The 47,806-nt window shown below is 74.8% G+C and carries 45 protein-coding genes and 1 pseudogene; 22 read left to right on the top strand and 24 right to left on the bottom strand.

Annotated features, from left to right (window positions below):
• Positions 1–6 precede the first annotated feature (6 nt).
• Positions 7–534 carry an EF-hand domain-containing protein gene (locus ACR807_RS20965; protein ID WP_438923059.1) on the bottom strand — a complete coding sequence of 176 codons (528 nt, stop codon included), beginning with the start codon at positions 532–534 and terminating at the stop codon, positions 7–9.
• Between the two features lie 468 nt (positions 535–1,002).
• Between ACR807_RS20965 and ACR807_RS20960 the strand changes: the two genes are divergently transcribed.
• On the top strand, positions 1,003–1,209 hold the full coding sequence (locus tag ACR807_RS20960) for a hypothetical protein (RefSeq protein ID WP_438923058.1): 207 nt from the start codon (positions 1,003–1,005) through the stop codon (positions 1,207–1,209).
• Positions 1,210–1,233: 24 nt separating this feature from the next.
• Here the strand turns inward: ACR807_RS20960 and ACR807_RS20955 are convergent, their stop codons facing one another.
• Both ACR807_RS20955 and ACR807_RS20950 read right to left on the bottom strand, forming a co-directional pair.
• Positions 1,234–2,820 (bottom strand): MFS transporter, encoded by a 1,587-nt coding sequence (locus ACR807_RS20955; protein WP_438923057.1) that lies wholly within the window; start codon positions 2,818–2,820, stop codon positions 1,234–1,236.
• Between the two features lie 45 nt (positions 2,821–2,865).
• The gene (locus ACR807_RS20950) at positions 2,866–4,368 is read right to left on the bottom strand and encodes an ANL family adenylate-forming protein (RefSeq protein ID WP_438923056.1); all 1,503 of its coding nucleotides are present in this window, start codon (positions 4,366–4,368) and stop codon (positions 2,866–2,868) included.
• A gap of 229 nt (positions 4,369–4,597) precedes the next feature.
• Between ACR807_RS20950 and ACR807_RS20945 the strand changes: the two genes are divergently transcribed.
• Genes ACR807_RS20945 through ACR807_RS20930 form a run of 4 tightly spaced genes read left to right on the top strand, consistent with a single transcriptional unit; the run spans position 4,598 to position 10,083 of the window.
• A complete protein-coding gene (locus ACR807_RS20945; protein WP_438923055.1) occupies positions 4,598–6,244 on the top strand; it encodes an NAD(P)-binding domain-containing protein in 1,647 nt (548 codons plus the stop codon).
• The gene (locus tag ACR807_RS20940) at positions 6,241–7,347 is read left to right on the top strand and encodes an alpha-hydroxy acid oxidase (RefSeq protein ID WP_438923054.1); all 1,107 of its coding nucleotides are present in this window, start codon (positions 6,241–6,243) and stop codon (positions 7,345–7,347) included. The genes ACR807_RS20945 and ACR807_RS20940 overlap by 4 nt, the downstream gene beginning before the upstream one ends.
• Complete coding sequence (locus ACR807_RS20935; protein ID WP_438923053.1) at positions 7,344–8,798, top strand: cytochrome P450; 1,455 nt, start codon at positions 7,344–7,346, stop codon at positions 8,796–8,798. Before ACR807_RS20940 ends, ACR807_RS20935 begins: the two co-directional genes overlap by 4 nt.
• Before the next feature lie 13 nt (positions 8,799–8,811).
• Positions 8,812–10,083 carry a cation:proton antiporter gene (locus ACR807_RS20930; RefSeq protein ID WP_438923052.1) on the top strand — a complete coding sequence of 424 codons (1,272 nt, stop codon included), beginning with the start codon at positions 8,812–8,814 and terminating at the stop codon, positions 10,081–10,083.
• 39 nt (positions 10,084–10,122) lie between these two features.
• On the opposite strand, the gene ACR807_RS20925 is transcribed toward ACR807_RS20930, so the two are convergent.
• The 4 genes from ACR807_RS20925 to ACR807_RS20910 form a co-directional block, all read right to left on the bottom strand.
• Complete coding sequence (locus ACR807_RS20925) at positions 10,123–10,458, bottom strand: hypothetical protein (protein ID WP_438923051.1); 336 nt, start codon at positions 10,456–10,458, stop codon at positions 10,123–10,125.
• 91 nt (positions 10,459–10,549) lie between these two features.
• Positions 10,550–12,058, bottom strand: coding sequence for an FAD-dependent oxidoreductase (locus ACR807_RS20920; RefSeq protein WP_438923050.1), 1,509 nt, complete (start codon positions 12,056–12,058; stop codon positions 10,550–10,552).
• An 8-nt stretch (positions 12,059–12,066) separates the two neighbouring features.
• Positions 12,067–12,984: an AurF N-oxygenase family protein gene (locus ACR807_RS20915; protein ID WP_438923049.1), complete on the bottom strand. Its 918-nt coding sequence runs from the start codon at positions 12,982–12,984 to the stop codon at positions 12,067–12,069.
• A 150-nt stretch (positions 12,985–13,134) separates the two neighbouring features.
• Entirely contained in the window at positions 13,135–13,953 is an 819-nt protein-coding gene (locus ACR807_RS20910; protein WP_438923048.1) for a class I SAM-dependent methyltransferase, read from the bottom strand.
• Between the two features lie 122 nt (positions 13,954–14,075).
• Here ACR807_RS20910 and ACR807_RS20905 point away from each other — a divergent pair.
• Positions 14,076–14,543, top strand: a pseudogene (locus tag ACR807_RS20905) (SAM-dependent methyltransferase); the annotation flags it as partial.
• 269 nt (positions 14,544–14,812) lie between these two features.
• On the opposite strand, the gene ACR807_RS20900 reads toward ACR807_RS20905, so the two are convergent.
• The 4 genes from ACR807_RS20900 to ACR807_RS20885 all read right to left on the bottom strand — a co-directional run bounded on the left by ACR807_RS20900 (position 14,813) and on the right by ACR807_RS20885 (position 19,032).
• Positions 14,813–15,532, bottom strand: a complete 720-nt coding sequence (locus tag ACR807_RS20900; protein ID WP_438923047.1) for a GNAT family N-acetyltransferase — start codon at positions 15,530–15,532, stop codon at positions 14,813–14,815.
• 50 nt (positions 15,533–15,582) lie between these two features.
• Positions 15,583–16,326, bottom strand: coding sequence for an MBL fold metallo-hydrolase (locus ACR807_RS20895; RefSeq protein WP_438923046.1), 744 nt, complete (start codon positions 16,324–16,326; stop codon positions 15,583–15,585).
• A gap of 80 nt (positions 16,327–16,406) precedes the next feature.
• Positions 16,407–17,801: a glycosyl hydrolase gene (locus ACR807_RS20890; RefSeq protein WP_438923045.1), complete on the bottom strand. Its 1,395-nt coding sequence runs from the start codon at positions 17,799–17,801 to the stop codon at positions 16,407–16,409.
• A 193-nt stretch (positions 17,802–17,994) separates the two neighbouring features.
• Positions 17,995–19,032: a LacI family DNA-binding transcriptional regulator gene (locus tag ACR807_RS20885; protein WP_438923044.1), complete on the bottom strand. Its 1,038-nt coding sequence runs from the start codon at positions 19,030–19,032 to the stop codon at positions 17,995–17,997.
• A gap of 136 nt (positions 19,033–19,168) precedes the next feature.
• Here ACR807_RS20885 and ACR807_RS20880 point away from each other — a divergent pair, with 136 nt between their 5' ends.
• From ACR807_RS20880 to ACR807_RS20840, 9 genes are all read left to right on the top strand, one after another.
• Positions 19,169–20,077: a LysR substrate-binding domain-containing protein gene (locus ACR807_RS20880; protein ID WP_438923043.1), complete on the top strand. Its 909-nt coding sequence runs from the start codon at positions 19,169–19,171 to the stop codon at positions 20,075–20,077.
• 170 nt (positions 20,078–20,247) lie between these two features.
• On the top strand, positions 20,248–21,162 hold the full coding sequence (gene kdgD, locus ACR807_RS20875) for a 5-dehydro-4-deoxyglucarate dehydratase (RefSeq protein WP_438923042.1): 915 nt from the start codon (positions 20,248–20,250) through the stop codon (positions 21,160–21,162).
• Between the two features lie 60 nt (positions 21,163–21,222).
• On the top strand, positions 21,223–22,359 hold the full coding sequence (locus ACR807_RS20870) for an L-talarate/galactarate dehydratase (protein WP_438923041.1): 1,137 nt from the start codon (positions 21,223–21,225) through the stop codon (positions 22,357–22,359).
• Between the two features lie 19 nt (positions 22,360–22,378).
• On the top strand, positions 22,379–23,299 hold the full coding sequence (locus ACR807_RS20865; RefSeq protein ID WP_438923040.1) for an AEC family transporter: 921 nt from the start codon (positions 22,379–22,381) through the stop codon (positions 23,297–23,299).
• An 87-nt stretch (positions 23,300–23,386) separates the two neighbouring features.
• Positions 23,387–23,815 carry a MarR family winged helix-turn-helix transcriptional regulator gene (locus tag ACR807_RS20860; RefSeq protein WP_438923039.1) on the top strand — a complete coding sequence of 143 codons (429 nt, stop codon included), beginning with the start codon at positions 23,387–23,389 and terminating at the stop codon, positions 23,813–23,815.
• A 165-nt stretch (positions 23,816–23,980) separates the two neighbouring features.
• Positions 23,981–25,576, top strand: coding sequence for an MFS transporter (locus tag ACR807_RS20855; protein ID WP_438923038.1), 1,596 nt, complete (start codon positions 23,981–23,983; stop codon positions 25,574–25,576).
• A gap of 100 nt (positions 25,577–25,676) precedes the next feature.
• A complete protein-coding gene (locus ACR807_RS20850; RefSeq protein WP_438923037.1) occupies positions 25,677–26,519 on the top strand; it encodes a DUF4184 family protein in 843 nt (280 codons plus the stop codon).
• Complete coding sequence (locus tag ACR807_RS20845; protein ID WP_438923061.1) at positions 26,519–26,902, top strand: STAS domain-containing protein; 384 nt, start codon at positions 26,519–26,521, stop codon at positions 26,900–26,902. The genes ACR807_RS20850 and ACR807_RS20845 overlap by 1 nt, the downstream gene beginning before the upstream one ends.
• 39 nt (positions 26,903–26,941) lie before the next feature.
• Entirely contained in the window at positions 26,942–27,343 is a 402-nt protein-coding gene (locus ACR807_RS20840) for an ATP-binding protein (protein WP_438923036.1), read from the top strand.
• A 13-nt stretch (positions 27,344–27,356) separates the two neighbouring features.
• Here the strand turns inward: ACR807_RS20840 and ACR807_RS20835 are convergent, their stop codons facing one another.
• On the bottom strand, positions 27,357–28,712 hold the full coding sequence (locus ACR807_RS20835; protein ID WP_438923035.1) for a serine hydrolase domain-containing protein: 1,356 nt from the start codon (positions 28,710–28,712) through the stop codon (positions 27,357–27,359).
• 78 nt (positions 28,713–28,790) lie between these two features.
• Positions 28,791–30,806, bottom strand: a complete 2,016-nt coding sequence (locus tag ACR807_RS20830; protein ID WP_438923034.1) for a family 43 glycosylhydrolase — start codon at positions 30,804–30,806, stop codon at positions 28,791–28,793.
• Positions 30,807–31,084: 278 nt separating this feature from the next.
• On the opposite strand from ACR807_RS20830, the gene lexA reads away from it, so the two are divergent.
• The 3 genes from lexA to ACR807_RS20815 are packed head-to-tail and all read left to right on the top strand — an operon-like array spanning position 31,085 to position 34,399.
• Positions 31,085–31,744, top strand: coding sequence for a transcriptional repressor LexA (gene lexA / locus ACR807_RS20825; RefSeq protein WP_438923033.1), 660 nt, complete (start codon positions 31,085–31,087; stop codon positions 31,742–31,744).
• Positions 31,745–31,786: 42 nt separating this feature from the next.
• Entirely contained in the window at positions 31,787–32,221 is a 435-nt protein-coding gene (locus ACR807_RS20820) for a VOC family protein (protein WP_438923032.1), read from the top strand.
• Positions 32,222–32,272: 51 nt separating this feature from the next.
• Positions 32,273–34,399 (top strand): ATP-binding protein, encoded by a 2,127-nt coding sequence (locus ACR807_RS20815; RefSeq protein ID WP_438923060.1) that lies wholly within the window; start codon positions 32,273–32,275, stop codon positions 34,397–34,399.
• Positions 34,400–34,426: 27 nt separating this feature from the next.
• On the opposite strand, the gene ACR807_RS20810 is transcribed toward ACR807_RS20815, so the two are convergent.
• From ACR807_RS20810 to ACR807_RS20790, 5 genes are all read right to left on the bottom strand, one after another.
• Positions 34,427–35,443, bottom strand: coding sequence for an NAD(P)/FAD-dependent oxidoreductase (locus ACR807_RS20810; RefSeq protein ID WP_438923031.1), 1,017 nt, complete (start codon positions 35,441–35,443; stop codon positions 34,427–34,429).
• A gap of 90 nt (positions 35,444–35,533) precedes the next feature.
• Complete coding sequence (locus ACR807_RS20805; protein WP_438923030.1) at positions 35,534–36,517, bottom strand: glycosyltransferase; 984 nt, start codon at positions 36,515–36,517, stop codon at positions 35,534–35,536.
• A 99-nt stretch (positions 36,518–36,616) separates the two neighbouring features.
• A complete protein-coding gene (locus ACR807_RS20800) occupies positions 36,617–37,030 on the bottom strand; it encodes a PASTA domain-containing protein (RefSeq protein WP_438923029.1) in 414 nt (137 codons plus the stop codon).
• 124 nt (positions 37,031–37,154) lie between these two features.
• Positions 37,155–37,448 (bottom strand): hypothetical protein, encoded by a 294-nt coding sequence (locus ACR807_RS20795; protein ID WP_438923028.1) that lies wholly within the window; start codon positions 37,446–37,448, stop codon positions 37,155–37,157.
• Between the two features lie 43 nt (positions 37,449–37,491).
• Positions 37,492–37,647 (bottom strand): hypothetical protein, encoded by a 156-nt coding sequence (locus tag ACR807_RS20790; protein ID WP_438923027.1) that lies wholly within the window; start codon positions 37,645–37,647, stop codon positions 37,492–37,494.
• Between the two features lie 314 nt (positions 37,648–37,961).
• Between ACR807_RS20790 and wrbA the strand changes: the two genes are divergently transcribed.
• The 3 genes from wrbA (at position 37,962) to ACR807_RS20775 (ending at position 41,579) form a co-directional block, all read left to right on the top strand.
• A complete protein-coding gene (gene wrbA, locus ACR807_RS20785) occupies positions 37,962–38,579 on the top strand; it encodes an NAD(P)H:quinone oxidoreductase (protein ID WP_438923026.1) in 618 nt (205 codons plus the stop codon).
• A gap of 97 nt (positions 38,580–38,676) precedes the next feature.
• On the top strand, positions 38,677–40,701 hold the full coding sequence (locus tag ACR807_RS20780) for a cellulose binding domain-containing protein (protein ID WP_438923025.1): 2,025 nt from the start codon (positions 38,677–38,679) through the stop codon (positions 40,699–40,701).
• Positions 40,702–40,814: 113 nt separating this feature from the next.
• Entirely contained in the window at positions 40,815–41,579 is a 765-nt protein-coding gene (locus ACR807_RS20775; RefSeq protein ID WP_438923024.1) for a glucose 1-dehydrogenase, read from the top strand.
• A gap of 46 nt (positions 41,580–41,625) precedes the next feature.
• Here ACR807_RS20775 and ACR807_RS20770 read toward each other — a convergent pair whose 3' ends face one another.
• The 6 genes from ACR807_RS20770 to ACR807_RS20745 form a co-directional block, all read right to left on the bottom strand.
• Positions 41,626–42,237, bottom strand: a complete 612-nt coding sequence (locus ACR807_RS20770) for a TetR/AcrR family transcriptional regulator (protein WP_438923023.1) — start codon at positions 42,235–42,237, stop codon at positions 41,626–41,628.
• A gap of 58 nt (positions 42,238–42,295) precedes the next feature.
• Positions 42,296–43,504 carry a cytochrome P450 gene (locus tag ACR807_RS20765; protein ID WP_438923022.1) on the bottom strand — a complete coding sequence of 403 codons (1,209 nt, stop codon included), beginning with the start codon at positions 43,502–43,504 and terminating at the stop codon, positions 42,296–42,298.
• A 58-nt stretch (positions 43,505–43,562) separates the two neighbouring features.
• Positions 43,563–44,783: an NAD(P)/FAD-dependent oxidoreductase gene (locus ACR807_RS20760; protein ID WP_438923021.1), complete on the bottom strand. Its 1,221-nt coding sequence runs from the start codon at positions 44,781–44,783 to the stop codon at positions 43,563–43,565.
• A complete protein-coding gene (locus ACR807_RS20755) occupies positions 44,780–44,980 on the bottom strand; it encodes a ferredoxin (protein WP_316037595.1) in 201 nt (66 codons plus the stop codon). The genes ACR807_RS20760 and ACR807_RS20755 overlap by 4 nt, the downstream gene beginning before the upstream one ends.
• A gap of 28 nt (positions 44,981–45,008) precedes the next feature.
• Positions 45,009–45,650: a TetR/AcrR family transcriptional regulator gene (locus ACR807_RS20750; protein WP_438923020.1), complete on the bottom strand. Its 642-nt coding sequence runs from the start codon at positions 45,648–45,650 to the stop codon at positions 45,009–45,011.
• Between the two features lie 102 nt (positions 45,651–45,752).
• On the bottom strand, positions 45,753–46,412 hold the full coding sequence (locus ACR807_RS20745) for a TetR/AcrR family transcriptional regulator (RefSeq protein ID WP_438923019.1): 660 nt from the start codon (positions 46,410–46,412) through the stop codon (positions 45,753–45,755).
• A 137-nt stretch (positions 46,413–46,549) separates the two neighbouring features.
• Here ACR807_RS20745 and ACR807_RS20740 point away from each other — a divergent pair, with 137 nt between their 5' ends.
• Positions 46,550–47,491: a hypothetical protein gene (locus tag ACR807_RS20740; RefSeq protein WP_438923018.1), complete on the top strand. Its 942-nt coding sequence runs from the start codon at positions 46,550–46,552 to the stop codon at positions 47,489–47,491.
• Positions 47,492–47,806 lie beyond the last annotated feature (315 nt).

Here is a 47,806-nt window from a genome sequence, read left to right as displayed (position 1 = left end):
CGGGGGTCAGGGTTCGACGTTCGCGCTGAAGAAGTCCTCCACCAGGGTCCGGGAGATCTCGTCGCGGGTCACGAACCCGCTCCCGTCCTGGTCGAGGCGGCGGAACGACTCGGCGGCCTCCTGCGGGGAGACGCCCGCCACCGCGGTGTACCACCGGGTGTGCTCGTCCAGGCCGATCCGGCCGTCGCCGTCGGCGTCGGTGATCTCCATCAGGGCGTCGACGAACGGCTGGTAGGTGGCGGTGAACGCCTCCTTGCCGCCCTGGAGCTGCTGCGCGAACCCCTGCTTGAACTCCGCGCGGTCGATGCGGCCGTCGCCGTCGGCGTCGCTGGTCCTGGACAGGTTCGTCCACATGTCGGTCATGACGGTCCCGAGGCGGGCGGCCCGGTCCGACCCGGCCGGCAGCCCGTACGCGCCGGCGAGCACCTTGGCGGCTTCCCGGAAGTCGGACTCCTCGATGTACCCGTTCTTGTCGATGTCGTAGAGGTCGAAGCGCTGGTCCAGTGTGCGTTCAAGGGATTTTGACATGGTCATGGGAACTCCCGGATGAATGCGGCGTACGGCAGTCTGCTTCGTGCGAACCGCACGAAGTCCACCCGTCCCGCTACCCCGAACTCAACTCCCGAACACAGGCCCCGTCAATAAGCCGTCCGAGTGAGCAGGAATTGGTTAGATATTTTTCACACCGTTGCTACCAGCGGCAACGGTTATTAACAGGGCATCCGGGACCGGCCTCGCATTAGCATTCAGTGGGGAGTCGGACGCCGATCGGAGGATTATGCGACATGCCTCGGAATTCACCGGACGGCAGAATTGCGACACCGTCCGGTCTCCCCCGGAAATGCGGGGCTGCAGTAATGCGGAGAACTGCTCCGGCGGTACGGGGCACCGGTCGGGTACCGGCGCGGTCGCCCCGCGGCCGGGGGCACCCCGTTCACCGGCCGGGCGTCGCCTGCCCACCGGGCGCCGTTTGTCCTCCGGCGACCCGGGTAGCCGCCCGGCATGGACGACGAACGCGGGAACGCACCCCGACAGGACTACGACGACGTGAGCCGCGCGCCGCTGGACGAGCAGGCGTCGGGCCCCCTGGACGACGAGGGCGACGGCACGCCGGGGCGCAGCGACAGCGGGTCGGTGCACCCCGAGGCCGGCCCGACCGGCAGCGTCGGTCTCGCCGACTACTCGAACGTCGACCCCGACAACGGCTGAGGGCGGTCGGGCGCGGGATCGCGCTCAGGACGGCGGGGCGGCCCCCGGGCGGACCCACAGCAGGTGCCGCACGCGCGGCGGTCCGGTGGCCAGCTCCCGCGCCGCCGCCTCCACGGCGAGGTCGACCGCGGTGCCGCGTTCCAGGTGCTGGCGCAGGTGCTCGTGCCACGTCTCGACGACGAAGGTCTCCAGGTGCAGCTCCGGGTCCTCCGAGTCGCGGAACAGGCCCCACTGGGTCGCGCCGGTCCTCCGGCGCGACCGGCCGACCTTGCGCATCGCCTCGGTGAACGCCGCGGCCCGCTCCGCCGGCACCCGCCACTCCGCGGTCACCAGCACCGGGCCGGCGGCGGCGTCCCCGACCTCCGGCGGCGCGTCCCACAGGCTCGCGGGCGTGGTGTCGAGCTTGCGGTCGGTCAGCGGCAGCAGGCGCGCCGCGACGAGCACCACCAGCACCATCGCGACAGCCGGGACGACCACGCCCCACCCCACGCCCAGCGCGCCGGCGACCGCGCCCCACACCACCGCGCCGAACGCCTGGCCGCCCATCAGCATCAGCTGGTAGTAGGCCAGCGCGCGGGCCCGCGTCCAGGCGGGCAGCAGCACCTGCGCGGTCGCGTTGAGCGTGGACAGCACGGCGATCCAGCCCGCGCCCGCCACCAGCATCGCCACGACGGCCACCGCGGCGCTCGCGGTCACCCCGGCCAACGCCGTCGCCGCCCCGTAGGCGCAGGTCGCCGCGGTGATCAGGGTGTTCTTGCCGATCCGGTCCAGCAGGCGGGGCACCACGAACGCGCCGCCGATCGCCCCGGCCCCGACGCTGCCGAGCAGCACGCCGTACCCGCCCGCGCCGAGGCCGAGCGGACCGCGCGCCAGGGCGGGCAGCAGCGCCCACAGCCCGCTGCCGAACACGACGAACAGCACGCACCGCACCAGGACCCGGGAGAACAGCGGCGAGCTGCGGACGTAGCGGGCCCCGGTGCGCACGGCGGTGACCACGTGCTCGGCGCCCAGCGGGCGCGCGTCGGCCGGGCGCCGCCACCGCCACAGCACCAGCAGCACGCCGAGGAAGGACACCGTGTTGAACGCGAACGCCGCCTCCGGCCCGGACGCCGCGATCAGCACACCGCCCAGCGCCGGCCCGATCGCGCGGCCGACGTTCATGTTCACGCCGTTGAGCAGCGCCGCCTGCGGGATCTCCGCGCGCGGCACCAGCTCCGGCTGGATCGCCTGGAACGACGGCATGGACAGCGCCTGCCCCACGCCCATCAGCGCGATGAGCGCGAGCAGCGCCACCGGCGTGGCCGCGCCGCTCGCGGCCAGCACGGCCAGCGACGCCGCGCCGGCCAGCATCAGCGCCTGGCCGCACATCAGCACCCGACGGCGGTCCAGGACGTCGCCGAGCGCGCCGGACGGCACGACCAGCAGGAACACCGGCAGCGTCGTGGCCGCCTGGACCAGCGCGACCTCCAGCGTGCTGCCGCCGAGGTCGCCCATCAGCCACTGCGCGCCCACGGTCTGCGCCCACGTGCCGGTGTTGGACGCGAACTGGGCCAGCCACAGCGCGCGGTAGGCGGCGCGGCGCAGCGGCGCCCACGCCGACGGAGCGGTCATGCGGTGCCCCCGGTCACCACCCGCAAGTACCTCGCCGGCACGTCGTCAAACGCCGTTCACCGCTTCGGGGCGCGACGCCAGCAGCGCCGCCTTGTCCGGTTTGCCGCTGGGCGCGATCGGCACCGCGGTCACCGTCGTCACGGTCGCGGGCACCGCGCCGTCGCCCAGTTCGGCGGCGACCAGCGCGCGCAGCGCGTCCCCGTCGGGCGAGGCACCGGGGCGGGCGATGACGAAGGCGTGCACCGCCTCGCCGGTGCGCTCGTCGGGCGCGCCCACGACGTACGCCTGGTCCACGTCCGGGTGGGAGGCCAGGGCCTTCTCGATGGGGCCCGCGTAGTGCAGGACCGCGTTGACGAACACGACGTCGCGGGCCCGCCCGGTCAGGTGCAGGAAGCCGTCGCCGTCGAGCCGGCCGAGGTCGCGGGTGCGGACCCAGTCGTCGCGCAGGACCTCGGCGGAGCGCGCGGCGTCCCCCCAGTAGCCGCGGAAGGCGTTGGCGGTGCGCACCAGGACCTCGCCGGTCGCGCCCGGCGGCACGTCGGCGCCGCCCTCGTCGACCACCCGCACGTCCACGCCGACCCACGGCCTGCCCACGGAGGCGAGCGAACCGGGGTGCCGCCGCACGTCGGCGGCCGTCAGCAGCGACACCATGCCCAGCTCGGTCTGGCCGTAGCCGTGGTGGGCCACGTCGCCCAGCAGCTCGACCGCCTGGGCGAACCGGTGCGGCGCCAGCGGTGACCCGGCCACGAGCAGCGACCGCAGGGTGGTCGCGTCGGTGGGCCGCAGGGTGTCCAGGACGTGGTGCAGCCGGGGCACGGTGAGCAGGCACGCGGTGACGCGCAGCCGCCCGAAGTCGCGCGGCAGGTCCGGCGCGCCCTCGGCGACCACGGCCGTGCCGCCGGAGAGCAGGCACAGCGCCAGGTGCTCGGACACCACGGCGCTGGCGAGGGTGCCGAACAGCAGGAACCGGTCGTAGCGCGCGGCCAGGTCCCGGGTGCGGTCGGTCCACCGCGCCGGCTGCCACGACCAGTGGCCGGTCAGCGCGGCGTAGGTGAAGGAGACGCCCTTGGGCACGCCGGTGCTGCCGCTGGTGAGGACCACCAGGGCCGTGTCGCCGGGCCGCCCCGCGGGCACGAGGTGCTCGCCGTCGGCCGGCAGGTCGCGCTCCAGCACGACGACGCGCGCCGCCCCCGCCGCCGCGCGCAGCGGCGGGGTGTCGGATTCGGCGTCGACCACCAGCACGCCCACGTCGCCGAGCACGTGCCGCAGGTGCGCGGCGGGCAGCCCCTGCCGCACGCCCACGACCCGGCAGCCCAGCACGTGCGCGGCGGCCTGGGCGGCGAACCCGGCCGCGCTCACGCCGGTGGCGAGCGCCACGCCCGTGCCCGGTCCGGCGCCCGCGGCGCGCAGGGCGGCGGCGGTGCGGCGGACGAGGTCGAGCAGCTCGCCGCGGGAGGTGGCTCGTCCCCGGTGCTCGAAGGCGGGCGCGACCGGGTCGCGGGCCAGTTCGTCGAGCAGCGCCTGCGGGAAAACGGACTCTTCCGACATGGGACCTCCGAATCTCTCGGGCGACTCACTACCACCGCGCCGAGCACGCCGGGGAAACCGACAGCGTCTCGACATCGATTGCGACCGTTCGGAGCAGAATTTTTGCCCGTCCATTCTGATCGGATTACACCAAAAGTATGTGAGCTAGATCACCTTGAGTATTGACCAAGGCGTTGTTTAAGTCTCAACCAGCCGCCGCAAATGCCCGTCGGATGAGAGGAGCATTCCGGTGCCCAGCACGGAGGAGTTCGAGTACCTGGTGATCGGCGCAGGTCCGGCGGGGTTGCAGGCGGGATATTTCCTCGCTCGTGCCGGACGCAGTTACCTGGTCGTGGAATCGGGAAGTGCGCCGGGCACGTTCTTCACCCGCTTCCCCCGGCACCGCACGCTGATCTCCAGCAACAAGGTGCACACCGGGTGGGACGACCCGGAACTGCGGCTGCGCATGGACTGGAATTCACTGCTGTCCGACGAGCGCACCCCGCTGTTCACCGCGCGCACCCCGCGCTACTTCCCGCACGCCGACGAGATGGTGGGCTACCTGGCCGACTTCGCGGCCACCCACGACCTCGCCGTCCGGTACGACACCCGACTGGTGGAGATCACCCGACCGGACGACTTCGAGGCCCGTGACCAGCACGGCAACGTCTTCCGGGCCAAGCGGGTCATCGCCGCGACCGGCGTCTCGCTGCCGAACCTGCCCGATTTCGAGGGCGCGGAACTGGCCGAGCGGTACGTCGACGTCACCACCGACCCGGCCGACTTCACCGACCAGCGGGTGCTCATCATCGGCCGCGGCAACTCGGCGTTCGAGACCGCGGACAACCTGATCGAGACCGCCGCGGTGATCCACGTGGTCGGCGCGGGCTCGCTGCGCCTGGCGTGGCGGACCCACTTCGTCGGCCACCTGCGCGCGGTGAACAACAACTTCCTCGACACCTACCAGCTGAAAACGCAGAACGCGGTGCTCGACGGCCGGGTCCTGGGGATTCGGCGGGACGAGCACGGCTACCACGTCAAGGTGTCGTTCGAACGCGTGAACGAAGTGGTCAAGGAAATCCGCTACGACCGGGTCGTCCTGGCCACCGGATTCCGGTTCGACGCGTCGGTGTTCGCCCCGGAGTGCCGGCCGCAGCTGACCATCAACGACCGGTTCCCGGCCCAGACCGAGACCTGGGAGTCGGTGAACGTGCCCGACCTGCACTTCGCGGGCACCATCACCCAGGTCCGCGACTTCAAGAAGTCGACCAGCGGTTTCATCCACGGTTTCCGCTACGGCGTGCGCGCCCTGCACCACATCCTGGAGCAGCGCCACCACGGCGTGGCCTGGCCCACCGCCGACCTCGGCGACCGGGTCGAGGCGGCCGTGGACGAGGTGGTCCGCCGGATCAACACCAGCTCGGCGCTGTGGCAGCAGTTCGCCTTCCTCGGCGACGTGCTGCTGGTCGCGCCGGACGGGCGGATGCGCTACGCGGAGGAGGTGCCGGTCGCCCACACCCGGGTCGCCGTGCCGCGCGGCGACTTCGGCGAGGTCGCCGCGCACGCGGTGATCACCCTGGAGTACGGCGAGGACCACGACCTGGTCGACCCGTTCGACGTCACCGCGGGGCGCAAGTCCCAGGACGACGTGCAGGGCCTCGACGGCCGCTACCTGCACCCGGTGGTGCGGCTCTACCGGGGCGGCGAGTTCGTCGCCGAGCACCACGTGACCGAGAACCTGGAGAACGAGTGGGACAGCGAGGCCGTGCACCGCGCCCCGCTGCGCGCGTTCCTCGGCACCCACCTCGGCTCCCCCGCCGAGTCGGCCGCCGCCGAGGTGCCCGCCGCCGAAGTGCCCGCCGCCGAAGTGCCTGCCGCGTCCGCGGTACGCGCGTGACCGGCGTGCTCGCCGCCGCGCGGGAGCGGGCCCGCGACGTGCTCGACCCGGCGTTCTACGACTACGTCGCGGGCGGCGCGGGACGGGAGCGGGTGGTGGCCGACAACGAGCGCGCCTTCGACCGGCTCGCGCTGCTGCCCCGGGTCCTGCGCGGCAGCGGCGTGCGCGCCACCTCCGTCGACCTGCCCGGCGCGCCCGCCTCGGCGCCGGTGCTGGTCGCGCCGACCGCGTTCCACCGCCTCGCCCACCCCGAGGGCGAGCTGGCCACCGCGCGGGCGGCGGCGGGCACGGGCGTCGTGCTGGTCACCGGCATGGCCGCCACCACCGCGGTGGCCGAGGTGACCGCCGCCGCGCGGGCGGTGGACCCCGGCGCGGCGGTGTGGTTCCAGCTCTACCTCCAGCCCGAGCCCGAGGTCACCGAGTGCCTGGTGCGGCGGGCCGAGCGCGCCGGGTGCACCGCGCTGGTGGTCACCGTCGACTCGCCGGTGTTCGGGCGGCGCGAGCGGGACCTGCGCAACGGCTTCACCGACCTGCCGCCCGGCTACGCCGCGGAGAACATGCGCGACCTGCCGGGCGGGCCGCCCGGCCGCACTCGGGACATCGCCATGTCGCCGGAGCTGTCCTGGGACGACGTGGCGCGGCTGCGGGCGACGACGTCGCTGCCGATCCTGCTCAAGGGCGTCCTGCACCCCGCCGACGCGCGCCTGGCCGTGGAGCACGGGGTGGACGGCGTCGTGGTGTCCAACCACGGCGGGCGGCAGTGCGACGCGGTGCCCGCCGCCGTGGACGCCCTGCCCGGCGTCGTGGCGGCGGCGGGCGGGCGGGTGCCCGTGCTGCTCGACGGCGGGGTGCGGCGCGGCACCGACGTGGCCGTCGCGCTGGCCCTGGGCGCGGCGGCGGTGGGCATCGGGCGGCCCGTGGTGTGGGGCCTGGCGGCCGACGGCGAGGCGGGCGTGCGGCGGGTGCTGGAGGAGCTGCTGGACGAGTACGACCACGCGCTCGCGCTGTGCGGGGCGCGCGGCAACGCCGACCTGGCGCCGGACCAGGTGGTGCGCCGCGCCGGCACCGACACCCCGACCGGCGACCGCCGGGGTGCGTCGTGAAGGTGCTGCCCCTGCTGGCCGCCGCCGCGGTGGTCGGCGCGACCCGGTGGCTGCCGCGACGGGTCGTGGCGCTGCGCGTCCGGGTCTTCGAGCTGGTCAACGGCGACCGCGCGGTGGTGCTGCCGGACGACCGGTACGGGCCCGAGGTGTTCGAGCGCGTGTACGCCGACCCGGCCGTCAACGGCCGCAGCCGCGGCGCGGGCCTGTCCGACCTGTTCTGGTACTGGCTGTCCCCCGGGCCCGAGGTGCACCAGGAGCACCTGGAGGACGGCCCGCGCTACGACGACGTCGCCCGCACCACCCGCCGGATCGTCGGCGGCGCGTCGGCGACCCTGGCCGAGGCCGCCACCCGCGCCGCGGCCACCGCGCTGGACGCCCTGCCCGACGACCGGGTGAGCCTGGTCCGGCTGCGCGACCTGGTGATGCCGGTGTGGGCGGAGTACTTCCACGAGCTGGTGTTCCGCGAACCGTGCCCGCCGCACGCCCGCGACCTGGTCGTGGGCCACGCGAACGACGTCGTCACCTCGCTCAAGTGCACCGGCCTGCGCCACCCGCGCCGCCGGGCGCGCCTGACCCGGTACCTGCGGGCCCGCGTCGAGGCGGGCGACGTGCCGCACGAGCTGCCCGCCTCGCTGACCACCGCCGAGCAGGTCCACTACCTCCAGGGCACGTTCTTCAACACCGCCGTGGTGCAGATGGCCGAGGGCACCGCCCACCTGCTGCTGGCCGTCGCCCGGCACCCGGACGTGCAGCGCAGGCTGGTCGCCGACCCCGACGACGACCGCTACCTCGACCACGTCCTGGACGAGGTGCTGCGGCTGTACCCGCTGTTCGGCATCGCCCACCGCGTCACCACCGGCGAGGTGCGGCTGGACGAGCGGACCTCGCTGCCCGCCGGGACGGTGGTGTGCTTCAGCTACCCGGACTACCACGCCACCGGCTACGACCGGCCCGACGAGTTCGACCCGGACCGCTGGCGGGACCTGTCGGCCCGCGACGCCCACCACATCCCGTTCGGGGTGGCCGCCAACCGGCCCTGCCCGGCGTGGCGGTTGGCGCCGCTGGCGATGCGCGCCTGCGTCCGCGAGGTGCTGCGCCGCTTCCGCCTGGAGTCGACCGCCTCGCACACCCGGTCCATCCCGAACCGCGCGCCGTGCCTGCTCGTGCCGCGCGGTGCCGAGCCCCGACCCGGGGTGCTGCCGGCGCTGCGCCTGTTCGTGCGGCTGCGCGACCGCTGCGAGGACGTGACGCGCAGCCTGGTGCAGCTGGTGCTGGGCACCGTGATGGTGCTCGACGCCCGCCGCCTGCGCCTGGCCGAGCGCTACTTCGCCGCCCTCGACGGTGCCACCCCGAGTGGTGCCGCTCCCGACGTTCCCGCACCGACCACCACCACCGCCACTTCCGCCGCCGCTGATACCGACCGAGCCGGGCGCTGCCCGGTGGTCCACTGACACTGGAGGCGCGTTGACCCCCACCGAACTTGCCCCCGCGTTCTTCCTAGCGGTCGTGGTCGTCCTGTTCACCTGCCGGCTCGTCGGGCGCCTGCTGCGCGCCGTCGGGCAACCCCCCGTCGTCGGCGAGATGGTCGCCGGCGTCGTGCTCGGCCCCTCGGTCCTGGGCGCGCTGCTGCCCGGGGTGGAAGCCGGGTTGTTCCCCCAGGAGCTGAGGCCCGTCCTGTACGTCGTGGGCCAGATCGGGCTCGTGGCGTTCATGTTCCGCGCGGGCTGGGAGTTCCGCATCGACCGGGTGCGCGGCGTGGCCCGCCCCGCCGGCGTGATCTCCGCGGCGGGCATCCTGGTGCCGCTGCTGCTGGGCGGCGCGCTGACCTGGTTCGCAGACGGCCGGGCCGACGTGTTCCCGGACGACGTCCCGCTGCTGGTGTCCGCGCTGTTCGTCGGCGTGGCGCTGGCCATCACCGCGTTCCCGATGCTGGCCCGCATCATCACCGAGCGCGGCCTCCAGGAGACCCGCTTCGGCGCCATCTCGCTCGGCGCGGGCGCGGTGGACGACGCGCTGGCGTGGGTGCTGCTGGCCGGGGTGCTCGGCATGGCCACCGGCGACGCCTGGCCGGTCGCCATCGCGGTGGGCGGGTCGGTGCTGCTGGCCGGCCTGCTGGTGGTGCTGCTGCGCTCGCACGGGCGCGCGGTCGTGCTGACCGAGCGGTTCACCGCGGAGAACCTGCTGCTGGTCGTGGTGGCGGTGCTCTTCCTGGCCGCCTGGTACACCGACACGATCGGCCTGTACGCCGTGTTCGGCGCGTTCAGCCTCGGCGTGGTCTTCCCGCGCTCGGAGGCCCTGGACCGGGCGGTGTCCGCGCTGACGCCGGTGGGCGCGCTGTTCCTGCCCCTGTTCTTCACCTACTCGGGGCTCAACACCGACTTCGCGCTGCTGGGCAGCGGGTCGCTGCTGCTGTTCACGGTGGCGTGCGTCGTCGTGGCGGTCGTCGGCAAGTTCGGCGCCTGCTGGCTCGCCGCACGCGCGGTGGGTGAGCCGCAGCCGGTGGCGCTGCGGGTGGGGGCGCTGATGAACGCGCGCGGCCTCATGCAGCTCATCGCGATCAACGTGGGCCTCGCGGCGGGCATCGTGACGCCGGCGCTGTTCAGCGCGCTGGTCGTGGTGGCGCTGGTGACCACCATCATGGCGACGCCGCTGCTGTCCCTGTTCGACCGCCTCGACCGGCGTCGCACCCGCGGCGACGTGCCCGAGCAGGTTCCCGTGGCGCCCGGCACCGCCTGATCCGTCTGCCTGGGCCGCCGTCCCGCGCGGGGCGGCGGCTCAGGCGACCGGTCCCCGTTCCGCGCCCTCCCGTTCGACGCCCTCGCGTTCAGCGCCTTCCGCGCCCACCTCCACGGGCGGCAGGAAGCCGACGAGCCGGGAGCGGCGGGCCAGCCGCCCGTAGGCGTCGCCGATCGCCTGCCGCACCACGTCCTGGTCGACGCGTTCGCCGAAGCGCCGCGCCACCTCCTCGGCCGCCTTGTCCAACTGCGCCTCGACGACGGTGTTCACCTGGCCCGCGTCCACCTCGTTCGCGGTCGCCCCACCGGCGTTCACCTGCTCCGCGCTCACCTGGTGCGGGACGCTCGCGCCACGCCCCGACAGTTCGTCCGCCACGGGTTCCTCCATCACGAAGACCACTCGGTTCCTGGTCGTCGGGTACCCGCGACCGGGTGCGGCGAACACACCCGGCCGGATGGACCGCAGGTCAGCGGCGGAAACGGGAGACGAGCCCGGCCAGGCCGGTGGGTCGCGGGCGGACGGGCAGCCTGCCGGAGACCACGTCGTCGAGCAGCGTGCCCACGGTCTCCGCCGCGCACGCCCGGTTCGCGCCGATGCCGCCGGACGGGCCGCGCTTGATCCAGCCCACGACGTACGCGCCGGGCCGCCCCTCCACCCGCCCGCCGGTGTGCGGGACGGTGCCGGCGGCCTCGTCGAACGGGAGGCCGGGCACCGGGGTGCCCCGGTAGCCGACCGCGCGGACCACCCGGCCCGCGGTGATCTCCACGTCCCCGTCCGGGCCGGTCACGCGCAGGCCGCGCACCTCCTCGTCGCCGACGACCTCCAGCGGCGCGGAGCGGAACCGCAGCACGACGCGCCGCCCGGCGGGCGGTGGCGCGGACCAGTCGACGGCCTCGCGCGGCACGTCCCGCAGCAGCCCGGCCTTGTCGGCGGGCGCGGCGGCGTCGATCGCCCGCAGCACCTCCGGGTCGTGCGCGTCGACCACCAGGTCCGCGCCGTCCCGCGCGAGCAGGGCGAGCAGCTCCGGCCTGGTGTACGCGGCGACGTCCGGGCCGCGCCGGGCGAGCAGCACGACCTCGCGCACCTCGCTCGTCCGCAGCCGGGCCAGCGCGCCGGGGGCGATCGCCGTGCCCGCGAGCGCGTCCGGGTCGGCGGTCAGGATGCGCGCCACGTCCAGCGCGACGTTGCCGGTGCCCACCAGCACGACCCGCTCGGCCGACAGGTCCACCGCGTCCGCCGGCACGTCCGGGTGGCCGTTGTACCAGGCCACGACGGTGGTGGCGGCGAGGCTGCCGGGCAGGTCCTCGCCGGGGACGCCGAGCGGGCGGGCCGCCGACGCGCCGACGGCGTAGACCACCGCGTCGTGCCGCGCGGCCAGCTCCGCCGCGGTGACGTCCCGGCCCACCTCGACGCCCAGCCGCAGCCGCAGCCGCGGGTGGGCGTGGAAGCGGGCGAACACCTCGCCGATCTTCTTCGTCGACGGGTGGTCGGGCGCGACGCCGTAGCGCACCAGGCCGCCCGCGACCGGCAGCCGGTCGATCAGCGTAACCCGGGCGTTGGTGTGCAGCAGCAGGTCCTCCACGGCGTACATGCCGGCCGGGCCGGTGCCGACCACGGCCACGTCCGGCGCCTTGAGGTCGCCGGGCAGGGCGCGGTCGAACACCGGCGGTCCCCACGCGTGGAAGTTCGGCGAGGGGTCGGCCGCCTCCGCGATCACGTCCCGGTCCGCGTAGTGCTCGGCGTTGATCCGGGCGTAGGGCCGCATCGCCGCGCTCAGGGCGTCCACCGGGAAGATCGCGTCGACCGGGCACGCGTCCGCGCACGCGCCGCAGTCGATGCACGCGCGCGGGTCGACGTAGAGCATCTCGGTGGTGCCGAAGTCGGGCTCGTCCGGCGTCGGGTGGATGCAGTTGACCGGGCAGACGGCGACGCAGGACGCGTCGTTGCAGCAGGTCTGGGTGATCGCGTAGGCCATGGTCGCCGTCAGATGAGGTTCGCGCGCCGGTAGAACGCCAGGGACGCCTTGGTGAGCAGCCCGCAGGAGTCGAGGAACTCCATCAGCCCGGCGCAGCTCGACCGCAGCATCGCCTTGTGGTGCTCATTGGCCCTGGCCTCGCGGATGGCGCGCTCGGCGTCCAGCCCGGCGTTGGCGTAGACCTCCTCGCTCACCATGCTGGTGACGATCGCGTACGACGCGCCGGCCACGACGAGCGCGTTGACCTGCCTGCGCAGCCGCCCGGCGCCCCTGAGCCGCTCGCGGGTCTCCTCGCGGGCGAACTTCATGTGCCGCGACTCCTCGACCACGTGGATGTTGTTGATGGTGCGCACGAAGGGCACTACCCGCTCGTCGCGCATCCAGTCGCGCTGCATGACGTCCAGGACCTCTTCGGCGACCAGGATGGCGGCGTAGGCGGCCTCGCCGAACGCGAGGGTCTTGAACGCCCGGCCCAGCTCGACCACCACCCGGCGCGGCCGGTACGCGGGGGCGCGCAGCTTCGCCGCGCCGCGCGCGAACATGATCGAGTGCCGGCACTCGTCGGCGATCTCGGTCAGCGCCCACTGGAACGCGGGGTCGGTCGGGTCCTTGGCGTAGAAGTCCCGCAGCACCATCTGCTGCAGGATCATCTCGAACCAGATCCCGGTGCTCGCCACGGACGCCGCCTCCTGGCGGGTCAGCTCGCGCTGCTGCTCGGGGGTCATCTCGTCCCAGTAGGACGTCCCGTACAGCGTGCTCCACTCCGGGCTGGCGCCGTGGTAGTCGGTGTCGAGCGGCGTCTCCCAGTCGACCTCGCGCACGGGGTCGTAGGAGAGCTGCTCGGACGAGTCCAACAACCTGCGCGCGACGGCCTGGCGGTCGGGCCGGGCCGCGTCCGCGTGGTCGTGGGTGTCGACGCTGGTCATGAGGGCTCCCTATGACTGATTGCCTGTTACCCGAGATTACTGTTACCAACGGTAACACACAAGTATCGGCCTCGGACCAGGCACGGGAGTTCCAGGTGAGGTGGCCGGGACGGGACCCGGCACCGCGCGCGGACGCGCCGGGCGTCACCCCTACGCGTGCGCGAGGACCAGCAGGCGCTGGTGCGCCCAGTCGGCGGGGCCGCCGTCCGGACCCAGGAACGCCACCCCGGCGAACCCGGCGTCGCGCAGCCACCGCTCGTACTCCGCGAGCCCCACCAGCCGCAGCGACCACGTGCACGAGCGCGTCCGCCCGTCCCGCACGAGGGTCCGCGCGCCGGTGATCCGGGTGCCGGCGGCGTCCAGGGAGACCTCGTCGAGCATCAGGTCGTCCCCGGCCCGGCGCAGGACGACCCGGTGGTTGTCGGCCACCGCCCTGGCGTGCTCGTGGACCGGGTGCACGGTGTCGATGAGCAGGCGACCGCCGGGGCGCAGCGACCGGCACAGGGTGCGCAGCACCAGGCGGCTGTCCTCGTCGTCGCCGTAGCCGAAGCTGGTGAACCACAGCAGCGCCGCGTCGTGCTCCGGTTCCGGCTCGAACCGCCGCAGGTCCGCCACCTCGAACGTGGCCCCGGTCCCGTCCCGGGCCGCGTCGGCGCGCGCCGAGGCGATCAGGGTCGGGCTGCGGTCGACGCCGTGCACGCGCACGCCGCGCGCGGCCAGCTCCCGCGCGACCCGGCCGTAGCCGCAGGCCGCGTCCAGCACGGACGCGCCCGCCCGCAGGCCCGCCACGCGCATCGCCAGGTCCGCCTCGGCCCGGTTGAACCCGCGCGGGTGGGAGTGGCGCATGAAGTGCTCGTAGTCGGCGTCGAACACCGCGTCCAGGTCGTCCTCGCCCATGTGCGCGGTCGCCGGGCGCCGCGCGGGTGCCCTGGTCGCCGCGGTCGCCGGGCGCTGCGCGGTCTGGGACATGCTGCTGCTCCGTTCTGCGGGCGGGGGACGGCGGGCCGTCGGACCACGCGTACCCCCGGGTCGGGCGGGCCAACGCCGCGCGGGCCGGCATTCCCCGTTCGTGCGACCCCGCGCCCCGGGAAATGCGGGCGCGGCGAGTGGTGCCCGCGTGCTACCCACCTGTGGTGGACCGAATGACCCTCAGCGCACTCGCGCACGCCGACCACCCCATCTCCGCGCCGCTCGACGACGTCACCGTCGCCGACCTGCTCGACCGGGCCGTGCACCGGCCCGACGCCCACCTGCTCGACCTCGGCTGCGGCGAGGGGGCGTGGCTGCTGCGCGCGCTCCAGGCGAACGACGCCGCCACCGCCGTGGGCGTCGACATCTCCGACGCCGGGTTCGACCGAACGCACGCCGAGGCGCTCCGCAGCGGCGTCGCGGACCGGTTGGAACTCGTCCGGCACGACGTGACGACCTACCGCTCGACGCGCCCGGCCGACGTGGTGCTCAGCGTCGGCGCGGCCTACGCGTTCGGCGCGGTGGCGCCCACCCTCGCCGCCGCCCGCCGCCACCTCGCGCCCGACGGCGTGGTCGTGTTCGGCGACTGCTTCTGGGAAAGCGAACCGTCACCGCGGGTGCGCGCGCTGATCGAGGTGGGACCGCAGTCGTTCACCGACCTGGCGTCGACCACGGCGTCCGTCGTGGCCGACGGCTGGACGCCCGTGCACGGGCACGTGAGCACGCTCGCCGAGTGGGACGAGTACGAGTGGAGCTGGACCGGGTCGCTCGCCCGGTGGGTGCTCGACCACCCCGACGACCCGGACCACCGGCAGGCGCTGGAGGTGTCGGCCGCGCACCGGGAGGACTGGCTCGGCGGCTACCGGGGCGTGCTGGGCTTCGTCGTGCTGGTACTGCGGCCCACGCCGCCCGGCGCGGGGTCGGCTGGAGCAGGGTCGGCCGGCGCGGGGTCGCCCGGCGCAGGTTCGCCCGGCGCAGGTTCGCCCGGCGCAGGTTCGCCCGGCGCGGGGCCGGGCGGCGCTGGGCCCTCCAGGACCGAGTAGACCAGCCCGTCGACCACGTGGTGCCGCACGAACCCGAGCTTCTCCAGCAGCCGGCCGGACGCGGTGTTGGCGTCGAGGTGCCGGGCGACGAGGCGCTCGGCGAACCCCCGGGCGAACACCTCGGCCACGACCGCCCGGGTGGCCTCGGAGGCGTACCCGCACCCCCAGGCGGCGGGCGCGACCCAGTAGCCGAGCTCCACCGCGGGCACGCCGACGCCCGACTCCCCCGACGACCGCTCGTTCACCGAGACGAGCCCGACCGCCGCGCCCGACCGGTCGTGCATCGACAACCACCCGTACCCGCACCGCCGCCAGTGCTCCAGGGCGGACTGGTGCTTGGTGCTCACGGTCGCGTCGTCCCAGGGCGTCCCGTCGCCGACGTACCGCACGACCTCGGGCAGCGCGGCGAGCGCGCGCAGCCCCTCCCGGTGCTCCGGCGCCCACCGGCGCAGTTCGAGCCGCTCGGTGCGCAGCCATGGTCCCGCGTTCGGGCCGTCCTCGATCAGGCCGTCCGGGGCCGGGTCGTCCGGGATCATGGTCCCATTGACGCACGACGTGCCGGTGCCGCGCGCGCCACCCCCGGGGGTCAGCGGTTCAGGGCCCGGTCCACCAGGGTGGCGACGGGCGCCTGGACGTGCCGGCCGTGACCGGGGACCAGGGTGTCGGCGGGCAGGTCGCGCAGGCCGGCGACGGCGCGCTCCACCCCCTCCTCCGACTCGTTGAACACCGCGGGCAGCTTCTGCGCGCCCGTGCCGAGCCGGGAGATCGGGTGGCCGGTGACCAGGGTGTCCCCGCTGAACAGCACGCCGGTGGACGGCATCAGGTACGCCGTGTGGCCCCGCGTGTGACCGGGCGTGGGCACGGCCACCAGCCCGCCCGGCACGTCCAGCGGCACGCCCGGCTCGACCGCGACCACGTCGTCCACCTTCATCTTCAGGTTCGCCAGGCCCACGGCGCGCACCGTGTCCGCGACCCACCGCACGCCGGCGACCCGCGTGCACTGCCGCAGCATCTGCACCGGCGTGATCTGCTCCAGGTACTCGCGCCGGGCGTGCCGCGCCTCCTCCGCGCCCGTCATCACCGGCGCACCGCACCGGGCGACCACCGCCGGGATGCCGCCCATGTGGTCGAGGTGGGCGTGCGTGAGCACGACGGCGGTCACGTCCTCCGGCCGTCGTCCCACGGCCTCGATCGAGGCCAGCAGCGCCCCGAGGTCGCGGGGGTACCCGGCGTCCACCAGGGTGAGCGACGAGCCGTCGTCGACCAGGGCCCAGTTCACGTTCGTGCCGGTGGCCACGTGCACGTGGTCGTCGATCCGGGTCAGCTCCACGGCCGCGAGCCTAGTGCGGCGATCACCGGGCCGCGGGGTGCCGGGTGGGGGCGGCCGGGTGCCCGGCCGCCCCCACCGGATCAGGCCGGGACGGTCCACCGCTGCCAGGTGTTGGCGTTGCAGTCCCAGACCTGGAGCCGCGTGCCGTTGGCGGTGCTCCCGCCGGGCGCGTCGAGGCAGCGGCCGGACTGCGGGTTGCGCAGCTGTCCACCCTGGACCTGCCACTGCTGCGCGCCGGAGCCGTTGCAGTCCCACAGCTGCACGGGCGTGCCGTTGGCCGTGCCCTGGCCGGCGACGTCCAGGCACTTGCCGAGGGCGCGCACCGCGCCGGACGCGGTCCACGTCTGCGCCGCCGTGCCGTTGCAGTCCCACAGCTGCACGGCGGTGCCGTTGGCGGTGGCCGCGCCGGCGACGTCCACGCACTTGCCGCCCACGCCGGTGATCGGTCCGCCGCGCGGGGCGGGCGCGGTGCCGCCGGGGACGGTGAACTCGCCCTGGTTGAGGACGCGCGGGTGGAAGTAGGCCGCCTGGATCTCGGCGTTGGTGTTGTCGCCGCGCAGCTGCTCCGACCAGAGCATGAAGTACGACCAGCGGGTCTGGGTGTCCAGCAGGGACGCGTTCGGCACCTTGCCCATCTCGGCGACCGCGATGGGCTTGCCGGCCGCGATGGCCTGGACCTGCTGGTAGTCGGCCTGGCTGGGGTGGGGCTTGTACCAGACGTCCAGCGACACCACGTCCACGTACTGCGCGCCCGGGTAGTAGGACGCCCAGCCGCCGGCCGGGTTGTCCTGCACGTTCCACACCCAGATCAGGTTGTCCAGGCCCTTGCCGACCAGGTGGTCGCGGGTGATCCGGTACAGCCGCGCGCCGCCGTCGGGGCCGGGCCGGTTGCCCCACCAGTTCCACGACTCGTTCATCTCGTGCAGCGGGCGGAACAGCACCGGCACGCCTGCGGCCTTGAGCTGCTGGAGGTAGGGCACGACCTCGTCCAGGCGGCGCTTCCACGCGGTGTTGAGCGCGGTGCCGTCGGTGACGACCTGCCTGAACTGCTCGGCCGAGATCTGCGTCTTGACGCCGCCGTCGAACTCGCAGGTGCTGCCGCCGGTGGGCGTGCACACGTGCCAGGTGAGGGTGACCAGCGACCCGTTGGCCCACTCGGTCTTGGCCTGGTCGACGACGCGCTGCCGGTTCGCCACGTCCTCGGCGCGGAACATCAGGTCGCCGCCCCACAGGCCGGGGTACTGGCCGGTGATGTCCTTGACCTGCTGCGTGTACTGGCCGGGCAGGCTCGCGGGCTCCTTGTTGTGCTGGCCGGAGACGACGGCGCGGCCGGTGATGGACGCCAGGTGGTCGAGCACCGCCTGGCGGGACGAGGCCGGGAACGCCGAGGTCTGCGGCGTCGCCGCGACCGCGAGGCCGAGCGCGGTCAGCAGGGTGGTCAGGACGGCCAGGGCGCGTTTCGGTATGGAGTGCACGTGCTCTCCTCTGGATCGGACTCCACGCAGGGGGAGGTGGAGCGTTCTACCGGAGCGGTGCGCACCGCCGAACAGGGATTTCCGGTGGGAGAACAGACCGGATAGGTCTGGACAACACGAAGTTAAGTGCCCCGGATCACAGTGTCAAGACGAGGAACTAAAACGCACTAGTACCGGTCGCGGCCGGGAGCGGTCACCGGCGCGGCGGCGCGGTGGAGCCCCGGGGGACGAGGCTCGGCACGTGCGCGCGGTGGACCGGGGGCGTCACGCCGGCCATCACGTCGAACAGCGTCCCGGCGGCCTGCGCGCCGAACGAGAACACGTCGTGCCGCATCGCCGACAGCGTCGGGCGGGTCAGCTGGCACAGCTGCGAGTCGTCCCACGCCAGCAGCGACAGGTCACCGGGCACGGACAGGCCGAACTCCGCCGCCACGCCCAGCGCCGCGACGGCCATGACGTCGTTGTCGAACACGATCGCGGTGGGCCGGTCGGCCGCCAGCAGCAGGTTCCGGCACGCCCGGCTGCCCTGGTCGGCGGAGAAGTCGGCCACGACGGTGCGCGCGTCCAGGCCCAGCTCCCGCGACACCTCGGTGAACGCCCGCGTGCGGATGGCGCTGTGCCCCAGCTCGACCGGCCCGCTGACCCGCGCGACGCGCCGGTGCCCCAGCGCGGCCAGGTAGCGCACGGCCTCCGCGACGGCGGCGGCGTCGTCGGTCCACACCGAGGTGAACGGCCCGGCCAGGCTCGGGTGCCCCACGACGACGGCGGGCAGCCCGATCCCCGCCAGCGCCGCGACCCTCGGGTCGTCCACGCGCAGGTCGACCAGGATGCAGCCGTTGACCCGCCCGCCCTGCCACCACTCGCGGTGGACCTCGACCTCCTCGTCGCCCTCCACCAGCCTCAGCAGCAGCGAGCACGAGCGGCGGCCCAGCACGCTCTCGATGCCGGAGATGAACTCCATGTAGAACGGCTCCAGCCCGAGCATCCGCGCGGGGCGCGCGATGACCAGGCCCACGGTGTGCACCGCGCGGCCGGCCAGCGAGGACGCGGCCAGGTTGGGCCGCCACCCCAGCTCCCGCGCGGCCTCCAGGATGCGCTCGCGCGTCGAGGCCGACACGCCGGGCTTGTCGTGCAGCGCGATCGTCACCGCAGACGGGGACACGCCGGCCAGCGCGGCGACGTCCTTGATCGTCGCCTTGCGCTCCCCGCCCGCCGCACCGACCCGTTCCACATTCGGCAACCTACCAGCGCGGACGACATTACTGTACCGTTTTAGTAGGTGTCGGCCGCAGGTCGGGTGCGTGGTCCGGCGGTACCGGGCCATGCTCGCCCGAGGCCGGAGCGGCGCGCATTGATACCTTCGGGGTATGACGTTCACGCTGGAGCAGCTGCGCGGGTTCGTCGCGGTGGCCGACGAGCTGCACTTCGGCCGGGCAGCGGTCCGCCTGAAGATGACCCAGCCGCCGCTGAGCAGGCAGATCCAGAAGCTGGAACGCGCGGTCGGCGCGCAGCTGCTGGTGCGGGACAACCGCCGGGTGACCCTCACCGCCGCCGGCCGGGTGTTCCTGGCCCAGGCGCGGCGGCTGCTCGCGCTCGCCGACGCCGCCCCCGAGCAGGCCCGGCGGGTGTCGTCGGGTTCCAGCGGCCTGCTCCGGGTCGGCTTCACCGCCGCCTCCACGTACGGCGTGCTGGGCGCGCTGCTCAACCGGCTGTCCGCCGAGCTGCCGGACCTCGACGTGGACCTGGCCGAGATGGCGACCCGGGAGCAGGTGGCCGGCCTGCTCAACGAGGAGGTCGACCTGGGCCTGGGCCGGCCGCCGTTCGACCGCGCCGCGTTCGGCTCGCGCCCGCTGCACCGGGAGGCGCTGCTGATCGCGGCGCCCGAGGGCCACCGGCTGCTCGGCGCGGGACCGGTGGTGACGGCGGCCGACGTGGGCTCGGAGCCGGTGATCATGCACTCGCCGACCCGGGCGCGCTACTTCTACGACCTCGTGGTCGGCGCGGTGCCGATCGCGCCGGAGAACACCGTGCACGTGGTCAGCCAGGTGCTCACCATGCTGTGGCTGGTGGCGGCGGGCCGGGGCATCGCGTTCGTGCCGGAGTCGGCGGCGCGGCTGTCCATCGAGGGCGTGGGGTTCGTGCGGCTGGCCACCGCCGTGCCCGAACCGGTGGAGCTGCACCTGCTGTGGCTGCGCGCGTCGGCCAACCCGGCGCTGTGGCGGGTGCTGGGCGTGCTCGGGGACGGCGTGCTCGGAGACGGCGTGCCGGTCAGGTGACGCCGGCCGCGAAGGCCCGCCATGGACGCTCGCCGTGGATGCCGTCAAGGTATTGAGCAATGCGAAACAACACTTGGACAGGCATCGTGGCGTGTTCCTACGGTGATCGGGACCCCACCGCCGCGCGCCGCCACGCGCGGCGGCCCCACCGGCCCTAGGACGCCGTAGCCGTGACGCTGATGCCCCCCGACGTTCTCGCGGACCGACTCAAGTCCGGTCTGCTGTCCTTCCCCGTCACCCACTTCGACGACGCGCTGGAGTTCGACGAGGCCCGCTACCGCGAGCACCTGGCCTGGCAGTCCGGGTTCGACGTGGCCGGCCTGTTCGCCGCGGGCGGCACCGGCGAGGGCTTCTCGCTGACCCAGGCCGAGGTGGACCGGGTGGTGCGGGTCGCCGTCGACGAGGTGGGCGGCGCGGTGCCGGTCGTCGCGCCCGCGACCGGCGCCACCGCGGTGGCGGTGGCCCAGGCGAAGGCCGCCCAGGAGGCCGGCGCGTCCGGCGTGCTGCTGTTCCCGCCGTACCTCACCGAGGCGAGCCAGCGGGGGCTCGCCGAGCACATCACCACCGTGTGCCGGGCCACCGACCTGGGCGTGGTCGTCTACAGCCGGGCCAACGCCGTGCTGTCCGACACCACCGTGGCCGAGGTCGCCGACCGCAACCCCAACCTGATCGGCCTCAAGGACGGCGTCGGCGACATCGAGCGGATGACCCGCACCTTCGCCAGGGTCGGCGACCGGCTGGTCTACGTGGGCGGGCTGCCCACGGCGGAGACCTTCGCGCTGCCGCTGCTCCAGCTCGGCGTGAGCACCTACTCCTCCGCGCTGTTCAACTTCCTGCCGGAGTTCGCGCTGGAGTTCTACGCCGCCGTCCGCGCCCAGGACCGCACGGCGGTCTACGGGATGCTCAACGACTTCGTCATCCCCTACCTCGACGTCCGCGACCGCGCCCGCGGCTACGCGGTGTCCATCGTCAAGGCCGGGCTGACCGCGGTGGGCCGCGACGGCGGCCGGGTGCGCCCGCCGCTGAGCGACCTCACCGCCGACGAGCTGGCCGAGCTGACCGAACTGGTGCGGAAGGTGGCGTAGTGGCCGGCACCCCGCCGCACCCCGTCCGCTGACCCCGGCCCCCTCCCGCGAAGGAGCGACATGACCGCCGTGCTCGACCGGATCACCTCGGTCACCCTGTCCTCGGTGACCCTCCCGCTGCCCCGGGGCATCAGCGACGCCAAGGTGCTCACCGGCAGGCAGCGGCCGATGACCGAGGTCGCCCTCCTGTTCGCCGAGATCCGCACCGAGGCCGGGTTGGAGGGCGTCGGGTTCTCCTACTCCAAGCGCGCGGGCGGGCCGGCGCAGTTCGCGCACGCCCGCGAGGTCGCGCCCGACCTGATCGGCGAGGACCCCAGCGACATCGGCCGGCTGTGGACGAAGCTGGTGTGGGCGGGCGCGTCGGTGGGCCGCAGCGGCGCGGCCACCCAGGCGCTGGCCGCGATCGACGTGGCGCTGTGGGACCTCAAGGCCAAGCGGGCGGGCCTGCCGCTGGCCAAGCTGCTGGGCGCGCACCGCGACTCGGTGCGCTGCTACGACACCTCCGGCGGCTTCCTGCACGAGCCGGTCGAGCGGCTCAAGGACAACGCCACCCGCGCGCTGGGGTCCGGCGTCGGCGGTGTCAAGATCAAGGTCGGCCACCCCGACCGGGCGGAGGACCTGCGCCGGGTCGCCGCCGTCCGCGAGCACGTCGGCGACGGCGTGCCGCTGATGGTCGACGCCAACCAGCAGTGGGACCGGCCCACGGCGATGCGCGTGGGCCGGGCGCTGGAGGAGTTCGACCTGGTGTGGATCGAGGAGCCGCTCGACGCCTACGACGCCGAGGGCCACGCCCGGCTGGCCCGGTCGCTGGACACCGCCATCGCCACCGGCGAGATGCTCACCAGCGTCGCCGAGCACTACGAGCTGATCCGGCAGGGCTCGGTGGACGTCCTCCAGCCCGACGCGCCGCGCATCGGCGGCATCACCCAGTTCCTCAAGCTCGCCGCGCTCGCCGAGCACCGCGGCATCCAGCTCGCGCCGCACTTCGCGATGGAGATCCACGTGCACCTGGCCGCCGCCTACCCGCTGGAGCCGTGGGTGGAGCACTTCGACTGGCTGCACCCGCTGTTCGACGAGCGCCTGGAGATCAGCGGCGGCCGGATGCACCTGTCCGACCGCCCCGGCCTGGGCATCACGCTCAGTGAGCGGGCCCGCGCCTGGACCGTCGACCGCGTCACCGCGGAGCTGCCCAGGTGACGGTGCGGGTGGTCGCGGCGTGAACGCCGTGCTGGGCGGTTTCGCGGCCCTGGTGGCGGTCATCGCGGTCGGGTGGCTCACCGCCCGCACCGGCGTCCTGGGCGAGGGCGCGGCCGGGGTGCTGTCCCGGCTGTCGTTCTACGTCGCGACGCCCGCGCTGCTGCTGCTCACGCTCGCCGACGCCGACCCGTCCGCGCTGTTCTCGCCGACCCTGGTGGCCACGGCGGGCAGCGCGGTGCTGTGCGGGCTGCTCTACGCGGTGATCGGGTGGTGGCGGTGGCGGGTGCCCGCCGCCGAGCTGGCCACCGGGGCGCTGGCCACGTCCTACGTCAACGCGGGCAACCTCGGCGTGGCCATCGCGGTGTACGTGCTCGGCGACGCGTCGATCGTGGCGCCGGTGCTGCTGTTCCAGGTGCTGGTGCTGGCCCCGGTGGGGCTCACCGTGCTGGCCTCGTCGCACGGCCGGGTTTCGCCGCTGCGGCTGCTGACCCAGCCGCTGCGCACGCCCGTGGTGCTCGGCTGCGCCGCCGGGCTGGCGCTCGCGGGGACCGGCTGGGAACTGCCCGCCCTCGTGCTGCGGCCGGTGGAGCTGCTGGCCGGGCTCGCCGTGCCCGCCGCCCTGCTGGCCTACGGCACGAGCCTGCACGGCGCGCCGCGCCCGGCGTCGGGCGAGGCCGCCGGGCAGGTGTGGCTGGCCGTCGCGCTGAAGGCGGTGGTGCAGCCGGCGGCGGCCTGGGCGCTGGGCCGCTGGGTGCTCCGGCTGGACGACGCGGCCCTGCTGGCGGTCACCGTCACCTCCGCCCTGCCCACCGCGCAGAACGTGTTCGTCTACGCCACGACCTACGACCGCGGCAGCGAGCTGGCCCGGGACGTGATCCTGATCAGCACGGTCCTGTCCGTCCCGGTCCTGGTGGGGGTCGCCCTCATGCTGGGTGCGTGAGGGCCCCGGCCCCCGGTCACCGCGCGTGGCACAGGTCACCGGCTAGCTATAGGTCAATAGCTATCGTTTTATAGGTACTCTGTCCCGGTGACCGACAGCACCGAGTTCGCCGTCGTCCTGAACGACCTGCACCGCGTGGTCGACCGGCGGATGTCGCGGGACTTCCCGCACCCCAAGCCGCCGGAGAACCAGCTCGCGCTGCTGCGCCTGGTCGGGGCGCGCGAGGGGATCACGGTCCGCCAGGCGGCGGACGTCCTGCTCATGCAGCCCACCAACGTGAGCACGCTCGTCTCCCAGCTCGTGGAGGCCGGGATGCTGACCCGCGTCCAGGACGAGCAGGACCGCCGGATCGCGCACCTGCACGTCACCGACGAGGCGCGGACCCGGATCGGCGAGGCCGACGCCGCCATGGGCGACGTCCTGGCCGAGGGGCTGCGGCGGATGGACCCGGCGCAGGCCGACACCGTCCTGCGGGCGCTGCCCGCCCTGGCCGCGCTGCTCGACGCCCTGTCCTGACCCGCGCCCCGTCCTGACCGGCACCCTGCCCTGCCCCGGGCCCTGTCCTGACTCGGGCCCTGTCCTGTCCTGGGCCCTGACCCGGGCCTTGCCCTGCCCTGACCGGCGCGCTCGCCCGAGCGGTCCGGTCACACCGTTGAGAACCACGTTCGAGAGGGAACACCCGTGCACGACACACCCGTCCTGGCCGACGCCCGACCGGAGGCGGCACGCGAACGACCCGGCCCGCGCAACAACCCGTGGTGGACCCTGGTCGCCGTCGCGTTCGGCCTCTTCATGGTCGGCCTCGACGGCAGCGTGGTCGCCATCGCCAACCCCTACATCGGGCAGGACCTGAACGCCTCGCTGGCCGAGCTCCAGTGGGTGACCAACTCCTACCTGCTGGCGCTGGCCGCCGCGCTGATCCTGGGCGGCAAGCTCGGCGACCGGTTCGGCCGCCGCACGTTCTTCCTGGCCGGCCTGGTCCTGTTCACGCTCGCCTCGGTGGCCATCGCCGTGGTCGGCTCCACCGCGGGCGTCATCGTCTTCCGCGCGGTGCAGGGGCTCGGCGGCGCGCTGATGATGCCGAACACCCTGGGCCTGCTGCGCGCGGTCTTCCCGCCGCGGAAGTTCGGCGCGGCGGTCGGCATCTGGGCCGCCGTCTCGTCGGTGTCCACCGCGGCCGGCCCGATCGTCGGCGGCCTGCTCGTGGAGCACGTGAACTGGGAGTCGGTGTTCCTGATCAACGCCCCGATCGGCGTGGTCGGGCTCGTCGTCGGCCTGCTGGTGCTGCCGGAGAGCAAGGACGGCACGGGGCACCACCGGTTCGACCTCCCCGGCCTGGCGCTGCTCGCACTGGGCATGATCGCGATCGTCTACCCGGTCGTGCAGAGCGAGAGCTGGGGCTGGGCCTCGCCGAGGACCATCGGCCTGCTGGTGCTCGGCGTGGCGCTGCTGGCCGCGTTCGTCGTGGTCGAGAACCGGACGGCGCACCCGCTGCTGCCGATGCGCCTGTTCCGCAACCCGTCGTTGAGCGTGGCCACCGCGGTCACCGCGGTGAACTTCTTCGTGCTGCTGGGCTCGATCTTCTTCCTCATGCTGTACCTCCAGAACGTGCGCGGGCACGGCCCCGTCGAGGCCGGTGTGCTCACCCTGCCGCTGAGCCTCGCGTCGATGGTCGCCAGCCCGCTCGGCGCGGCGCTGACCGACCGGTACGGCCCGCGCCTGACGCTCACCCTGGGCATGGTGCTCCAGGCGGGCGCGTCGTTCGGCCTGCTGGGCCTCGGCGTCCACTCCGGCTACGCGACGATGTGGCCGTGCTTCCTGGCCCTGGGCCTCGGCGTGGGCATGGTGATGGCCGCGTCGTCGGAGGCGATCGTGGGCAACGCCCCGGTGCGGGACGGCGGCGTCGCCGGCGGTCTCCAGGCCACCGCGCTCCAGGTCGGCGGCGCGCTCGGCACGGCCGTGCTGGTGTCGGTGCTGGGCAGCCGGGTCGGGTCCACCCTGCACGACTCCTTCCTGTCCGCCGGGGTGCCCGCCGCCCTCGCCGACGGGCTGGGCGAGGCGGGCGACGCGGTCGCGATGGGCGTGACCCCGGTGCTGCCGGGCGTCACGGCGGAGGTGCAGGCCGCGGTCCGGGAGGGCGCGGCGCAGGCGTTCGTCTCCGGCATGCACGTCGCCGCGCTGGTCACCGGCGGCCTGTGCCTGGTCGGCGCGGTGCTGTCCGCGACGATCGTGCGCCGGGGCGGCAACAGCGGTGCCGGGGTGCCCGCCGTGCACTGACCACCGGAGGGTCGGCCGCGTCGTGCACCTGCCCGGCGGGTTCCGCGCAGGACCCGTGACGGCGTGCCCGCGCCGGCGGGCGACCTGGTCGAATGCGGCCATGCCGTTCACCGGGTCGCACGTCGCGGCCGTCCTCCCGCTGGTCCGCTCCCCCTTCGTCCCGTCGGCGCTGGTGGCCGGGTCCGTGGCGCCCGACCTGCCGTTCTTCGTGCTGCTGCGCCCGGCCGGGGTCGAGTACACCCACACGTGGTGGGGCGTGGTCCTGGTGGACCTGCCGATCGCCCTGGTGGCCCTGGCGGTCTACCGGGTGCTGCTGTTCGAACCGGCGCTGGCCCTGGCCCCGGACGCGGTGCGGTCGCGCCTGGCGCACCTGCCCGCGCCGCGCTTCGGGGTCGCCCTGGTCGGCTCGGCGGTGCTGGGCACCCTGACGCACCTGTTCTGGGACGGTTTCACGCACGCGACCGGGTGGGCCGTCGCCCTGCTCCCCGGGCTGAACGCGGTGGTGGGGTCCCAGCCCCTGCACCAGTGGGGCCAGTGGGGCAGCACCGCGGTCGGCGGGCTGGTGGTGGCGGTCTGGTGCCTGCGGCGGCTCTCCGCGCTGCCCCGGCGACCGGTCCCCGCCCGCCTCGCCCCGCCGGCCCGCCCCCTGCTCCCCCGCGCCGCCGTGGTGCTGTCCACGGCGGTCTTCGCGGGCGTCGCCACCGAGGGGTCCGCGGTGGAGGACGTGCTGGTCGGCGTGTCGATCACGGTCACCACGGGCGCGGCGTGCGGCCTCGCGCTGTACGGGCTGTGGCGCCGGGCCGCCCGCCTGGTGGCGCGCGGTCCCGCTGCCGCGCCGCCCGCCCCGGTTCCGCGGGACCGGAGCGGTGGGCGCCGCCTAAGGGTTACCGAGGGTGGGCGTCCCGACCCGCTGTCTGGTGCGCGACCGGACCGCACTGCATGATGTGCGGTGTGAGCGAGGCGAACTCCCGGTCATCGGCGGACGACGACGGGACCGGTGACGGCGTGGTGGTGCTGCGCCTGAGCGGCGAGATCGACATGTCCAACAGCGACGACCTGCGCGACCGGGCCGTCGAGGCGCTGGACGGCGCGGCGGCGGCGCTCGTGCTCGACCTGTCCGGGGTGACGTTCTTCGCGTCGTCCGGGCTGGCGGCCCTGGCCCAGCTGCGCCGGCGCGGCGTGGAGTCGGGGCGGCGGGTGCACGTGGTGGCCAGCCGGAACGTCCGCCGCACGCTGGAGCTGACCGCGATGTCGACGCTGCTCCCCCTGCACGACGAGGTCGAGGACGCGGTCCGGGCGGCGTCGCGCGGGGCGGGGTCGGCGTGACCGGCGCGGTCGGCACCGGGCTCGTCGGGCGGCGGTCAGGTGGGTGACCCGCGCGCCCTGCCGGTGTCGGACCCGCTGGTGATCGCCCTGGACGGGGTGGCGCCGGCCCTGTCCGACATCAGGCGGAAGGCAGCCGCCTTCGTCGACGGGCTGGACGAGGACAAGGTCGGCGACCTGCTGCTGGTCGTCACCGAGCTGGTGAGCAACGCCTACGACCACGGCCTGCGCGCGCTGGAGGTGCGGTTGACCGGCGACGCGGACTCGGTCCGGGTCGAGGTCGACGACGAGTCGCCGGACCGGCCCGTGCTCGGGCACTCGCGGCTGGGCGCGACGCGCGGCAACGGCCTGCGCATGGTCCAGACGCTGTGCGTCGACTGGGGCGTGACCTGGCGGGACCGGGGCAAGACGGTGTGGGCCGTGCTGGCCCGCGAGGACGCCTGACCGCCGGCGCGGGTCAGGCGGTGGGCGACCGGGGCGCGGCGCGCAGCCCGAAGTGCAGGTACGGCGTGCCGTCGGGCAGTTCGTAGAACACCGCGGGCACCCACGGCTCGGACTCGGCGGCCCGCCCGGCGAACACGCCGTCGGCCACCGGGACGAGGTCCAGCTCGACGTCCCGGGTCAGGTGGGCCAGCTCGCTCGTGTTCTCCGCGCGCAGGTGCAGGACTCCGCCGCCGTCGGTGACCCGGACCTCGTAGCCCAGCCGCGAGTACGTGCCGACGTGCCGCGCGACGTCCACCACCGGCGGTTCGTCGGGCGGCGCGAAGCGGGGCACGTCGACCCCGGCCAGCTCGCCCAGCAGCTCGGCGAACAACGACTGCTGCACCGCGGCGGGCACGCCGCCGTTGGTGAGCAGCACGACCGCCACCCGCGCGTCCGGCACGACCCGCAGGTACGCCCGCTGCCCGATCGTCGCGCCGTCGTGGCCGACCGCGGGACCGCCCGCCCAGTCGTAGACGATCCACCCGAGGCCCCAGTGCGTGCCCGACCACGGGTCGGGCACGCGCACCTGGGGTTCGCGCATCACCGCCGCGTGCCCGGCGGGCAGCACCCGCGTGCCGTCGGGCGCGACGCCGTCGTCCAGGTGCAGGCGGGCGAAGCGCAGGACGTCCGCCGCGGTGGCGCAGATCGTGCCGGCGGGCCCCGCGGCCCGGGTGAGGCCCCAGACCGGCGCGGGCACCTGCTCCTCCCCCGCCTCGCCGAGGTGCCCGATCGCCGTGCGGAACCGCAGGGCGTCCTCGGGCAGCGTCGTCGTGGCGTGCGCGCCCAGCGGGGCGAGCAGCCGGTCCCGCAGCGCCGCGTCCCACGTGCCGCCCGTCAGCACCTCGACGATCCGGCCGAGCACCGAGTACCCGCTGTTGCAGTAGGACATGGTCGCGCCCGGCGGGTGGGTCCACCCGAGCGCCGCGCAGGCCGCGACGTACTCGGCCAGGCAGTCGTCGCCGCGCCCGGTGTCGCGGAAGAAGTCCCCGTCGATGCCGCTGGTGTGGGTGAGCAGGTGCCGGGGCGTGACGGCCGCGGTCGTCACCGGGTCGGCGACGGCGAACCCCGGCAGCACCGAGACCACCGGCTCGTCGAGGTCCAGCCTGCCCTCCGCGACCAGCTGGAGGACCAGCGTCGCGGTGTAGACCTTGGTGATCGACCCGACCTGGAACAGCGAGTCGGTCGTCGCCCGCACGCCGGTGCGCAGGTTCAGCACGCCGGTGGCGCACTCGTGCACCTCGTCGTCCACCAGGACCGCCAACGACGCGCCGGGCACGCGGTGCTCCGCGCACAGCTCCGCCAACCGCTCCCGCCAGTGCTCGACGTCCATGACTCCCCCGGGGTGCCTCGACGATCGCCGCTGTACGCAAGGTACCGATCACCGGGTCACCCCGGGGTGGAGTCGCGGTCAGCCGTACGCGCGCAGCTCGTAGACGCGGGCGGCCACCTCCGCGGTCTGGGTGGGCACCAGGACGTCGAGGCGCACGTGGCGGCCCGACACCCCGGCGACCGGGTGCACGGTGGTGGCGGCGGTGTTGCCGGCGATGTCGACCACCCGGGTCCACCGCACGCCGTCGTCGGACACCGAGAGGGTGAACGCCCTGGTGGTGAAGGAGGCCGGTTCGCCGCCCGCTTGGGCGTGGTCGACCTCGAACCGGCCGATCGCCCGGGTCGCACCGAGGTCCACCTGGAGCTTCGCGCCGGCCACCGACGAGCAGAACTTGTCCGCGTTGCCACCGCCGACGCCGCCGTTGACCGCCTTCTCCGGCCCTTCCGACGCGCCGCACGACGGCGTGCCGGTGGCGGGCCTGCCGAGCGCGAGGTTCGCGCCGGCGCCGGTGAGGTGGTCGACGACGAGGTTGTCGAAGGAGGCTTCGGCGTTGAACACCCGCACGCCGTTCGCACCGGTGCGGTGGGTGGCGTCGGTGACGCTGATCCTGGGGGTGGCCAGGTCGTCCACGTACACCCGGATCGACGCGCCGGCGGCCGTCACCCGCAGGCGGTGCGCCTTGCCGGGCACCACGGTGACGGGCGCGGACGCCAGCGGGGTCCAGGTGCCGTCGGCCCGGCCGAGGACGACCCGGCCCGCCGCGCTGATGCCCGCGTAGTAGCCGCGGTAGGCGTCGGCGCCCACGCCCTCCCCGGTCACCCGGAACGCGACGCCCGCGTCACCGCCGCCCGAGGTGATCGTGACCTCGGTGTCCTGGGTGAAGTCGCTGAAGTCGGTGTCCAGCAACGCTTTTCCGCCCGGCGAGCTGCCCGCCCGGAACCGGCCGCCGGTCGCCGACCACGTGCCGCCGAACGTCCTCCAGCCCAGCGCGTTGCCGTCGGCGAAGTCGTCGTGGACCTCCATGGCGACGCGGCGGATCGTGCCGTCGGCGTTGAAGTGCAGGCGGTCGTAGGCGAGTTGGCGGTGGTTGCCGTCGGTCTCCCCGAGCGGCCTGCGGTGGTAGACGACGTACCGGATGTCGGTGCCCGGCACGGTGAGCACCGAGTTGTGCCCCGAGCCGCGGGCGACCGCCGGGTCCTGCGCCAGCACCTCGTCCAGCTTGGCGAACGGCCCGGTCGGCGAGTCGGCGATGGCGTACGACACCGAGTAGTCCGGGCCGGTCCAGCCGCCCTCGGACCACATCAGGTAGTACCGGCCGCCGCGCTTGAACATCTGCGCGCCCTCGACGTAGCCGGACGGCGTGATCTCCTTGAAGGTGGTGCCGTCGGCGAACGTGCCGAGGCTGACCATGTCGCGGTTGAGCTTGACCACGTTCGCGTGGCCCCAACCGCCGTAGTACATGTACGCCTGACCGTCGTCGTCGATGAAGACGTCCTGGTCGATGGGCTGCGCGCCGTTGTGGAACGCGTCGACCAGGGGCCTGCCGAGGGCGTCCCGGTAGGGGCCCTCGGGGCGGTCGGCGACGGCCACGCCGATGCCGCCCGTCTCGGAGTCGTTCTGGATGTCGTTGGCGGCGAAGTAGAGGAAGTACCTGCCGTCGCGCTCGACCGGGGCGGGCGCCCACACCGCGTACTCGGCCCACGGCACGTCCGCCGTGGTCAGCACGTCGGGGTGCTTGGTCCAGCGGACGAGGTCGGTGGAGGAGAACGCGTCGAGGTGGGTCTGCTCGGCGTAGGGCGCGGAGGTCGTCGGGAAGACCCAGTACCGGCCGTCGTAGACGGCGACGTCCGGGTCGGCGTACCACCCGTCGACGAACGGGTTGCCCGACTCGGCCGTGGCGTGGTCGGGGACGGCCGCCCCGGGAAAGGTCGTCGCGGTGGCGGTCGTCGCGGGGACGGCCGCTGCGGTGGTGGTCGTCGCGGTGGCGGGCGCTGCGGTGGCGGGTGTCGGGAGCACCGCGGGGACGCCGCACACGAGCAGGGCGGCGAGGACCCGGGCGGCGAGGCGGGTGGGCGCGGTCGGGAGAGCGGTCATCGTTGGCAGCTCCAGCAGGGCGAACAGGCTCCAACAGAAACGAACATCCTCACCCTGAGGGTGCCGGGCGCGACACGGTCCCGCAAGGGTGAAACCGTGTCGTTCCAACGATGTCGTCCCGGCCGTTCCCGGGAACCGCGCCCGTCCCGGCCCGGCTCGCCGCAGCTCATTCTCGGTACCAGTGCGTTTCTGCGTACTTCTGGTCGGTTGTGCACGCCGCTCCCGGCCCGATCACCCTCGGTGACACCCGGACGCGGGTCGCGCCTATGATCCACCGGGTGACCGCCTACGACTTCGACGAGTTCGACCACCTGGACGCCTCGGTCCTGCCGGAGCGCCAGCAGCGCATCCTGGTCGTGATCCGGGACTGGGTGGTCCGGCACGGCTACTCGCCGAGCACCCGCGAGATCGGTGAGGCGGTCGGCCTGCGCTCGTCGTCGTCGGTGTCGAAGCACCTGGCTGCCCTGGAGGACAGGGGTTTCCTGCGCCGCAGCACCAGCATGTCCCGCCCGATCGACGTGCGCGCGTTCCTGCGCGACCCGTCCGCCGAGCGCGCGGCGGCCGACTCGGTGCCGGTGCCGGTGGTCGGCGACATCGCCGCGGGCGCGCCGATCACGGCCGAGGAGCACGTGGACGACGTGCTGAACCTGCCGCGCGAGCTGACCGGGCGCGGCACCGTCTTCGGCCTGCGGGTGCGCGGCGACTCGATGGTGGACGCGGCCATCTGCGACGGCGACATCGTCGTGGTGCGCCGCCAGGAGGAGGCCCACTCGGGCCAGATCGTCGCCGCGATGATCGACGGCGAGGCCACAGTGAAGGTCTACCGGCGGCGCGGCGGCCACGTCCTGCTGGAGCCGCGCAACCCGGCCTACCCGGTGATCGACGGCGACGAGGCCGTGGTGCTGGGCGCGGTCGTGTCGGTGCTGCGCAGCGTCTGAGGCCGGGTCCCGGCGGGCGGCGCGCACCACTACGGTGGACCGATGCCCACGGTCAGGCAGTTCCAGGTCACCTTCGACTGCGCGGAACCCGAGCGCGTCGCCCGCTTCTGGTGCGAGGCGCTGGGGTACGTCGTCCCCCCGCCGCCGAAGGGGTTCGCCGCGTGGAGCGACTTCGACCACTCCCTGCCGCCCGCGAAGCGCGGTTCGGCGTTCGCCTGCGTCGACCCCTCGGGCGCGGGGCCGCGGCTGTTCTTCCAGCGCGTCCCCGAGGGCAAGGCCGTCAAGAACCGGCTGCACCTCGACGTGCGGGTCGGCACCGGGCTCCTGGGCGAGGAGCGCCGCGCCGCGCTGGAGGCCGAGTGCGCGCGGCTGGTCGCGCTCGGCGCGGTGCGCGTGCGGCTGCTGCTCGCCGACGAGGACAACGAGTCGTGCCTCGTGATGCGGGACGTCGAGGGCAACGAGTTCTGCCTCGACTGAGGGGCGGCACGCCCTAGGCTGGTGACCTTCCGGTGCGATGGGGCGGTGTCCATGCGCGAGCACGGCCCGGGACCGCTCGACGCGGTCCCGCCGACGACGCGGAACGAGGTCGTCGGCGTGGTCGGGTCGGTGGTGCAGGCGGGGTCGATCGGCGGCGACGTGCACGTCCACCCGGCCGGTCGACGGCCGCCCACGCCGCGGCAGCTGCCGCTCGCACCCGCGCGCTTCGTCGGGCGCGCTGCCGAGTCGGCCCGGCTGACCGAGGCGGTGACCGCCCCGGGCGGGGCCGCGCAGGTCGTCGCGCTGGCCGGTCCCGGCGGCATGGGCAAGACGTGGCTCGCGGTGCACTGGGCGCACCGGCACCTCGACCTGTTCCCGGACGGGCAGCTGTTCGTCGACCTGCGGGGCTTCGGCCCGGACGGCGAGCCGATGGAGACGGCGGTGGCCGTGCGGGGCTTCCTCGACGCCCTGGGCGTGGAACCCGGCGACATCCCGGCGGACCTGCACGCCCAGGCGGCGCTGTACCGCAGCCTGGTCGCGGACCGGCGGGTGCTGGTCGTGCTGGACAACGCCGCGACCGCCGAGCAGGTCGTCTCGCTGTTACCGGGCGGGAGGACGTGCACCGTGCTGGTCACCTGCCGCCGCGTGCTGACCTCCCTGATCAGCCGGTACGGCGCCCACCACGTGCGGCTGGACCCGCTGACCACCGGCGACGGCCACGTGCTGCTGACCGACTGGCTCGGCGCGGCGCGGGTCGCGGCCGAACCGGACGCGGCGGCGGAGCTGGTGGACCACTGCCGCGGCTTCGCCCTCGCCCTCGGGCTGGTCGCCGGGCGCGCCCACACCCACCCCCACGTGCCGCTGGCGCGGCTCGCCGCCGAGCTGCGGGAGATCGGGCTCGACGCCCTGGACGACGACGACCCCGCCGCGAGCCTGCCCACGGTGCTGTCCTGGTCCTACCGCGCCCTGCCCGCCGAGCAGCGGCGGGTGTTCGGCCTGCTGGGCGTCGCACCGGGTTTCGACACCGGCCTGCCCGTCGCGGCGAGCCTGACGGGGCTGACCCCGGCGCGGACCAGGCGCGTGCTGGGCGGCCTGGTGGAGGCGTCGTTGCTGGACCAGGACCCGCGCGGCCGGTACGCGATGCACGACCTGGTGCGCGCCTGCGCCGCGACCGTGGCCGACGAGGACGTCCCGGCCGACGAGCGGGACGCGGCGGTGCGGCGGGCGCTCGACCACCTCGTCCACACCGCCCTCGCCGCCGACCGGATCATCGCGCCCCACCGCCTGCCCGTCGTGGCCGAGCCGCCCGCGCCGGGCACGCAGGGCACCCCGCACGAGGACACCGCGTCGGCGCTGGCCTGGCTGGACGTCGAGCACGCCAACCTGCTGGCCGCGCAGCAGACCGCCGTGGCCGCCGGCCACCACCGGGTGGCCTGGCTGGTGGCGTGGTCGCTGGACGCCTTCCACGGTCGGCGCGGGCACCTGCGCGACCGCGTCACGACGTGGCGCGTCGCGCTGCGGGCCGCCGTCGACCCGACGACCCGCACCCGGGCCAACCGGTTCCTCGGCCGCGGCCTCGCGCACCTGGGGCAGCACGACGAGGCCGTCCGCCACCTGCACCGCGCGCTCGCCCTGGCCGAGCACCACCGCGACCCCGTCGAGCGGGCGCACACCCACCGGATGCTGTCGTGGGCCTGGCGGCAGCGCAACGAGTGGACGCACGCCCTGGAGCACGCCGGGTGGGCGCTGGAGCTGTTCCGCGTCCTCGACCAACCGGTCTGGGAGGCCGACGCGCTCAACCAGCTGGGCTGGCACGCCGCCCGGCTCGGCGACCACGACGCGGGCCGCGCGCACTGCCTGGCCGCCCTCGACCTGTACGACCGGCACCCGAACCCGGACGGCGAGGCGGCCGTGCTGGTCAGCCTGGGCTACCTCGACCACCACAGCGGCCACCACGAGCGGGCCGTCGAGCACTACCTGCGGGCGCTCGACCTGTACCGCGACCTGGGCAACACGTGCCTGTCCGCCGACGCGCTGGAGAACCTGGGCCACCCGTACGCCGCCCTGGGCCGCCTCGACGAGGCCCGCGGCCTGTGGGACCGGGCGCTGGAGCTGTACCGGCAGCAGGAGCGCCACGACGACGCCACCCGCGTCCGGGAGCTGCTGGGCGACGGCTGAGCCGCGCGCCGGCTCACGTGCCGGGGTTCACAGGCCGTGCCGCCGGTTGCCCGCCACCAGCTCGGCCACCCGCGCCTCGGCCTCGGCCGAGAACGGGTCCCGGTAGGCGTCGACCGCCCGGCGGGTGTCCTCGGCGACCAGGTCCGCGTTGACCTGCGCGCCGGCCGCGGCACCGGCCGCCGCCGCCGCGCCGACCTGGGCCGCGAGGTCGGCGACGTTGCCCGCGGCCCACACGCCGGGCACCTCGGTGCGGCCGGTCGCGTCGACCGCGACGTGCTCGCCCATCCCGGACGGGTGCGGCACGGGCCGCAGGCCGAGCGCCTCCAGGACACCGGCGCGGGCGACCATCCGACTGGCCACGGCGACGGTGTCGCGGGCGACGACCCCGCCGTCCGCGAGCCGCAGGCCGGTGATCCGGTCGTCGACGACCTCCAGGGACGCCACCTCGCCGGGCACCACCCGCACGCCCCGCGCGGCCAGCTGCTCCGCCTGCTCGTCGGTCGGCGCGGGCCCGGTGTGCGCGAACAGGACGACGTCGGCGCTCCACTGCCGGAACAGCAGCGCCTGGTGCACCGACATCGGACCGGTGGCCAGCACGCCGATGGCCCGGTCGCGGACCTCCCACCCGTGGCAGTACGGGCAGTGCACGACGTCGCGGCCCCACCGCTCGCGCAGCCCCGGCACGTCCGGCAGCTCGTCGACCAGCCCGGTCGCCACCAGCAGGCGACGCGCCCGGACCACGCGACCGCCGACCTCCACCGCGAACCCGTCGCCCTCCCGGACCGCCGCGCCCACCTCGCCCGCGACCACGTGCCCGCCGTAGCCGCGCACCTCCGCCCGACCGCGCTCCAGCAGTTCGGCCGGCGACACCCCTTCCCGGGCCAGCAACCCGTGCACCGCGTCGGCCGGGGCGTTGCGCGGCGAGCCCGCGTCCACCACCAGCACGGACCGCCGGGCGCGGGCGAGCATCAGCGCCCCGTTCAGCCCCGCGGCCCCGCCGCCGACCACCACCACGTCGTACCTGTCGAGCACCTGTCCGGTCACGTCGACCACCTCCTGCCGACCACGATGCGGGCAGGTGCGCGGGATCGGCAATCTTCGTTGCCGATATGGCAACTCGTCGACCGGGCGGGGTCAGGCGAACTCGGGCAGCCTGCGCGCGACCTCGGCGGGTGACGGCATGGCCGCGATCTCGCCGGCCAGGACCCGCGCGGCGTCGCGGTGCGACCGGTCGGCCAGCAGCGTGAGGGCGAGGTCGGCGACGGCGTCCGCGCCCCGCTCCCCCGGCGGCAGCAGCAGCCCGGCCCCCGAGGCGACGACGGCGTCGGCGTTGGCGAACTGGTCCGCCCCCTGCGGCAGCAGCAGTTGCGGCACGCCGACCGCGAGCGCGCCCAGGGTCGTGCCGCTGCCGCCGTGGTGCACCACCACGTCGACGTGCGGCAGTAGGTCGGCCTGCGGCACGCGGGCGCGGGCGGTGACCCGGGGCGGCAGGTCGCCGAGCCGGTCCGGGGGCACGTTGCCGGTGGCGACGACGACGTCCAGGCCCAGGGTCGCGAGGCCGCGGGCGGCGTCGGCGAGCGGTTCCGGGGCGCCGAACGCGGTGCCGAACGTGAGGTAGACCAGCGGGCGGGAGCCCCGGCGGGCGGGCAGCTCACCCGGTTCGGCGTGCGGCACCGGGCGCAGCGCGACGCGCTCCTCGGTGGCGAGGAAGTCCCGGTCCTGCAACGAGGGCGGGCAGATGTCGACGTGCGGCAGGCCGGGGACGGCGTCGGCGGGCCGGACGAGGCCGATGCCCTCGGGGAACAGGCGGCCGAACCCGTGCCACAGGCTCGGCACCCCGGCCCGGTGCGCGGCGACGGCCGCACCCGGCACGCCCCACCCGTGCACGACGAGGTCGGGTCGCAACCGGGCCAGCTCCGGTTCGAGGTCCTCGGCGTACACCTCGTAGAAGGAGTCCGCCGGGCGGAAGGGCCGCAGCCCTTGAGCGGCCAGCACCGCGTGCACCGCGTCGCCGGCGGCCCAGTGCACCTCGTGCCCGGCCTCCCGTGCGGCGACGGCGAGCGGGATGGACGGGTAGGTGTGGCCGACCGAGGCGAGACCGGCGAACAGCACGCGCATCGCCGGAACCTACCGCGCCGTCCTCCCCGCCCCGTGCCCGCCGGCCCGATCCGACGGCGGCGCGGCGTGGTCTAACGGGAGCGCGGGGGCCTTCGTCGTCTACTCGCCGGTCTTCTTGGCCGACAGCAGGATCTCGGTCGAGCAGTCGACCTCCTGGCCGGCCGGGACGCTCTGCGCGGTGGTGGTCCAGTTCCGGTCCACCACCAGCACGCGGCCCTGGCCGGTCGCGTCCTCCTCGCGGAGCATGAACAGGCCCGCGGCCTGCATGGTGTCCTGCGCCGTCTGGTGGACCATGCCGACCACCTGGGGCACGGTGCACGTCTTCGCGGCCGGGGCCTGCGCGGCTGTCGTGGCGGCGGGCGGCGTGGTCGTGGCCTGGACGGGGGCCGTCTCGGACGCCGGTGCCGGTGCCGGTGCCGCGCTCTGGGCTGCGGGCGACGGGGCAGAACAGCCGGTCAGCGCGGCAGCGGCCAGCGCGGCCAGCGCGGCCAGCGCGACTAAGCGGATCTTCACGGAACTCCTCCTGGGGTGCGTTCGACTGGATGTCGCAACCTCTCGGTTGTGCGTTACTCCGCATGTACGCAACAAGGCCCCCGTGCCTGCCCTCTCCGGGCGGGCACGGGGGCCTCGTCATGCGTCAGTTGGTCGTGACGTCCTCTGCCGGCCCCGGGTCGGGCACCGCGGTGCCGGGCAGCCACTGCGGCCGCACCGGCGGGAGCACGGCGTCGGGCAGCAGGCGGCCGACGAGCCGGTAGTAGCTGATCCACGCCTCCGGCGCGGTGCAGCCGATCGGCGGCCAGTCGTCCCGGGCCTGCTCGCGCACCTGCGCGATGATCGGCCGCATGGCGTCGAGCACCTCGTGGGTCGCCTCCGGGTGGAGCTGCACGTCGATGTTCGACTCCTCGTGGCCGGCGGCACGCTCCTCGTCCACGGCCTCGCGCACCGCCCCGGCGAACTCGGTCGGGGTGGGCCGGTCAGCCCTCGGCGTCGCCGCGCTCCACGGCCTTCAGCACGAGGTCGTACAGCGCCGCCGATGCCTTGTCGGCGGCGCTGCTCTTCGCCAGGGCGTCACGGTCGGCCTTCGCCTGGTCGATGTCCGCCTGGTCGTCGGCGGGGATCTCGCGGGGCACGGTCGACGTCCTTCCGGTTGGTGGAGGTGGAACCGCGCCCGGCCCGGGAGAGAGGGGCGGGGCTGGATCTCCGGGTGAAGTACCTCAAGCCGGTCACGGCCGCGTCGGGCACGGTGCGCTGCGACGGTTCCGTGCTGTCGAGGGGCACGCGGACGGCACTGGCGCAGGCGCAGCTGTTCGACGAGTCCGGCCGCCGGCCGGGTCGACCGGTCCGGGCGGTCGCGCGGCCCCACGATCGGGCGGTCGGAGGTGAGTTCCGGCGTCCAGCGGGTACGCCTCGGCCGATCCACGCCACCCGCACACCTGGAGAGCCGATGTCAGACCTGAGGACCGCCGTCGTCTACTACTCCGCCACCGGCAGCGTGCACGCCATGGCGCAGGCCGCGGCGCGGGCCGCCGAGGAGGCGGGGTCGGAGGTGCGGTTGCGGAAGGTGCGGGAACTCGCGCCGGAGGAGGCGATCGCCAGCAACGAGGGGTGGGCCGCCCACGCCCGGCAGACGCAGGACCTGCCCGAGGCGGAGTTGGCCGACCTGGAGTGGGCCGACCTGCTGGTCTTCGGCGCGCCCACCCGGTTCGGGATGCCCGCGGCGCAGCTCAAGCAGTTCCTGGACACCACGGGGCCGCTGTGGGCGGCGGGCAAGCTGGTCGACAAGGTGGCGACGTCGTTCACCTCGGCGGCCACCGCGCACGGCGGCCAGGAGACCACCATCACCGCCCTCAACAACACCTTCTACCACTGGGGCTGCGTCATCGTGCCGCCCGGTTACGCCGACCCGATCCAGTTCCAGGCGGGCAACCCCTACGGCTCCAGCCACGTGTCCGACAACGGCCGGACGCCGCCCGGGCAGGTCGAGCTGGACGCCGTGTCGTTCCAGGTCCGCCGCGCGGTGCGCCTGGCCCGCGCGCTCAAGGCGGGTCTCGCGTCGGCGTGACCGGCGGCCGTCCCGAAGGTGGTGATTGACAACCCGGACGGCGCGCGATCAGCCTGGGAGCGCTCCCTGACATCGTCGTCGCAGAGGACACACCACCATGAGACCGCGCGCCACCCTGCTCGTCCTCGCCCTGGCCGCCGCGTCCCTCGCCGCGCCGGCCGTCCTCGCCGCGCCGGCCGTGCGGGCGCAGGACGACCCCGGCGTCCGCGTCGCGGTCAACGCGCGGGCCGGGCTGGAGGGCGTCGACGACGCCGCGATCGGGGTGAACCACGCGATCTGGGACGCCCAGCTCGGCACGCCCGAGGTCGCCGACCTGCTGGAGGACGCCGGGGTGGGCGCGATGCGCTACCCCGGCGGGTCCTACTCGGACATCTACCACTGGCGCGACCACACCGCGCCCGGCGGGTACGTCGCGCCGAACACCGACTTCGACGCGTTCATGGCGGGCGTGCGGCGGGCCGGGGCGCAGGCGGTGGTGACGGCCAACTACGGCACCGGCACGCCCGCCGAGGCGGCCGAGTGGGTGCGCTACGCCAACGTCACCAAGGGCTACGGCGTGAAGCACTGGGAGATCGGCAACGAGCTGTACGGCAACGGGCACTACGGCTCCCGGTGGGAGGCCGACGACCACCCGGACAAGAGCCCGGCCCAGTACGCGGCGCTGGTCGTGGAGTACGCGCGGGCGATGAAGGCGGTCGACCCGACGATCCGGGTGGGCGCGGTGCTCACCACGCCCGGCGACTGGCCGGACGGCATCGTGGCGGCGGGCGACGCGGGCACCTGGAACCAGGTGGTGCTGTCGACCGCGGGGCCGGAGGTCGACTTCGTCGTGCTGCACTGGTACCCCACCGGCGCGACCGGGGCCGAGGTGCTGACCAAGACCGACCGGGTGCCGGAGGTGCTGCGCTCGACGCGCGGGCAGGTCGCCCGGTACGCGGGCAAGGAGCTGGGCATCGCGCTGACCGAGGTGAACACCTCGTACGGCCGCAACACCCAGCCCGGCGCGCTGTTCGCGGCCGACGCCTACGCGTCCCTGCTGGCGCACGGCGCGTTCACGGTGGACTGGTGGAACGTGCACAACGGCATCGGCACCGTCTCCACCATCGGCGGGCAGACCGACTTCGACGACTTCGGCCTGCTCTCCAGCGGCAACTGCACCGCCGACGGCGCGGTGTGCCAGCCGGCGCTGAACACGCCGTTCGCGCCGTACCACGGGCTGGCCATGACCTCGCGGTTCGTCCGCCCCGGGGACCGGTTCGTCGCGGCGGCGGCGTCCGACCCGCTGGTGCGGGCGCACGCGGCCCGGCGCCCCGACGGCGGCCTGGCCGTGCTGCTGGTCAACCAGGACCCGGCGGCGGCCAAGCCGGTCACCCTGGACTACGCCGGGTACGCGCCCGCCGCGCGGGCGGAGGTGCTGTCGTTCGCCAACGGCGACGCGGGCATCACCACGTCGACCGGCGAGGCCGGTTCGGTGACCCTCCCGCCGCACTCGCTGACCACGCTCGTCCTGCGCCCGTCGGCGCCGGTCGCGGGTCCGGCGTCGCCCGACCGCCCGGCGGTCGGCGCGGTCACCGACCGCACGGCCACCCTCACCTGGCCCGCGCCCGCGCCGGGCGTCAAGTACGAGGTGCACCGGCAGCGCGGCGCGGCGACCGAGCAGTGGGGCGAGACGACGGGCGGCTCGTTCACCGCGCGCAACCTGTCCCCCGGCACCCGCTACACGGTCAACCTGGTCGCCCGCGACGGCGCCGGGCGGGTCTCGTGGGCCTCGCCGCCGCTGACCTTCACCACGTCCACGCCCACCGCGGCGGAGTGCGCGGTCACCCTGACCGACACCGCGAACTGGGGCAACGGCTTCGTCGGCAGCGTGGACGTCACCAACACCGACGACGAGGCGCTGCACGGCTGGACCCTCGCCTTCGACTGGCCGACGCCGTGGCAGCAGGTGGGCAGCGGGTGGAACGCCACGTGGGAGCAGACGGGCACGGCGGTGCGCGTCCGCTCGGACCAGGTGCTGGCACCGGGGGCCACGGTGAACACCGGTTTCGTCGGCGCCTACCAGGGCCCGAACACCCCGCCGGCGGTGTTCACGCTCAACGGCCGGACCTGCACCACGCGCTGAGCCGACCCCGACGGCGTGCGACGCCGCCCACCCTCCACCCACTTTCTGGCACGCCATGCCATAAAGTGGGTGGAGGGCGACCGCCCCATCGGGCGAGGGGAACGGAGCGCGACATGGGCGACAGCGGGTTGGGCGGCAGCAGCGTGATCGTCACCGGGGCCGGGTCCGGCATCGGGCGGGCGGCGGCGGTGCGGTTCGCCGCCGAGGGCGCCCGCGTGGTGGTCGCGGACCTGGACGGGGCACGGGCGGGGGCGGTGGTCGAGGAGATCACCTCGACCGGCGGGACCGCGGTGGCGGTGGTGGGCGACCTGGCCGAGCAGGACGTGGTCGACCGGGTCGTGGCGACCGCCGTCGAGGAGTTCGGCGGGGTGGACGTGCTGGTCAACAACGCCGGGGTGATGGACTCGATGACCGCCGCGGCCGACGTCACCGACGCCGAGTGGGAGCGGGTCGTCCGGGTCAACCTGACCGCGCCGTTCCTGCTCAGCCGGGCCGTCGTGCCGCACATGCTGGCCAGGGGCAAGGGCGCGATCGTCAACACCGCGTCCGAGGCCGCCCTGCGCGGCAGCGCGGCGGGCACCGCCTACACCGCCTCCAAGCACGGCGTGGTCGGCCTGACCAAGTCGCTGGCCGTCATGTACCGCGCCCACGGCATCCGCACGAACGCCATCGCGCCCGGCGCGACCCGCACGGCCATCCTCTCGGCCCCGCCCGCCCCCGGCCACGGCCCGGCGGCCCTCGCGCCCTACACCGCCAACTACGGCCGCGTGTCGGAGGCCGAGGAGCAGGCCGCGGCGATCGTGTTCCTCGCCTCGGACGCGGCGAGCAACGTCAACGGCGTGGTCCTGCCGGTCGACAACGGGTGGGCCGCGGTCTAGCCACGACTCGTGGGCCGCGGTCCAGCCGCGACGGGTGGGCCGCGGTCTAGCCGAACGCGCGCACCGCGGTCCGCAGCGCCTCGCGGACGGTCCGCAGCAGGCCGTCCGCGTCGTCGTCCCCGGCACGCCGGGCGTGGTGCTCGACGGCGGCGCGCAGGGCCGCGTTGACCATCGCCGCGCCCACCGCCACGTGCAGGTCGTCGGGCGACGAGCCGGTCGACCGGGCGAGCGCGGCGGCGAAGGCGGCCTCGGCGTCGTCGTGCGCCTGCAACCACACGCCGCGCAGGCCCGGGTCGGTCCGCGCCAGCCGCACCAGGCCCAGCGTGGTCGGCACGTCGCCGAGCGGCTCGCGCGCGGCGCCGGTCACCTCGGCCACGACGGCGTCCACGTCCTGCCCCGGCCGCCACGACGCCAGGGCGGAGGCCAGCACGTCGGTCGCCGCGGTGAGCAGCGGCCGGACGCAGTTCTCCTTGGACGTGCAGTAGCGCCAGAACGTGCGCGGCGAGATGCCCGCGGCGGCGGCGATGTCCTCGACGGACGTGGCGGCCACGCCCTTCTCGGTGAACAGGCGCACGGCGGCGCGGGCGATCTCCAGCCGCACCTGCGCCCGGCGCCCCTCGCTCAACGGCGGACGCCCCGTCCGCGCACCGCTCCGCACCAGGTCAGCCTACTGGTCGGCACGCCGCGCCCCCGCGACGCGGCGTGCCGGGGGGCGCTCACCAGGCGACGGGCAGCTCGTACACCCCGTAGACGAACCCGTCGTGCTTGAACGGGACGTCCTCGAAGTCGGCGGCCAGCCGCAGGTCCGGCACGCGCCGGTACAGCGTGCGGTAGACGACCTCCAGCTCCAGCCGGGCCAGCGGCTGCCCGAGGCACTGGTGCACGCCGAACCCGAACGCCACGTGGTGGCGGGCCTGGCGGGTGATGTCGAGGCGGTCGGGGTCCGGGAACGCCTCCGGGTCGCGGTTGGCGATCTCGTTGGGCAGCACGAAGCCCTCGCCCGCCTTGACCGGGCAGCCGGCGACCTCCATGTCCTCCCGCGCGAACCGGCGGCGCCCGCCGTGCGTGATGTTGAGGTAGCGCAGCAGCTCCTCCACCGCGCGGGTGGCCGTGGTCGGGTCGTCGGAGTCGCGCAGCAGCGCCAGCTGGTCGGGGTGGCGCAGCAGCAGCAACGTGCTCAGGGCGATCATGTTGGCGGTCGTCTCGTGCCCCGCGATGAGCAGCAGCACGGCCATCTGGGTGGCCTCGGGCACCGTCAGGTCGCCCGACCCGACCTTCTCGCCGAGGCGGGACAGCAGGTCGTCGCCGGGGTGCTCCACCTTCGCGGCGACCAGGCCGCCGAGGTACCGGCCCAGCTCGCCCATGGCCTCCGCCCGCTCCTCCGGGGTGGAGCCGCGGTTGATGATGGTCCTGCTGTTGCGCTGGAAGAAGTCGTGATCGGCGTAGGGCACGTCGAGCAGCTCGCAGATCACCAGCGACGGCACCGGCAGCGCGAACGCCTCCACCAGGTCGGTCGGGTTCGGCCCGGCGAGCATCGCGTCCAGCGCGTCGTCGACGATCCTCTGCACCATCGGCCGCATGGCCTCGACCTTCTTCACCGCGAACGCGGCGCCGACCATCCGCCGCAGCCGGGCGTGCTCGGGGTCGTCCATGCCGATGAAGCTCAGCGTCCCGCCGGGGCCCGGGGCCTGGCGCGGGTACGTCGGGTGGGTCATGTCGGCGCTCACCCGCGGGTCGGCGAGCACCGCTCGCTGCTCGGCGAAGCGGGTGACCAGCCACGGCGTGCTGCCGTCCCACAGCCGCACGCGGGTCATGGGTCCGCGCTCCTGCAACGCCCGCAGCTCGGGCGGCGGGTCGAAGGGGCACCCCTCGGCCCGGGGCATGGGGTACTCGGGTGCCTCGACGGGGTCCGTCGTGCTCGTCATCGCTGTCCTTCCGGGGGACCTGGTGGCGGGGGCCAGAAAGTGACGGGAGTGGCGGGGGTCAGAAGTCGGCCTTCTCGACCTCGCCGGCGGTCACGTGCGAGCCGGTGAAGTCGCGCAGCTGCCCGAGGAGCCGCTGCCGCAGCTGCCGGGCCTGCTTGGGCATGTTCCAGCCGAGGACGCCGACGGCCTCGCCGCCGCGCTCGTAGAGGGCGACGAACCGGCGCGCGGCCACGTCACCGTCCACGACGGACACCGTCGCGCCGGGCGTGAGCACGCCGTGGACCTGGAGCCGGGCGTCGAACTGGTCGGTCCAGAAGTACGGCACCGGGGCGTAGGGGCGTCCCGCGCCCAGGACGTCGTCGGCCACCGCCGTGGCCTGCTCGGTGGCGTTCGTGCGGTTCTCCAGCCGGAGCGGGCCGCCCAGTCCCTCGTGGTGCCAGCGGGCCACGTCGCCCACCGCGTAGACGCCGTCGGCGGCGCGGCACCGCGCGTCGCACACCACGCCGTTGTCCAGCACGAGGCCGCTGTCGGCCAGCCACCCCGTGTTGGGGACCGCGCCGAGGGCCACCACGACCAGGTCGGCGGGCAGCACGTCGCCGGTGTCCAGCCGCACGCCGGTGACCCGCCCGTCCCGCGACTCCAGGCCGAGCACGGCCGCCCCGAGGCGCAGCCGCACGCCGCGCTCGCGGTGCACGTCGGCGAGCACGCCCGACACCAGCGGGCCGAGCTGGGCCTCCAGCGGCGCGCGCTGCGGGCCGGCCAGCGTGACGTCCAGGCCCAGGCCGCGCGCGGTGGCGGCGACCTCCGCGCCGAGCACGCCGTCGCCGACGACGACCAGCCGCCCGCCGGCGAGCAGCGCGGCCCGCAGCGCCAGGGCGTCGTCCAGGGTGCGCAGCACGTGCACCCCGGCCACCCCGGCCTGGTCGGGCAGCACCCTGGGCCGCACGCCGGTCGCCAGCACCACGGCGCCGGCCCGCAGCACGGCCCCGGACGCGGTGCGGACCTCGCGCGCCACCGGGTCGAGCGACACCGCCGGGTCGCCCAGCAGGAACGTCGCACCGAGCCCGTCGAGCAGGTCCTGCCCGCGCAGCCGCGCGCGTTCGGGCTCCCACGTGCCGGCCAGCACCTGCTTGGACAGCGGCGGCCGGTCGTAGGGCGGGTGCGGCTCGTCGCCCAGCAGGGTGATCCCGCCGGTGTAGCCCTTGCGCCGCAACGCCTCCGCCGTCGAGAGACCGGCGGCGGAGGCGCCGACGACCAGGACGTCGGGTGGTGGGGTCACGCCCCCTCGCCCAGCGCGATCGCCGCCGCCGGGCACACGCCCGCGGCCTCGCGCACCGCCGCGTGCAGGTGCTCGGCCGGTTCGGCGTCGAGCAGCACCACGACGCCGTCCTCGTCGCGCTGGTCGAACACGTCCGGCGCCGCCAGGACGCACGAGCCCGCGCCGCAGCACTTGTCCTCGTCCACGGTGACCTTCATCTGCTGTGCTCCTCCGTTGTTCGCGCGCTCACGCGCCGGTCGGGGTGACCGGCGCGAGCAACAGGCCGACGATCGCGTCGACGAGCCCGGTGGTCGTGTCGTCCCAGTCGGACTTCAGGGCGGGCGACCCGGCCGCCGCCGCCTCGCGCTCGGCCAGCGTGTGGGTGATGAGGTTGCGGGCCATCGCGCCGCGCTCCAGGTGCACCGGCAGCGGCAGGGTCGGCAGGCAGCGGTTGAGCCCCTCGACGATCCGCCGCATCGGTTCGGTGGACAGCGCCTCGTCGACCGTGATCTGCCGCAGGCCGGGGTCGGTCATCACCTGCGCGCTGAACCGCGCGAACCAGGTGGGGTCGCCCAGCGAGGCCAGGTGCTCGGTGTACGGGCGCACCAGGCAGGCCACCCAGTCGCGCGGGTCGCGGCTGTGCGCGACCTCGGCGAGCATCCGCTCGCGCACCCGTTCCATCGGCTCGGCGTGCCGGCGCACGATGGCGCGCACCAGGTCGGCCTTGGTGCCGAAGTGGTAGCCGACGGCGAAGTTGTTGCCCTGCCCGGCGGCCTCGCCGACCTGCCGGTTGGACACCGCGTAGACGCCGTGCTCGGCGAACAGCCGCTCGGCCGCCGCCAGGATCAGCTCCCGCGTCTCCGCCGCCCGGTTGCCCGTGGTCACCACCGCACCCCACCGCCGTCGCCTGTTGAGTCAATCGACTGACTTAAGCACGGCGACGCGGTCCGGCGCAACGCGCTGTGACGGATCGGCTGCGGAGCGAGCGCGTCAGCGGGACGCGGTCGACGGCGCCGTCCACAGCCCGGTGATCGCGTCGACCAGGCCGGTCGCGGTCTCGTCCCAGGTGCGCCTGGGCGTGTCGGAGCCCTCGGCGAGGGCGCGTTCCCGTTCGGCGCAGACTTGCACGATCAGGTGACGGACCATGTGCGCGCGATCGGTCCGCACGGAGTCGGGCACGTCGGGCAGGCACGCGCGCAGCCGGTCGAGCACCCGGCGCAGCGACGGTTCGGCCAGCGACTCCTCGTCCATGATCGACCGGAACGCGGGGTCGGTCGTCACCTGCGCGCCGAACCGCGCGAACCAGGTGGGGTCGCCCAGCGAGGCCAGGTGCGCGGTCACCGGGCGCACCAGGCAGTTCACCCAGTCGCGCAAGTCGTCGGACCCGGCGACGTCCTCGACCATCGCCCGGCGCAGCGCCTCGATCGGCTCGGTGTGCCGCCGCACGACGGCGCGCACGAGGTCGGCCTTGGTGCCGAAGTGGTAGCCGACGGCCGCGTTGTTGCCCTGCCCGGCGGCGGCGCTGATCTGCCGGTTGGACACCGCGTACAACCCCTGCTCGGCGAACAACCGCTCCGCCGTGGTGAGGATCTGCTGCCGCGTCGCGCCGACCTGCTCGGCCCTCGGGGTCCTGCCCACCTCCGTCACCACGCGCACCACCGTACAGGCCGTGCGCCTGCCCCGAGGGACATCGCGACTGCGCCACCCGGGCGACCCCTGCCCCGTTCCCGCCCCGGGTAGGGGATGTCCGCTCCTACCCTGCCGACAGGTAACGAGGGGAGGGCCCCGTGTCCGGACCGGAACGACCCACGTCCTACAACACCATTCCCGGCACTGTGCACGGCAACGTCGTGCAGGGCGCGTCGGTGGGGGACGTGCACTTCCACTACCCCGTGCCGACCCACCGCGACCCGTCGCTGGCCCTGGCCGGGGGCGTGGTGGTGGTGGCCGGGCTCGGCCTGCTGGCACCGCTCGTGCTGCTGGGCGCTTTGCTCCTGTCCTCGGGGTTGAACCCCAAGTCCACGTTGAGGTCGCTGTTCGGCGGCGTGCTGCCGTTGTGGGGCAACATCGTGGTGCTGCTGGTGGTCGGCTACCTCGCCGTCAACCTGCTCCACACGGGGTGGGACCTGGTGGGGCGGCGACACCAGGCGTGGCGGCGGGACTCGTTCGCCGGGCAGTCCTCGCTGTGGCTGTCGCTGCTGGTCCCGGTGCTGGCGCTCGCGGGGGCGTTCGACTGGGCCGACGAGATTAGCGTGGCCCTGGTCGTGGTGGTCGCGGGCGCGGGCGCGGCGGCGCTCGTGGCGGCGGCGCGGGCGTGCACGGGCGGTGCGGGACGTCGACCGGGCCTCGCCGTGGCGGCGGGCGCGGGTGCGGCGCTGTGGTTCGGGCCGGAGTTGTGGGTGCTGTGGGCCTTGTCCGGCGCGCCGCTGCCGTGGCGGGTGGCGGGAACGCTGGCGCTGTCCTGCGGCGTGGCCGTGCCCGTGCTGGCCGTCGTCGCCGTGCCGGCGGTGCGCGGTGCGGCGGTGCTGCGCGGGTGGGCGTTCGGGATCGTGCTCGTCAGCGCGTTGGGCCTGGCCATGTCGGACTGGATCTCGTCCGAGGTCTCACCGCTCCCCCTCTTCGCGTCGCCGGTGGGCGCGGTGCTGATGGTGCTGGTGGTGTCCTCGCTGCTCACGAAAGGCGCGAAGCGGGCGGTCGACGGGCCGGGAAGTGCGGCAGACCCCGGTTGAACGCGTTCGGCTGCCCGACGTTCGTCACGTGACCGGCCCGGTCGACCACGGCCGCCGACCCGTGCGGTGCGAGCAAGACCGCGGTGGCGTGGGGGACGGGCCGGAACTCGGGCTCCGCGCCCGCCACGAACAGCGCCGTACCGCGCGGCACGCGCTTGGATCGTGTTGCCGACCGTCGAACCGCCGACGAGCGTCGCCCCGCGCAGGTCCGGTCCTTCGTGGACGGCGCGCACGTCGCGGGCCCGGCGGTCCACGAGCACGCGGTAGCCGTGCGCCACGGGGCGGGCGCCTGGTAGCGCCACGACGTCGCGGGTG

The organism is Saccharothrix sabaoui, from assembly GCF_051756985.1.
Taxonomy (GTDB): Bacteria; Actinomycetota; Actinomycetes; order Mycobacteriales; family Pseudonocardiaceae; genus Actinosynnema.
This window is presented reverse-complemented; position numbering and strand designations above follow the sequence as displayed.

Bases quoted from the DNA above. Each gene is read 5' to 3' on its own strand.
- ACR807_RS20965 (WP_438923059.1), bottom strand. From the start codon at position 534: ATGACCATGTCAAAATCCCTTGAACGCACACTGGACCAGCGCTTCGAC.
- ACR807_RS20960 (WP_438923058.1), top strand. From the start codon at position 1,003: ATGGACGACGAACGCGGGAACGCACCCCGACAGGACTACGACGACGTG.
- ACR807_RS20955 (WP_438923057.1), bottom strand. From the start codon at position 2,820: ATGACCGCTCCGTCGGCGTGGGCGCCGCTGCGCCGCGCCGCCTACCGC.
- ACR807_RS20950 (WP_438923056.1), bottom strand. From the start codon at position 4,368: ATGTCGGAAGAGTCCGTTTTCCCGCAGGCGCTGCTCGACGAACTGGCC.
- ACR807_RS20920 (WP_438923050.1), bottom strand. From the start codon at position 12,058: ATGGCCTACGCGATCACCCAGACCTGCTGCAACGACGCGTCCTGCGTC.
- ACR807_RS20915 (WP_438923049.1), bottom strand. From the start codon at position 12,984: ATGACCAGCGTCGACACCCACGACCACGCGGACGCGGCCCGGCCCGAC.
- ACR807_RS20910 (WP_438923048.1), bottom strand. From the start codon at position 13,953: ATGTCCCAGACCGCGCAGCGCCCGGCGACCGCGGCGACCAGGGCACCC.
- ACR807_RS20900 (WP_438923047.1), bottom strand. From the start codon at position 15,532: ATGATCCCGGACGACCCGGCCCCGGACGGCCTGATCGAGGACGGCCCG.
- ACR807_RS20880 (WP_438923043.1), top strand. From the start codon at position 19,169: ATGACGTTCACGCTGGAGCAGCTGCGCGGGTTCGTCGCGGTGGCCGAC.
- ACR807_RS20870 (WP_438923041.1), top strand. From the start codon at position 21,223: ATGACCGCCGTGCTCGACCGGATCACCTCGGTCACCCTGTCCTCGGTG.
- ACR807_RS20850 (WP_438923037.1), top strand. From the start codon at position 25,677: ATGCCGTTCACCGGGTCGCACGTCGCGGCCGTCCTCCCGCTGGTCCGC.
- ACR807_RS20845 (WP_438923061.1), top strand. From the start codon at position 26,519: ATGTGCGGTGTGAGCGAGGCGAACTCCCGGTCATCGGCGGACGACGAC.
- ACR807_RS20835 (WP_438923035.1), bottom strand. From the start codon at position 28,712: ATGGACGTCGAGCACTGGCGGGAGCGGTTGGCGGAGCTGTGCGCGGAG.
- ACR807_RS20830 (WP_438923034.1), bottom strand. From the start codon at position 30,806: ATGACCGCTCTCCCGACCGCGCCCACCCGCCTCGCCGCCCGGGTCCTC.
- ACR807_RS20820 (WP_438923032.1), top strand. From the start codon at position 31,787: ATGCCCACGGTCAGGCAGTTCCAGGTCACCTTCGACTGCGCGGAACCC.
- ACR807_RS20815 (WP_438923060.1), top strand. From the start codon at position 32,273: ATGCGCGAGCACGGCCCGGGACCGCTCGACGCGGTCCCGCCGACGACG.
- ACR807_RS20805 (WP_438923030.1), bottom strand. From the start codon at position 36,517: ATGCGCGTGCTGTTCGCCGGTCTCGCCTCGGTCGGCCACACCTACCCG.
- wrbA (WP_438923026.1), top strand. From the start codon at position 37,962: ATGTCAGACCTGAGGACCGCCGTCGTCTACTACTCCGCCACCGGCAGC.
- ACR807_RS20780 (WP_438923025.1), top strand. From the start codon at position 38,677: ATGAGACCGCGCGCCACCCTGCTCGTCCTCGCCCTGGCCGCCGCGTCC.
- ACR807_RS20775 (WP_438923024.1), top strand. From the start codon at position 40,815: ATGGGCGACAGCGGGTTGGGCGGCAGCAGCGTGATCGTCACCGGGGCC.
- ACR807_RS20765 (WP_438923022.1), bottom strand. From the start codon at position 43,504: ATGACGAGCACGACGGACCCCGTCGAGGCACCCGAGTACCCCATGCCC.
- ACR807_RS20755 (WP_316037595.1), bottom strand. From the start codon at position 44,980: ATGAAGGTCACCGTGGACGAGGACAAGTGCTGCGGCGCGGGCTCGTGC.